Annotated in this window: 46 protein-coding genes, 1 tRNA gene and 2 riboswitches (1 of these 49 running past the window's edge); of the genes, 9 read left to right on the top strand and 38 right to left on the bottom strand. The window is 47.0% G+C overall.

The features are described 5' to 3' along the window. The 6 genes from cmk to P9B68_RS00210 form a co-directional block, all read right to left on the bottom strand. Positions 1–94 carry the 5' end (the start) of a (d)CMP kinase gene (gene cmk / locus P9B68_RS00235; RefSeq protein ID WP_135660009.1) on the bottom strand. Its footprint begins 581 nt before the window's first position, so only the first 94 of its 675 coding nucleotides appear in the window; it begins with the start codon at positions 92–94; its stop codon lies off the left edge, out of view. Continuing rightward, the gene (locus P9B68_RS00230; RefSeq protein WP_277668251.1) at positions 91–1,362 is read right to left on the bottom strand and encodes a BaiN/RdsA family NAD(P)/FAD-dependent oxidoreductase; all 1,272 of its coding nucleotides are present in this window, start codon (positions 1,360–1,362) and stop codon (positions 91–93) included. The genes cmk and P9B68_RS00230 overlap by 4 nt, the downstream gene beginning before the upstream one ends. After that, complete coding sequence (locus P9B68_RS00225) at positions 1,334–2,218, bottom strand: MurR/RpiR family transcriptional regulator (RefSeq protein ID WP_135660013.1); 885 nt, start codon at positions 2,216–2,218, stop codon at positions 1,334–1,336. The genes P9B68_RS00230 and P9B68_RS00225 overlap by 29 nt, the downstream gene beginning before the upstream one ends. A 140-nt stretch (positions 2,219–2,358) precedes the next feature. Continuing rightward, positions 2,359–2,892 carry a hypothetical protein gene (locus P9B68_RS00220; RefSeq protein WP_135660015.1) on the bottom strand — a complete coding sequence of 178 codons (534 nt, stop codon included), beginning with the start codon at positions 2,890–2,892 and terminating at the stop codon, positions 2,359–2,361. Positions 2,893–2,914: 22 nt separating this feature from the next. After that, positions 2,915–3,556 (bottom strand): J domain-containing protein, encoded by a 642-nt coding sequence (locus P9B68_RS00215; RefSeq protein ID WP_135660017.1) that lies wholly within the window; start codon positions 3,554–3,556, stop codon positions 2,915–2,917. Then, entirely contained in the window at positions 3,540–4,454 is a 915-nt protein-coding gene (locus P9B68_RS00210; protein ID WP_277668250.1) for a DUF5685 family protein, read from the bottom strand. The genes P9B68_RS00215 and P9B68_RS00210 overlap by 17 nt, the downstream gene beginning before the upstream one ends. 332 nt (positions 4,455–4,786) lie before the next feature. Between P9B68_RS00210 and P9B68_RS00205 the strand changes: the two genes are divergently transcribed. Then, positions 4,787–5,023: a hypothetical protein gene (locus tag P9B68_RS00205; protein ID WP_135660021.1), complete on the top strand. Its 237-nt coding sequence runs from the start codon at positions 4,787–4,789 to the stop codon at positions 5,021–5,023. A 188-nt stretch (positions 5,024–5,211) separates the two neighbouring features. Here the strand turns inward: P9B68_RS00205 and P9B68_RS00200 are convergent, their stop codons facing one another. The 21 genes from P9B68_RS00200 to P9B68_RS00100 form a co-directional block, all read right to left on the bottom strand. Then, complete coding sequence (locus P9B68_RS00200; RefSeq protein ID WP_277668249.1) at positions 5,212–7,080, bottom strand: methyl-accepting chemotaxis protein; 1,869 nt, start codon at positions 7,078–7,080, stop codon at positions 5,212–5,214. Between the two features lie 453 nt (positions 7,081–7,533). Further along, positions 7,534–8,559: a rod shape-determining protein gene (gene mreB, locus P9B68_RS00195; RefSeq protein WP_277668248.1), complete on the bottom strand. Its 1,026-nt coding sequence runs from the start codon at positions 8,557–8,559 to the stop codon at positions 7,534–7,536. 63 nt (positions 8,560–8,622) lie between these two features. Then, on the bottom strand, positions 8,623–9,291 hold the full coding sequence (locus P9B68_RS00190) for a ComF family protein (protein ID WP_135660027.1): 669 nt from the start codon (positions 9,289–9,291) through the stop codon (positions 8,623–8,625). Further along, entirely contained in the window at positions 9,281–11,497 is a 2,217-nt protein-coding gene (recD2, locus tag P9B68_RS00185) for an SF1B family DNA helicase RecD2 (RefSeq protein ID WP_135660029.1), read from the bottom strand. Before recD2 ends, P9B68_RS00190 begins: the two co-directional genes overlap by 11 nt. A gap of 65 nt (positions 11,498–11,562) precedes the next feature. Beyond that, positions 11,563–11,901, bottom strand: coding sequence for a hypothetical protein (locus tag P9B68_RS00180; RefSeq protein WP_277668247.1), 339 nt, complete (start codon positions 11,899–11,901; stop codon positions 11,563–11,565). 49 nt (positions 11,902–11,950) lie between these two features. Next, a complete protein-coding gene (metK, locus tag P9B68_RS00175; RefSeq protein WP_277668246.1) occupies positions 11,951–13,135 on the bottom strand; it encodes a methionine adenosyltransferase in 1,185 nt (394 codons plus the stop codon). A 77-nt stretch (positions 13,136–13,212) separates the two neighbouring features. Continuing rightward, a riboswitch (SAM riboswitch) is annotated at positions 13,213–13,309 on the bottom strand. 78 nt (positions 13,310–13,387) lie between these two features. Then, a complete protein-coding gene (locus tag P9B68_RS00170) occupies positions 13,388–13,957 on the bottom strand; it encodes an ECF transporter S component (RefSeq protein WP_135660035.1) in 570 nt (189 codons plus the stop codon). Positions 13,958–14,032: 75 nt separating this feature from the next. Further along, a riboswitch (FMN riboswitch) is annotated at positions 14,033–14,162 on the bottom strand. 40 nt (positions 14,163–14,202) lie between these two features. Further along, on the bottom strand, positions 14,203–15,435 hold the full coding sequence (locus P9B68_RS00165) for a CapA family protein (RefSeq protein WP_167875200.1): 1,233 nt from the start codon (positions 15,433–15,435) through the stop codon (positions 14,203–14,205). A 468-nt stretch (positions 15,436–15,903) separates the two neighbouring features. Continuing rightward, the gene (gene tuf, locus P9B68_RS00160) at positions 15,904–17,106 is read right to left on the bottom strand and encodes an elongation factor Tu (RefSeq protein WP_135660039.1); all 1,203 of its coding nucleotides are present in this window, start codon (positions 17,104–17,106) and stop codon (positions 15,904–15,906) included. Positions 17,107–17,206: 100 nt separating this feature from the next. Then, positions 17,207–19,288: an elongation factor G gene (gene fusA, locus P9B68_RS00155; protein WP_277668245.1), complete on the bottom strand. Its 2,082-nt coding sequence runs from the start codon at positions 19,286–19,288 to the stop codon at positions 17,207–17,209. 69 nt (positions 19,289–19,357) lie between these two features. Further along, complete coding sequence (gene rpsG / locus P9B68_RS00150) at positions 19,358–19,828, bottom strand: 30S ribosomal protein S7 (RefSeq protein WP_207669570.1); 471 nt, start codon at positions 19,826–19,828, stop codon at positions 19,358–19,360. Positions 19,829–19,961: 133 nt separating this feature from the next. Then, the gene (gene rpsL / locus P9B68_RS00145; RefSeq protein ID WP_135660043.1) at positions 19,962–20,390 is read right to left on the bottom strand and encodes a 30S ribosomal protein S12; all 429 of its coding nucleotides are present in this window, start codon (positions 20,388–20,390) and stop codon (positions 19,962–19,964) included. Positions 20,391–20,554: 164 nt separating this feature from the next. After that, entirely contained in the window at positions 20,555–24,097 is a 3,543-nt protein-coding gene (rpoC, locus tag P9B68_RS00140; RefSeq protein ID WP_135660044.1) for a DNA-directed RNA polymerase subunit beta', read from the bottom strand. Positions 24,098–24,115: 18 nt separating this feature from the next. Then, positions 24,116–27,856 (bottom strand): DNA-directed RNA polymerase subunit beta, encoded by a 3,741-nt coding sequence (rpoB, locus tag P9B68_RS00135; protein ID WP_277668384.1) that lies wholly within the window; start codon positions 27,854–27,856, stop codon positions 24,116–24,118. 272 nt (positions 27,857–28,128) lie between these two features. Further along, on the bottom strand, positions 28,129–28,530 hold the full coding sequence (locus P9B68_RS00130) for an RrF2 family transcriptional regulator (RefSeq protein ID WP_277668383.1): 402 nt from the start codon (positions 28,528–28,530) through the stop codon (positions 28,129–28,131). 17 nt (positions 28,531–28,547) lie between these two features. Beyond that, a complete protein-coding gene (rpoD, locus tag P9B68_RS00125) occupies positions 28,548–29,642 on the bottom strand; it encodes an RNA polymerase sigma factor RpoD (protein ID WP_135660048.1) in 1,095 nt (364 codons plus the stop codon). 11 nt (positions 29,643–29,653) lie between these two features. Continuing rightward, positions 29,654–31,420, bottom strand: a complete 1,767-nt coding sequence (gene dnaG / locus P9B68_RS00120) for a DNA primase (protein WP_277668244.1) — start codon at positions 31,418–31,420, stop codon at positions 29,654–29,656. A 23-nt stretch (positions 31,421–31,443) separates the two neighbouring features. Further along, positions 31,444–32,439 carry a deoxyguanosinetriphosphate triphosphohydrolase gene (locus tag P9B68_RS00115; protein ID WP_135660052.1) on the bottom strand — a complete coding sequence of 332 codons (996 nt, stop codon included), beginning with the start codon at positions 32,437–32,439 and terminating at the stop codon, positions 31,444–31,446. 71 nt (positions 32,440–32,510) lie between these two features. After that, positions 32,511–33,131, bottom strand: a complete 621-nt coding sequence (locus P9B68_RS00110; RefSeq protein ID WP_135660055.1) for a YigZ family protein — start codon at positions 33,129–33,131, stop codon at positions 32,511–32,513. Positions 33,132–33,206: 75 nt separating this feature from the next. Continuing rightward, positions 33,207–33,410 (bottom strand): 50S ribosomal protein L31, encoded by a 204-nt coding sequence (rpmE, locus tag P9B68_RS00105; RefSeq protein ID WP_135660057.1) that lies wholly within the window; start codon positions 33,408–33,410, stop codon positions 33,207–33,209. 106 nt (positions 33,411–33,516) lie between these two features. Further along, positions 33,517–34,329 carry a M15 family metallopeptidase gene (locus P9B68_RS00100; RefSeq protein ID WP_277668243.1) on the bottom strand — a complete coding sequence of 271 codons (813 nt, stop codon included), beginning with the start codon at positions 34,327–34,329 and terminating at the stop codon, positions 33,517–33,519. Positions 34,330–34,559: 230 nt separating this feature from the next. Here P9B68_RS00100 and pyk point away from each other — a divergent pair, with 230 nt between their 5' ends. Then, positions 34,560–36,317, top strand: coding sequence for a pyruvate kinase (gene pyk / locus P9B68_RS00095; RefSeq protein WP_277668242.1), 1,758 nt, complete (start codon positions 34,560–34,562; stop codon positions 36,315–36,317). Between the two features lie 66 nt (positions 36,318–36,383). Here the strand turns inward: pyk and P9B68_RS00090 are convergent, their stop codons facing one another. The 7 genes from P9B68_RS00090 to P9B68_RS00060 form a co-directional block, all read right to left on the bottom strand. Then, positions 36,384–37,379 (bottom strand): hypothetical protein, encoded by a 996-nt coding sequence (locus tag P9B68_RS00090; RefSeq protein WP_277668241.1) that lies wholly within the window; start codon positions 37,377–37,379, stop codon positions 36,384–36,386. A gap of 62 nt (positions 37,380–37,441) precedes the next feature. Further along, positions 37,442–38,851: an aminopeptidase gene (locus P9B68_RS00085; RefSeq protein ID WP_135660064.1), complete on the bottom strand. Its 1,410-nt coding sequence runs from the start codon at positions 38,849–38,851 to the stop codon at positions 37,442–37,444. Then, positions 38,844–39,443, bottom strand: coding sequence for a lytic transglycosylase domain-containing protein (locus tag P9B68_RS00080; RefSeq protein WP_135660066.1), 600 nt, complete (start codon positions 39,441–39,443; stop codon positions 38,844–38,846). The genes P9B68_RS00085 and P9B68_RS00080 overlap by 8 nt, the downstream gene beginning before the upstream one ends. Next, complete coding sequence (gene coaE, locus P9B68_RS00075) at positions 39,440–40,042, bottom strand: dephospho-CoA kinase (protein ID WP_167875201.1); 603 nt, start codon at positions 40,040–40,042, stop codon at positions 39,440–39,442. The genes P9B68_RS00080 and coaE overlap by 4 nt, the downstream gene beginning before the upstream one ends. After that, the gene (locus tag P9B68_RS00070) at positions 40,035–41,057 is read right to left on the bottom strand and encodes an L-threonylcarbamoyladenylate synthase (protein WP_277668240.1); all 1,023 of its coding nucleotides are present in this window, start codon (positions 41,055–41,057) and stop codon (positions 40,035–40,037) included. Before P9B68_RS00070 ends, coaE begins: the two co-directional genes overlap by 8 nt. Then, complete coding sequence (prfA, locus tag P9B68_RS00065; protein ID WP_135660071.1) at positions 41,057–42,154, bottom strand: peptide chain release factor 1; 1,098 nt, start codon at positions 42,152–42,154, stop codon at positions 41,057–41,059. Before prfA ends, P9B68_RS00070 begins: the two co-directional genes overlap by 1 nt. Positions 42,155–42,197: 43 nt before the next feature. After that, the gene (locus P9B68_RS00060) at positions 42,198–42,395 is read right to left on the bottom strand and encodes a DUF951 domain-containing protein (protein WP_135660072.1); all 198 of its coding nucleotides are present in this window, start codon (positions 42,393–42,395) and stop codon (positions 42,198–42,200) included. Positions 42,396–42,555: 160 nt separating this feature from the next. Between P9B68_RS00060 and P9B68_RS00055 the strand changes: the two genes are divergently transcribed. Next, positions 42,556–43,533: a biotin--[acetyl-CoA-carboxylase] ligase gene (locus P9B68_RS00055; RefSeq protein ID WP_277668239.1), complete on the top strand. Its 978-nt coding sequence runs from the start codon at positions 42,556–42,558 to the stop codon at positions 43,531–43,533. A 34-nt stretch (positions 43,534–43,567) separates the two neighbouring features. Here P9B68_RS00055 and P9B68_RS00050 read toward each other — a convergent pair whose 3' ends face one another. The 4 genes from P9B68_RS00050 to P9B68_RS00035 form a co-directional block, all read right to left on the bottom strand. Further along, complete coding sequence (locus tag P9B68_RS00050; RefSeq protein WP_277668238.1) at positions 43,568–45,250, bottom strand: glutamine--tRNA ligase/YqeY domain fusion protein; 1,683 nt, start codon at positions 45,248–45,250, stop codon at positions 43,568–43,570. Positions 45,251–45,262: 12 nt separating this feature from the next. Then, positions 45,263–46,729, bottom strand: a complete 1,467-nt coding sequence (gene gltX, locus P9B68_RS00045) for a glutamate--tRNA ligase (protein WP_277668237.1) — start codon at positions 46,727–46,729, stop codon at positions 45,263–45,265. A 106-nt stretch (positions 46,730–46,835) separates the two neighbouring features. Continuing rightward, positions 46,836–47,648 carry a M15 family metallopeptidase gene (locus P9B68_RS00040; protein ID WP_135660080.1) on the bottom strand — a complete coding sequence of 271 codons (813 nt, stop codon included), beginning with the start codon at positions 47,646–47,648 and terminating at the stop codon, positions 46,836–46,838. A gap of 273 nt (positions 47,649–47,921) precedes the next feature. Then, on the bottom strand, positions 47,922–49,094 hold the full coding sequence (locus tag P9B68_RS00035; protein WP_135660082.1) for an AI-2E family transporter: 1,173 nt from the start codon (positions 49,092–49,094) through the stop codon (positions 47,922–47,924). A gap of 468 nt (positions 49,095–49,562) precedes the next feature. On the opposite strand from P9B68_RS00035, the gene iorA reads away from it, so the two are divergent. The 6 genes from iorA to P9B68_RS00005 all read left to right on the top strand — a co-directional run bounded on the left by iorA (position 49,563) and on the right by P9B68_RS00005 (position 57,323). After that, complete coding sequence (gene iorA, locus P9B68_RS00030; protein ID WP_277668236.1) at positions 49,563–51,344, top strand: indolepyruvate ferredoxin oxidoreductase subunit alpha; 1,782 nt, start codon at positions 49,563–49,565, stop codon at positions 51,342–51,344. Continuing rightward, positions 51,341–51,946: an indolepyruvate oxidoreductase subunit beta gene (locus P9B68_RS00025; RefSeq protein WP_277668235.1), complete on the top strand. Its 606-nt coding sequence runs from the start codon at positions 51,341–51,343 to the stop codon at positions 51,944–51,946. The genes iorA and P9B68_RS00025 overlap by 4 nt, the downstream gene beginning before the upstream one ends. A gap of 15 nt (positions 51,947–51,961) precedes the next feature. Beyond that, positions 51,962–53,194 (top strand): phenylacetate--CoA ligase family protein, encoded by a 1,233-nt coding sequence (locus P9B68_RS00020; RefSeq protein ID WP_135660088.1) that lies wholly within the window; start codon positions 51,962–51,964, stop codon positions 53,192–53,194. A 265-nt stretch (positions 53,195–53,459) separates the two neighbouring features. Continuing rightward, positions 53,460–55,958 carry an EAL domain-containing protein gene (locus P9B68_RS00015; protein WP_135660090.1) on the top strand — a complete coding sequence of 833 codons (2,499 nt, stop codon included), beginning with the start codon at positions 53,460–53,462 and terminating at the stop codon, positions 55,956–55,958. Positions 55,959–56,285: 327 nt separating this feature from the next. Next, complete coding sequence (locus P9B68_RS00010) at positions 56,286–56,822, top strand: stage V sporulation T C-terminal domain-containing protein (RefSeq protein WP_135660118.1); 537 nt, start codon at positions 56,286–56,288, stop codon at positions 56,820–56,822. A 425-nt stretch (positions 56,823–57,247) separates the two neighbouring features. Next, positions 57,248–57,323 (top strand) — tRNA-Pro (locus P9B68_RS00005). The last annotated feature ends 348 nt before the right edge of the window (positions 57,324–57,671 follow it).

The following is a 57,671-nucleotide window of genomic DNA, read 5'->3' as shown; positions in this document are numbered from 1 at the left end:
TGTCGACATAAATATAGCCGAGCTCCGCCGCCGCCCGGCGGGCGATGGTGCTTTTCCCGGCCCCTGCCGGGCCGTCAATGGCAATTGCTATCATTCGTTTGCTTCTCCCTTGTTTATTATAGAATCAGCCGCAAGGCGGCCGGTGCTGAACGCAATCTGCAGGTTAAAGCCGCCAGTGTAGGCGTCCACATCAATGACTTCCCCTGCGAAATAGAGACCTTTCACCAATTTGGACTGCATCGTCTTTGGGTTGATTTCGCTGACCTTAACGCCCCCGGAAGTAACGATTGCCTCTTCAATCGGCCGAAAAGCCGATACCTGCAATTCATAGGATTTCAAAAGGCCCGCAAAAGCACGGCGCATTTCCTTTGTAATTTGGTTGCATTTCCTTTCCGGCGGTATTCCGGATTTCGAAACCATTACGGGAATCATCTTTCGCGGCAGCAGCGCAGATAAGGAGTTGCAAAAATCCCGATTCTGATTCTGTGCAAAATCGCGCTGCAGGCGCGCGTCAAGCTGCTCTATGCTGAGCGCCGGCTTCAGATCGATAAAAATATGATAACGGCCCGGCTCCATATCCCGCATATGCGCGCTCGCGCTTAAGATAATCGGACCGGAAACGCCGAAATGCGTAAAGAGCATTTCGCCAAAATCCGTATAGATCGTTTTTTTCTTTTTTGTATCCATTACCGTAATCGATACATTTTTCAGCGAAAGGCCCATCATATCCCCGCACTCGCTTCCGGATACAACAAGCGGCACCAGCGAGGGGCGCAGCGGGGTTACGGTGTGTCCTGCCTGCTTTGCAAGGCGGTAACCGTCGCCGGTGGAACCGGTTGCGGGATAGGAAGCACCTCCACAGCATACGATCACATTTTTTGCTGCTATTTCAGCCCCGTCCGAAAGCTGTACCCCATGGACGGTATCTTCTTTCAGCAAAAGCCTTTTTGCTTCCCCCGTAACAAGTTCAGCACCGTTTCGCTTTACAAATTTCGTAAGGGCGTCCACAATATCGGAGGATTTGTCCGACTGAGGAAAAACGCGGTTTCCCCGCTCAACCTTGGTTGGAACGCCAAGCTCTTCAAAAAAGCGGATGGTATCCTGCGGAGGAAAATGCGTGGCCGCGCTGTAAAGAAAGCGCCCGTTTGACGGAACTGATGCGATAAAGGTCTGTATATCGCAATTGTTGGTAAGATTGCATCTGCCCTTTCCGGTGATGAGCAGCTTCCGCCCGAGACGTTCCTTTTTTTCCAGCAGACAAACGCACAGGCCGTTGCTGGCAGCGGTTCCTGCCGCCAGCATCCCCGCGGCGCCGCCCCCGATTATCAGCGCATCATAGAGCTGATCCACTAGCTTTTTCATCTACCTTTTCATACACTTCATATTCATCCCATATATCCTCAAGGCGCTTAAATACCTGTGTAAGCTCTCCTGATTTTTTTAGTGAGGTGGTTACAATCAGTGCATTGATCAAACTGAGCGGCGCTACGAGGGTGTCCACAATCGAAGCAATATCACTACGGGCAAGCAAGGCGTAATCCGCCTCTTTCGCAAGAGGGGAAAGCGGACTGTCCGTAATGGCAATTACCGTCGCCCCGCGCTTGTGGGCAAAGTTCATAGCGTTAACCGCCTTCCGGGAATAACGGGGAAAGCTGATTCCAATAACAACATCCCGCTCGTCCACCCGGATCATCTGTTCAAAAATCTCACCTTCGCTGGTTGACTTTACTAAGAGGACATTCTCGAAAATTAAATTAAAATAATTGTAGAGGAACGTTGCCAAGGCAAGCGAGCTTCTTGCCCCGAGAATATAAATTTTGCGTGCGGCGACAATCGCGTCTACCGAACGGTAAAAATCCTCATGCGGTATTTCCTCCATCGTTCTGCGGATAGTTTCGATATCCTGATTAAATACGGAATCAAGAATATCGGCGTCGCCGATCCTGCTTGCGGTAACCTCCATTCTTTGAACGGAGGTCAGCTTGCTGCGAATCATTTCCTGCACAGCCTGCTGCAATTCGGGATACCCCGTATAGCCGATTTCCGTAGCAAAACGGACAACCGTCGATTCGCTCACGCCGACGGTCGCTCCCAGTTTCGAAGCGGTCATAAACGCAACTTTATCGTAATGTTCCTCAATATATTTTGCAATTAATTTTTGCCCTTTCGAAAATTCTTTCATCTTGTTTCTGATTCTGGTGATTAATAAATTATTCATTCAACCAACTCCTGTTATTCATATTAATTCGAAATCGCTTAAAAATCAAGTATATTTCCGTTATTTTGCAGGAAGGGACACTTTTTAATTCATTTTAATGCGGATTCCCAATAAAAAAAGCCCCCTTCGGGGGCAAACCTTTATTTTGACCATTTACGGAAATACGGATGAAACCGCTGGAAATAGGAAACAACCAACAGGGATAGTGCGTAATCGTATACTGCAAAAATAATATTTCCTATGAGCAGGAATACCCACGGAAGGTATATCCCCGCAACGGTAAAACTATCTTCCGGTACGGACAGCAGCTTGATGCTGAGAAAAAAACAGGCAACCATCGATACGTTAAATACAGAAAATTTCAAAATATAGGCTGCCACCCTGTTATGAATTTTTTCAATCTGCGCTTTCAAAATGGGGTAATACCCGAAGAAAAGGATAAATAGTACCACGGCTTCCTTATCCCCTGCTAGGAACAGCGAAAGCACCGAAACAGCAACATAAACCAACCATGCCCAGCTCTTCCCGAATTCGATCACAACCGCGATCAGCAGCACGCCCGCCAGCGCCGGAAACGCGTAGGTCCCGATCGATATGATTCCAGTTAGAAACATCAGTAGTGTACACAATGCCGTAGCAATTCCGCAAAAAGCCAAGCGGAAACTTTTCGTCAAAGGAAATCCCCCCTAAATGCTGTTAACAGCATGGGATTAAGTCCCCGCCCATGCATTCGCAGCAACAGTCCGCGCAAAGCAGCGACGAACAAATATCACAGCCGCTGCAACCGTTGGCATATGTGACGTTGGGATTATACCCACCATACGCACCGTTGCGCTGGTTCATCACCTGATTCATGGCCGCGCGGTATTCCCCATTGCCAGGATCCATTTGGCATGCTCTTGCTAAGCAGTTGTATGCTTCTTCGAGCCAGCCCCGTTTATAAAGGACGGTTCCCTTCAAAAAATACCATTCCGCATTTCTGTTTTCCGGCGGTACGCCGTCCAAAATCTGTTCCGCGTCCGCAATCCTACCCAGCATGATTAAATTCCGAACGTCGCCGAATCCCGTATTCGAGTAATATGCATAACCCGGATTTGTATATCCGCCATTTGAAGTGTTATAGGAAGAATACCCTCCATTTTTCTGCTGCTTTCGCTGCGCGATAATGGTATCATAAGCCTCGTTAATTTCCTTCATTTTTTCACCGGCTAAATCGGCAATCGGACTTCCGGAGTAATTATCGGGGTGGTATTTTTTCGCAAGCTCGCGATAAGCATTTTTAATTTCGTCATCTGTGGCGTTTGGTGAAACTCCTAATACCTTATAAGGATCCGACATGCATTTTCTCCTTCTTAAACAGTATTTCTTTTTGAATTTGCGGCAGACCTTTTTTTACAACATTATCAACTATAGGCCCGAAACAATTTAAATCCAAGATATTTAATGCGGCTATGAGCTGAGAAAGTGTAAGGTTTAATACCTGATTCACGTAACCTCTTACTTTGTCCAGTTCTTCCTGCGTACTCGACTGATTTAATTGAAATTTTAATACAAAAGGATTAAAAGAAGCAAATCGAATATCCTTTTCAATATCATCCGCAGCATCGATTAAATAGACCCATCGTCCAAGATAATACCCAAACTGACGAAGAATACGGACCTTCGCACTTTCCGAATTTTCCGGTTTCCCGGCAATGGATTCAAAAATCTGTCTAAGCATTTCCGAAGTAGGTTCCGCACAGGCATCGATACAAGGGTTGTCCCTGTGCTCCACTTCATACTGCATTTGAATTGACTTGGAAACGATGGCATCCATCCACGGGAAATCACGAGCCGCCCTTTTGTGCGCGCGGGCCGCGAAGGGCAAAAGTAAAGCGGAACGAAGCTTCCCCAAAAAGCGGGAATCCGCAATGTCATCCTTTATTTTATAATACGTCATGATTACCGACAACGCAGAAGCGGCAATCAACTCATTTTCGCCCGCGTTACAGTATGCGCACTTTTTCAACGGATTAACAACACAACGTCCATTCTTAAAACCGGGGCAATCCGCGCCGACCGCGATTTGCACCAATGCGTAAAACGTACAGTCGTAACTTAATGTAAGGCGCGCCATCATTCCATAGCTTTTCCCAAGCTGACGGCAAAGCGAACAGTACACAGCCTTGTACTGTTCATATTCCCGAACAAGCATTTCTGATTTTTGCGGCCTTATATAACCAAACACCAAAACCATCCTTAAAAACAGCTTTTCCTATACGTTGTCTATTATTTTACTATATTTGGCTCCATGATTTAATTAACAATATGTGAATTTTAAGAAATCAAAAGCAAAACTTGAAAAATAAATAGTTTAATTCTTAAATTCTTCTGATTTTTTAAACATTGCACAAATGTAAGATGTTGATTTTGTGTATAATGTATGGTATTATAAAACTGTAAAAGAAATGACTGAACTGTTTAGATATGGAAAGAAATAAACAAAGATTGATTGTGTTTCTTGGATTTCCATGATATAATCTGCTCAAGAGCAGACCGTGATAAACAGTAATAACAGGAGGTAAGTAGATGAAACTTTACGACATTGACGTAGTGAAACTGATCGACCTTTTAGACAAGGCCAAAGGAAATGTATACCTCATTACAGAAGACGGCAATACGCTGAATCTGAAAAGCAAGCTCTGCCAGCTTTATGGCGTTCGTGCGCTCCTGGAAAGCGCGAAAAATTCAACCGTTTCCGCTGAGCTAAATGTAGAAAATCCGGAAGATGAATTAATGTTTATCAACTACATGATGAGCAAATAAACTTCAGAACCGTCGCCCCGGCTATGCCGGGGTTTTCCTATGTAGTTTTAAAGCGCTCGGGGGCGCTTATACTGTATGAAAGCTTTTTAAACGCCCGGCTATACCGGGGGCGTTTACGCACTATTTTCGCACTACAAGTAAAAGGACGGCCGCTGGTGATCCAGTAGCTGTCCTTTTACTATTGTTTACTATTCTTTTGATATTTGAAGGTCTGTCTTCAGTTCAAATTTGGCCACCCGTTCCTTTAGGAGATTAGCCTGAGCGGAAAGTTCTTCGGAGGACGCGGCGCTTTCTTCCGCAGTAGCGGAATTCATCTGAACAACAGAAGAAATCTGCGAAACACCGGTATCAATCTGGGAAATGGAGCTTGCCTGCTCATTGGAAGCGTCCGCAATCTCCGTCACCAAGTTGTTGACATCCGTAAATTTCGCAACAATCAAGTTCAAAAGCTCCTCTGTTTTCGCCGCTATTTTTGTACCGTTCTCTACCGCGTTGACAGAATTATCAATCAATGTGGTCGTGTGCTTAGCAGCTTCCGCGCTCTTGCTTGCAAGGTTGCGAACCTCATCGGCCACAACAGCAAAACCCTTTCCGGCACTGCCCGCCCGGGCCGCTTCAACGGCGGCATTTAGTGACAAAATGTTGGTTTGGAAAGCGATGTCGTCAATCGTCTTAATAATCTTCGTAATCTCCATAGATGTATCGCGGATTTCCGTGATTGCCGCCATCATTTCGCCGATTGTCTCTTTGCCAATTTCCAGTTCTCTTTGCGCATCCTCTGCCAGTATTCTCGCGTTATTCGCGTTGTTGGCATTTAGTTTCACTTTCTGCGACACCTCGTCGATTGAGGCAGAAAGTTCTTCCAACGAACCGGCCTGTTCCGTTGCACCATTTGAAAGCGACTGGGCACCATTGGCAATTTCCTCTGCTCCTGTCGAAACCTGTATGGCGGCGGTTCCGATTTCCGAAAACGCAATATTCAGAGAGTCAATAATTTTAACTAGCGCTTTTTTAATTGGGGAAAAGTCGCCTACATAATCACGCGTAACATCTACTTTCAGATTTCCGTTTGATATTTCTGTTAAAACCTGCGATATCTCACTAACATATTCGCTCAGCCTTCGGGAGGTTTCTTTTGAGATGGCGGCCAGTTCCCCCAGTTCATCCTGCGTATCTACATGAATATCGGAATTCAGGTTGCCGTTTCCCATCTCCTGAGAAAGCGTAACAATCTTATTAACCGGGGCAAGAGACCTGCGGATAATCAGAATGATAACAAATCCGATTATGAGAATACCGATTATACCAACCAGAGAAATCAAAAGGGTAAGCATGGAAACATCTTTTAATGCCTCGGATTTCCCAACAGTAAAATTACTGGTCCATTTACTCTCAATACCATCAATTTTTAAAGGCTGGCTTACTTTAAAAACAGAATTGTCTGCCTTCTCTGAATATTTTGTACCAGATTTTTTCTTATCCGCCGTATCGGAAACATAAACCGAACCGGTTGAAAGGATATAGTTATCCGATGTTGTGTAGCCACCTAAGTTATAATCTAGATTATTGATGGTGTCGGTTAAAATATCTGCAGTTACAACGCCTAAGAATTTTCCATTGCCGTCAACAATCGGACTGCTGATTGTAATAAGCCACACGGTATTCCCATTTGAAAGCTTATAGGTATACGGTTCCGTAATATGCGCTTTGCCGGTTTGCTTCGAAACAGCGTAATATTCCCCGTCCTTATATGTATCATAATCATCGGCTACATCCAATCTCTTGGTGTTTCCGTCTCGGTATTCATAGTACGACCTGCCACTCGGCGTATTTTCAAATAAAGAATTCGGTTCTAATGCGATATAAGCGGAAAAGATACGTTCATCGTCCAAATAGGAAGCCAAGTCCTTCCGGATAAGTTGATCCCTAAGACCAGCATCCAACGTTTTATATTGGTAAACCTGTTTTGAAAATGTACTCGCAACGGTCTTTAGATTATTCAGGTAACCCGATGCCAGATAGGCGTTGTTTTCCGCAACCGCATTGATATTGTTCATCACAGACCTTTGTTGTAAATTTGTTAGATAAATATTTAGAAAAACACAGATAAATACAATCATAACAGCAATTGCGAAAACAACTTTTAAGGGAATTTTAAATGCTAATTTTCTTGTAATTTTTTTACTCGCACTCACCATAAATTTCCTTCCTTCTAATAATATTTGTTAGTAATTATTATATATTGTCGAGTTGTAAAATTGATTCTGTATAAAATATAATCTTAAAATATTATCTAAGATCAACAAAATTGCTATATTTTTGTCTGAATTGAAGATTAATGTTATAATTTTAACAGAAAGTTTCTTCAATTTTATACAGTTATTGTTTAAAAATATACGGAAAATGACATCGCAACTTTGCCATGCTTAAAAAAGCATTCCAATCGAATTTGCTAAACAAAAAGCGCCGCCGTAGAAAAATACGGCAACGCTTTTTTGAAGTTTTTGATTTTAGTACGCCGCGCTCAGCGGATTTAAAATGCCATAGCCCTTATTCTGTATATCATCAATAAATTGAATTGCTTTGCCGGCACCCAATGCCACACAAATCTGCGAATCCTGCGCAATATGAACCGGCATTTTCGCTTTTTTTGAAATCAGCGTATCGAACCCGGAAAGTTGCGCCGATCCGCCCGTTAAAATAATTCCGTCGGAATAAACATCGCCCATAAGTTCCGGAGGTGTTTTTTCAAGCATTTCCTGTATGGTGCGGACAATCTGCATCGCCGGTTCAATTAAAGCTTCCAGCATCTCGTCGCAACTGATATCGGCCCACTGCGGCAAACCGTTCATCGCGTTACGCCCTTTTACTCTGTGGGAAGCCAGCTCCTTTCTCGGGTAAACACAGCCAATCGCAATCTTCGCATCCTCCGCTGTACGCTGCCCGATAATCAGATTATATTTTTTGCGGATATATTTTATAACCGCCTCATCAAACGCATTTCCCGCAACCTTAATGGATCTGGAGATCGCAATTCCGCTCAGCGACAGCACCGCCATATCCGTCGTGCCGCCACCGATGTCAACAATCAGGGTGCCGTGCGGGGTCGCGATATTTACCCCGGCGCCTAGTGCGGCCGCCACGGGTTCTTCAATCAAACAGATTTTGCGGACACCCGCCGCACTAATCGCATCCACTACCGCGCGTTTTTCAACTTCCGTAATCTGGCAGGGAACGCTTACAACAACGCGGGGCATAAAAACCTTGCTACCGCTGATTTTCTTTAAATAAGTACTTATTAAATGCTGCGCCAAATCAAAATTTGAAATAACCCCGTTGCAAAGCGGATGGACAACGTCAATTTTATCGGACGTTCTTCCCACCATTTTATATGCTTCCATTCCGGTAGCAACAACTTCATCCGTTTCCACGTTTACGGCAACAATTGCCGGTTCATTAAGTGTAATCCCTTTGCCGTCAAGATAAATTTTGACAGTCGATGTACCCAAATCGATCGCTATATCTGTTCCCAGCACACAACCACATCCAATCTTAATTTCCCAATTATTATATTACAGAATAGATGATATTTCAACTTTTTAAAGCGGCACTTGGGCAACTGCGGCACAGGCAACAAATTCCGCGCCGCCTTGGTAAAGTGTTTCGGCGCATTCGCTCAGCGTTGCCCCCGTCGTTACAATATCATCGATCAAAAGAATCTTTTTCCCTGCTATTTTTTCCTTGTTTATTACTTGGTAAACACCCAAAACATTTGTCCGGCGTTCTTTTTCCGTCAATTTATGCTGTTCTCTGTTCTCTTTGATTTTTATTAAACATTCATTATATGGAAGAAATGCGCATTTGGAAATTGCCTTTGCCAGCAGTTCGGATTGGTTGTAGCCTCTTCCCTGTTTTCTTTTTGGAGAAATCGGCACAGAGGTAAGAAAGTCAAACGAAATTTCCGGAAATTGTTTCTGTACCAGCGCCGCCATGGTTTCCGCGTAAACATCCGCGAAGTCCCGGCGACCATAAAACTTAAACTGAATGAGGGAAACCCGGATTTTATATTCGTATGCAAAAGGGGATACACAAAAAACAGTTTTCCCTAAATTCGGTAAAACCATGCGTTTCGTTAGATTGAGCGTTTTGATTTCTTTGGAGCATTTTCCGCAGGCTTTTTCTCCGGATAAAATGACTTCACCGCAAAAAGCGCATCTCGGGGGAAAAATCATATTCAAAACCGCGGCAAATATCCCTTTATTCTTCATTTTCCGCTCCTTGCGTTAAAAAATAGGAGAGTCCGGTATACCGGCGCGTTTTTTTATTATTGTTGACCATCGCCTGAATTGTCCTTTGCGTTCCTACAAGGATGAGCAGCGATTTTGCCCGTGTAATTGCCGTATAAAGCAGATTGCGGTAAGAAAGCTGCGGAGCGCCTGGATACATAGGTATCACCACTGCCGGGAATTCGTTTCCCTGGCTCTTGTGGACAGTCATCGCATAAGCAAGCTCCAATTCCGCCGCGGTTTCCAGTTCGTACAGGACGACACGGTCATCCATCTGCACCGTTAAAGTGGAAGCTCTTCGGTCAATCGAGCAAAGGATTCCCAGATCGCCGTTAAAAACGCCCTCGCCCAAAGAACCATCCGATTTTGACCATGAAAGATTATAATTGTTCTTTACCTGCATCACCTTATCGCCTTCGCGGAAAAGCACCCCGTTAATGTTGATTTCCCGTTTGGAAGGATCCGGCGGATTTACCGCCGTCTGAATTCGCCTGTTCAGTTCCATAGTACCAAGTTTCCCTTTGCGTCCGGGGGAAAGCACCTGAATATCGGTCAGAGGCGAATATCCGTAGCTGGCGGGCAGCCGTACCGCGCACAGCTCAACAATTGTCCTTTGGATTTCAGAAGGGTCATTGCTCGGCAGAAAGAAAAAGTCGCTGCTGTGGACCGCAAGTTCCGGCATCTGCCCTTTTACAATTCGGTGCGCGTTCGTGATAATCAGGCTTTGCATGGACTGCCTGAAAATCCGGTCAAGCTGTACAACGGGAAACAAATCTGTTGCTATTAAATCCCCCAAAACATTGCCCGGCCCAACGGAAAGAAGCTGATCGCAGTCGCCAACCATGATCATACGGCATCCAAGCGGCAAGGCGCGCAGAACCGCCTCTAACAAATTTGCGTCCACCATCGACAGCTCGTCTATAACCAGAGCATCACATTGCAAAAGATTTTTCTCATTCTTGGCAAAGACGGGAAGGTCGTTCTCGTCCCATTCCACCTGAAGCATACGGTGAATGGTTTTTGCCTCCTGCCCGGTCAGCTCCGACATACGCTTTGCGGCGCGTCCGGTCGGAGCCGCTAGCAAGACTTTTTCTCCCTTTTCTTCCAGTATCTTAATGATTGCGTTTAAGGTCGTTGTCTTTCCGGTTCCGGGACCTCCGGTTAAAATCAGAATTCCCTTTAACAGCGCTTCTTTGATCGCCTGCTTCTGCCTCTCCGCGTAGCGGATTTGTAATGTTTCTTCAATGGCGGAAATTGAATCGTCAACCCCAACAATGGATTGCGCGGGATAGCGAAGCATCATTTTGAGTCGCCCGGCACAATACACCTCGGAGCGATACATCTGCGGCGTGAAAATATATTCTCTGCCATTGAAAGCAGCGAAGGCAACCGAAGCTTCCGACTTCAACTCCTCCAGCGTTTCCGTAACCAGTTCCACCTCGATTTCAAGCAGCCTTGCGGCAGTCTTCAACAGCTTGTCCGCCGGCAGGCAAGTGTGCCCGTTCCCAATATTATGTTTTAAAACATACAGAATTCCTGCCCTAATCCTACAGTTATCGTCCTGCGGGCGTTCCAGCGAAGCAGCGATTTCATCCGCCCGCCCGAAATCGATTCCAATACCGTCCCGGCACAGGCAATAAGGATCCTCCCGCACGCGTTCCGCCGACTCCGGGCCATAATATTTCCAAACCCGTATGGATTCCTCCGGGGATATGCCGTAGCTTCCAAGATACAGCATCATTTCCTTAATGCCGTGTGTTCTCTGGAATTCGTCGCTTATTTTCTGCGCCTTAGCTTTTGTGATCCCCTTAATTTCACAAAGGCGCTCCGGATCCTTTTCAATGATCTCCAACGCGTTCATCCCGAATGCATCCACAATTTTGCCGGCCGTTTTCGGCCCGATCCCTTTAATCACGCCGGAGGCAAGATATTTGAGCAAGGCAACCGTTGTGGCCGGTTTTGAAAGTTCAAAGGCTTCCACCTTAAACTGCGTACCGTAAGTGGGACTGTTTATCCAGTTTCCAATCACCCGCAATTCCTCTCCGACACTTACAAGCGGCATTGAACCCACTACGGTAACAAGCTCTTCCCCGTTATTCATTTCAATGATTGCATATCCATTACTCTCATTTTTAAAAATGACCTGCTCCACGGAGCCGGTCATTTCCAGCAGGCTTTCGCTTTTCATGAAAAACTCCCTCAGTTTATCATCCTTATAAACCCAGTATAATACATAGGATATGTATTTGCAAATTATTGTTCAAGAATATTCACCAATTCCTCCGGTTTACAGACTACCACCCCGGGATTCCGGTGCGCTATAATTGCACATATTTTTCTGGTTTCTTCATCCATCCCTCTATCCAGACAAATCAGCATTTTTTCTTCGCCATGAACCCATTTCAGTTTTTCAATGCCACTCTCCAGAAGCATCTCCGCTTCCTCATCATGCCCCTCAATGGAAAGAACAAGATAAAGCTTTCCCTTATGATGCGGCGTGCGCAAGGACCACGAAATAAAGCTTCGAATGATTTCGACCGCCCCAAGGATCGCCAAAAACACAAAAAACAGTCTTGCTATGATTTCAAGCATAAAAAATCACCTCATTACAGTTTATGTAATGAGGTGATTTTGTGCTCTTTTATTTTGCCAAAGCTGCTTTTAATGCGTCCACTTTGTCCCGTTTTTCCCAGGAAACATGCTGGTCCTCGCGGCCCATATGCCCATAATTGGAGACAGAGCGGTAAATCGGGCGCCGAAGATCCAGGTCACGGATAATCGCAGTCGGGCGAAGGTCAAACACCTTGGAAACGGCAGCCGCGAGCTCATCGTCGCCGTACTTTGATGTTCCGAAGGTATCGACCATAATGGAGACCGGTCTGGCTACTCCGATCGCATAGGCAAGCTGAATTTCGCATTTCCTGGCTAAGCCGGCCGCAACCACGTTTTTCGCGGCATAGCGTGCAGCATAAGCCGCTGAACGGTCGACCTTCGTCGGATCCTTCCCGGAAAAAGCACCGCCGCCGTGTCTTCCATAGCCGCCGTAGGTATCAACGATAATTTTCCTTCCGGTCAGCCCGCTGTCGCCTACCGGCCCGCCGATTACAAAACGCCCGGTGGGGTTGACGAAGAATTTCGTTTTACTGTCAAGCCATTTATCGGGAATAATCGGCTTGATGACTTTTTCAATAATATCCCTTCGGATTTGCTCAAGCGAAACGTCCGGGTCATGCTGGGTAGATACAACAACGGTATCCACACGCACAGGCTCGTCCCCTTCATATTCAACCGTCACCTGCGTCTTGCCGTCGGGTCTTAAATACGAAAGGATTTTTTCTTTACGTACTTCACTCAGACACTTAGAAAGCTTGTGCGCAAGCGATATGGCTAGCGGCATCAATTCCGGCGTTTCATCGCAGGCATATCCGAACATCATTCCCTGGTCGCCCGCGCCAATTAAGTCGTTTTCATCGGTCGCGCCCTGCTTTGCTTCCAAAGACTGATTTACACCCATCGCAATATCGGGCGACTGAACGTCGATGGATGTAATAACGCCGCACGTATTCCCGTCAAATCCGTAATCCGGATTATCATAACCGATATCCTTTACAACCTGACGCGCGATCGAAGGGATATCCACATAGCATTCCGTGGAAATCTCCCCCATCACATGAATCACACCGGTTGTGGCGGTAACTTCGCAGGCTACATGAGCCTGTGGGTCCTGAGCAAGAATCTCATCCAGCACAGCGTCGGCAATCTGATCGCACAACTTATCCGGATGTCCTTCCGTAACCGATTCGGAAGTAAAAAAATGTCTTGACATAATCATATTCCTCCTATATTAACACTAGCCGGTAAAAAGAAAACACCGTTCGCAAAGTCCGAACGGTGTATATTATTACCTCATCTTTCGGCTTTACCGCAGGATTTGGCACCTTACACATTGTAGGTTGCCGGACATCATAGGGCCTGTTCCCTCCGTCACTCTTGATAAGGGGGCATATTTAGTTTTACAACAGGATTATAACATATACATGAATAATTGTAAAGAGCGGATTTGAAAGAAAACGATGGGTTAAGCGGCATTAAACATATTTTTATTTTTACTGATAAACGGAGTTAGTGCTTTAAAAATAACCCCCGCAATAATGCTGTTTAAGCCCGCTTTTATTAAATTGAAGGGGATAATACCCGGGAGCATAATCGCGTCAACTACCGCTTTCGGCGTCCCGAAAAAGTGTACCGTAAAAATATAGTTCATCGGAACCATGATAGCCGTCATTGCGAACGTACCCAATACCATACCGATGACCGCATGGGTAAATTTATTGCTGTGGTGATAGAATTGCCCGACCAAAACCACCAAGGCGCCAGAAGCAACAAAATGCATCAAAAGACCGACCCATCCATTTCCGCCAAACAAGAATGCCTGTATGACCGACACGACAAACAGAACTACGATGGAAGGAACCGTTCCGAAAAGCATGGCCGCAATTAAAATGGGCGCATCCGCCATGTCATACTCCAGGAAAGGAGCCGCTGGAATAAGCGGTATGCGAACAAACGCGACTAAAACAATGGAAACGGCCGCCAGCATACCCAGTTGAGCCATGAAAAGAATACTGTTTCTTTTGCTTGTCTTCATAAACCTCTCTCCTTTACATGCTGCCAACGAAAAAAAATCCCGCAGCAAAGCTACGGGACTAAATACGCAAATATGCGCGCTCTTCTTTCATCCGGACTATACCGTCGGCTTTGGAATCGAACCAAAATCAGCTTTCGCTCGCGGGCTTGTCGGCTTTCGCCGCTTTACCGCCGGTGGGGAATTTCACCCCGCCCCGAAGACAGCTATTTTATTTGCTATTATTATAGCATTCCGTTAGTTTTTTGTCAATCCTTTTGTAAATACTCTTTTGGGATATTTCTATCGAGAACGGATTGAATATAGCGCAGACTAAAAGCTGGCGTATATTTCCTCACCCCATGGGCGGAAGCAAGGGCATCCGTATACTGATTAAGAGGATAAATCGTAATATTGGCACAGCGTTTGCCATACTGCGTAACAATCGGCTTAAACTTCATACCGGTAAAAGTCGTTTTGTTTGTCGTAAAATCCTTTGTCATGGTCACCGTTAAAAGGCCGCTGATCATGTTATCGCCCTTTTGCTGTGCCGAAACCAAATTGCCCAAAGCAAACACAACCGGACATTTTGTTCCGTCCTTCCTTGTTAAAACAGTCAGCTTTTGAATCACATGGGGATGATTGCCGAAAATGATATCCGCACCCCAGTCCACCATGTTCTGAGCGAGTGTTTTTTGCTTATCCGTCAGGGTATACGTATTTTCCGTACCCCAATGAACGGAAATAACCACAACATCCGCCATTGATTTCGCCTTTTTAATGAGGCGCTCGATCAAGGCAGTATTATTTGCATAAATGAGCCTGTATTTTGAATTTTTCGGCAAATAAAGGCCGTTTGTCATTTCGGTTATCCCAATATGGGCAGTTTTAATTCCTTTTGCTTCCACGATACGGATATTTTCCAGGTCTTCATCGCTGCGATAAGCTCCGACCACTTTTACGGATGGCTGGGTTGCCCAATAATCAAGAGTTGCCGCGACCCCTTTTTCCCCTTTGTCCAGCACGTGATTATTCGCGTGATTGATTACATCAAACCCTAAACTTACCAGCTCGTCACCCATCTGGGCAGGTGAATTAAACAAAGGATAACCCGACAGCGGGGCTATTTTGCCTGCTAGCGGCGTTTCCTGATTAATTACCGCAATATCCGCTTTTTTGATATCGCCTGCGATGCGTGCGTAAACCGGTTGAAAATTATAGCCCTTTCCGCCTGCGCGGGCATTCGCCTGCTTATAGATCACATCATGAATTAAATTGTCGCCCGCCCCCAGAATGGTGATTGAAACCGGTTTTTTCTCCGGCAGGGACGGGGCGACCGACGAAACGGACGACAATGCTGAAGACGACAGGGAAACTGCTTTTGCATTATTCTGCCTCGTAGTCTCAAGGAAAAAGAGAAATCCCGTCATACATACGGCAACAACGAAAACACCGATTGTCACTTTAATCAGCTGATGGGACGGATTGTTTTTTTTCTCCATATCAAAACCCCTATCAAAAAGATAGGTATAGTATAGCATGAAACAGAAAAAAAGAACAGATCCTACAAAGCTCTCTTTCAAGCAAACGAAGCCTTGCCATTTCGGCTAATGAAATCATCTTTGCTTGCATTTGCCAACCTTCTCAAAAAAGACCGTACTCTTAATATAGCGGAGACTTAAAAAACCTTCATTCCGAAAGGGCTAACTTTATCGATTCGGACTAATCTCGTAATATACTGCGGCAACCTTCACTTAGAGGTCTTCCGCATGATATTTTCTCCGGCTCATTTAAATTCTATGGATCACTCTTAAGGCTCCACATGTAAATGACAAATCAAGGCCTTCGGACTGCCGAAAAACAAGCAACTTACACCTTGCAATGAATACATGACAAACCCGGGTACTATAAACATATGAAAAAAAGACCCTATCCCAAAAGGGACAAGGCCTTTCTGTAAGCAAAATCGCTTAGCCGTTAATCTTTGTAACAACACCGGAACCAACTGTGTGACCGCCTTCACGAATAGCGAAACGGAGACCCTCTTCAATAGCGATCGGGGTAATCAATTCAACATCCATTTCAACGTTATCGCCAGGCATACACATTTCTGTGCCTTCTGGAAGAGAAATAACACCAGTAACGTCTGTGGTTCTGAAATAGAACTGCGGACGATAGTTATTGAAGAACGGAGTATGACGTCCGCCTTCTTCCTTCGTCAGAACATAAACCTGACCACGGAATTTGGTATGTGGATTAATTGTGCCCGGCTTTGCAAGAACCTGGCCGCGCTCAATTTCAGTTCTCTGGATACCACGGAGCAGAACACCAACGTTATCGCCAGCCTCAGCGAAATCAAGGGTCTTTCTGAACATTTCAAGGCCTGTAATAACAGACTTCTTACGCTCTTCGGTAAGACCGATAATTTCAACTTCTTCGCCAACCTTTGCCATACCACGCTCAACTCTACCGGTTGCAACTGTGCCGCGTCCGGTAATTGTGAAGACGTCTTCAACAGGCATAAGGAAAGGCAGATCGGACTTACGATCCGGGGTCGGAATGAATTTGTCAACAGCATCCATCAAATCCTTGATGCATTTGTATTCCTCAGCATTCGGATCCGTAGACTTTGATTCAAGAGCAACCAAAGCGGAACCACGAATAATCGGTGTGTCATCGCCCGGGAATTCGTATTCATTCAGGAGGTCACGGATTTCCATCTCAACAAGATCAAGAAGTTCCGGATCATCAACCTGATCAACCTTGTTCATAAATACAACGATGTACGGAACGCCAACCTGACGAGCGAGCAGGATGTGCTCTCTGGTCTGCGGCATCGGGCCGTCAGCAGCAGAAACAACAAGGATTGCACCGTCCATCTGAGCAGCACCGGTGATCATGTTCTTAACGTAGTCAGCATGGCCGGGGCAGTCAACGTGGGCATAGTGGCGGGCAGCTGTCTGATACTCAACGTGAGATGTGTTGATTGTGATACCACGCTCTCTCTCTTCAGGAGCCTTATCAATATTTGCGTAATCAACGAAATCAGCTTCGCCGCTAAAGTTAAGAACCTTTGTGATAGCAGCAGTCAATGTGGTCTTACCATGGTCAACGTGGCCAATTGTACCAATATTTACGTGGGGTTTGGATCTGTCGAATTTTGCTTTTGCCATTGGAATTCCTCCTTTTTATTTTTACAGACAATAATTTTACCATTAAACTATGCATATCATTTTATCATAACAATGAGAAAAATCAAGCATATTTTATAAGTTATTCGGACTTTTTGTTTCTAGCAGAAATAATGTTTTCGGAGATCGACTTCGGCACTTCCATCGAAGTAGCCGGTTCCATAACAAACTGGCCTCTGCCCTGTGTTTTGGAACGTAAATCGGTCGCATAGCCAAACATTTCGGAAAGCGGAACGTTTGCACGAATCTGCTGTGCACCGGAAACAGCGTCCATGCCTTCGATCATACCACGGCGGGAGTTCAGGTCGCCGATAACGTCGCCCATGTACTCCTCCGGTACAGTAACGGTAACCTTCATGATCGGCTCCAAAATAACCGGATCTGCTTTCTTCATTGCCTCTTTAAAGGCCATGGAACCAGCGATCTTAAACGCCATTTCAGAGGAGTCGACTTCGTGGAAAGAACCATCGTAAAGAGTTACCTTTACGTCAACTACCGGATATCCTGCAAGTACGCCGGAAAGCATAGCACCCTGAATACCCATGTCAACCGCCGGGATGTATTCCTTCGGAATCGCACCGCCGACAATTGCGTTGACAAATTCATAACCTTTGCCGGGATTCGGTTCAATACGAATTTTAACGTGTCCGTACTGGCCACGACCGCCGGACTGACGTGCATATTTCGTTTCGACATCCGCATTGCCGCGAATCGTCTCTTTATAAGATACCTGCGGCTTACCGACATTTGCTTCCACATGGAATTCACGCATCAGTCTGTCAACAATGATTTCCAGATGCAACTCACCCATGCCGGCGATAATGGTTTGACCGGTTTCCTCCTGCGTATAAGCTCTGAAGGTTGGATCTTCTTCCGCCAACTTTGCAAGCGCAATACCCATTTTTTCCTGACCGGCTTTTGTTTTCGGCTCAATTGCGATTTCAATAACCGGCTCAGGGAATTCCATGGATTCCAAAATAATCGGACGCTTCTCATCGCAGAGCGTATCGCCGGTCGTCGTATTTTTAAGGCCTACGGCAGCCGCGATATCTCCCGCATAAACTGTATCGATATCTTGACGATGATTTGCGTGCATTTGAAGGATTCGGCCGAGTCTTTCGCTTTTTCCTTTTGTTGAGTTGTAAACAGTTGAACCCGCAGCAATCTTACCGGAATATACACGGAAGAAGCAAAGCTTTCCCACAAACGGATCCGTTGCAATCTTGAATGCCAAAGCCGCAAACGGTTCTTCATCCGAAGCATGGCAGTCGGATTCTTCGCCGGTTTCCGGATCCGTACCCTTGATCGCCGGAATGTCTGTCGGCGCGGGCATGTAATCAACGATTGCATCCAAGAGTTTCTGAACGCCCTTATTTCTGTAGGAGGTTCCGCAGCAAACCGGAACCATGCGGTTCGCAATGGTCGCTTTGCGAATGGTTTTTACAATTTCTTCCTTTGTAAGGGTCTCGCCATTCAGGTACTTCTCCATCAGAGCGTCGTCCTGTTCAGCAACATTCTCAATCAGTTCTGTGTGGTATTTATTGGCAAGTTCGAGCATATCCTCAGGGATATCCTCTACTTTCATATCCTTGCCCATGTCGTCGTAATATACGTCGGCCTTCATTTCAACCAAGTCAATGATTCCTTTAAAGGAATCCTCGGAACCGATCGGAAGCTGAATCGGAACAGCGTTACACTGCAGACGATCCTTCATCATCTGGACAACACGATAAAAATCCGCGCCCATGATGTCCATCTTATTCACGTAAGCCATACGCGGAACATGATATTCCTCAGCCTGGCGCCATACGGTTTCAGACTGCGGCTCAACGCCGCCCTTGGCACAGAATACGGTTACAGAACCGTCAAGAACACGAAGGGAACGCTCAACTTCTACTGTAAAGTCAACGTGACCCGGTGTGTCGATGATATTGATTCTATGGCCTTTCCAAAAGCAGGTAGTCGCGGCAGAAGTAATGGTAATACCTCTTTCCTGCTCCTGCACCATCCAGTCCATAGTTGCAGTACCTTCATGCGTTTCGCCAATCTTATGGTTAATTCCTGTATAGTACAGGATACGTTCGGTGGTAGTAGTTTTACCGGCATCAATGTGAGCCATGATGCCTATATTGCGGGTTAATTCAAGTGGTACCTGCCTTGGCATAGTTTCCTCCTTAAAGTATGGAACGTTGGAATTTGTACATTACTTCCGGTATCTGACCCGCAAGGTCAATTACCATCTGTAATGTGCAAATGCCTTATTGGCTTCCGCCATTTTATGCGTATCTTCACGCTTCTTTGCGGCGCCGCCAGCACCATTTACAGCATCAAGAATTTCACCTGCAAGTCTTTCTTTCATCGTCTTTTCAGATCTAAGTCTTGAATAGTTGGTCATCCAACGTAAACCTAATGTCTGTCTTCTTTCAGGGCGAACCTCAATCGGAACCTGATAGGTAGCGCCGCCGACACGGCGGGCCTTTACTTCGAGAGACGGCATAATATTCTCCATTGCTGCCTCGAAAACCTCCAAAGGATCTTTCCCTGTCTTCTCGCTGATAATGTCAAATGCACCGTATACGATTTTCTGGGCTACACCCTTCTTCCCGTCGATCATAACATTATTAACAAGACGTGTTACAAGCTTTGAATTGTAAACCGGATCTGGTAAAACATCACGCTTTGCAATATTACCTCTTCTTGGCACTTTACTTCCCTCCTTCACATGAATGATATCATAGGTACTCGAAAGCGACAAACCCCCGTGGCCATTCAGAGGCGTCTTTATATATAAAGAACGCCGCTTTGCAGCCGTTCGGTTTCTGTCAATTTAAACTACCTTATTTTTTTGCTGCGCCGGCTTTCGGACGCTTTGCGCCGTACTTTGAACGGGCCTGCATACGCTGTGCAACACCTTGTGCATCAAGGGTACCACGAATAATGTGATAACGCACACCAGGCAGATCCTTAACACGGCCGCCGCGGATCATAACGACGCTGTGCTCCTGAAGATTGTGGCCGACTCCGGGAATGTAAGCACTAACTTCAATCCCGTTGGAAAGCCTGACTCTGGCGATTTTTCTTAAAGCGGAGTTCGGCTTTTTCGGCGTAGCAGTCTTAACAGTTGTGCACACACCACGCTTTTGGGGGGAATTCTGATTGATGGCAACACGCTTCTTGGAGTTCCATCCCTTTAAAAGCGCAGGAGCCTTTGCTTTGGATACAGCAACTTCCCTACCCGTATGGACTAACTGGTTAAATGTTGGCATAAGACACCTCCTCACTTCAAATTTCTAATATGTTAAGCGGATATATAGTATATCCGGCGTAACAACAAATTAATCTTTAAACAACTTAATCCTATCCGAAAGCAGAGCTCCGGATAGGAATTAAGCCTTCAATTAGCAAATCATCACATTTTAGTATTATAATCCTACACAGCGTCGCTTGTCAAGTCTTCATTTACGGGCTTGATGTCCACATCGCTGTAGCATTTCATACCGGTTCCAGCCGGGATCAGCTTACCGATAATGACATTCTCTTTCAGACCGAGCAGCGGGTCAACCTTGCCTTTAATAGCGGCATCGGTCAGCACGCGGGTTGTCTCCTGGAAGGAAGCGGCAGACAGGAAGGAATCCGTCGCAAGGGAAGCCTTGGTAATACCAAGCAGGACAGGCGTTTCCGTTGCTTCGCGCAGGTCGGTTTCGCCCGCCTTAATGCGGTCGCGGATGATCTGGTTTTCCGCCTCCAGCTCGCTCTTCTCAACAAGCGAGCTCGGCAGCAGGGTTGTATCGCCGGAATCTTCGATCTTCACCTTTTTCATCATCTGGCGCACAATAACCTCAATATGCTTATCGTTTATATCAACACCCTGCATACGGTAAACGCGCTGCACTTCCTCAATCAGGTAGTCCTGAACGGCGTGGGTGCCGCTGATGGCAAGGACATCGTGCGGATTTACGGAACCTTCGGTGACTCTGGTTCCCGCCTTTATCTGCTGGCCCTCCGAAACAATAATGCGGGAGCCAAAAGGAACAAGGTAAGATTTCGATTCGCCCGTTTCATGGTTTGTAACAACAACGTGGCGGTTCTTCTTGACTTCCTCGAAGGACACCGTACCGGCAATCTCGCTGATAATGGCCAGATGCTTCGGCTTACGTGCTTCAAACAGCTCCTCAACACGAGGCAAACCTTGTGTAATATCCTCCGAACTGGCGACACCGCCGGTATGGAAGGTTCTCATGGTCAACTGCGTACCCGGCTCACCGATGGACTGAGCCGCGATAATACCGACAGCCTCACCCACGGAAACGGTCTGACCGTTCGCAAGGTTCGCGCCGTAGCACTTCTTGCAGACGCCGTGCTTCGCACAGCAGTTCAGTACCGAACGGATCTTAATACGCTCTACGCCGTGGTTGACGATGATATCCGCATCGTGATCATCCATCAGCTTATCCTTGGAAACAAGAACCTCACCAGTCTTTTCATCGACGAAGTCTTCCACAAGATACCTGCCGAGAAGACGTTCATGCAGGGACTCAATAGCTTCCTTGCCCTCGCGGATATCGTAGACTTCCAGTCCATCCGTCGCGCCGCAGTCTTCTTCACGGATAATCACGTCCTGTGAAACATCGACCAGACGGCGGGTTAGATAACCGGAGTCCGCCGTACGGAGAGCGGTATCGGCAAGACCCTTTCTGGCACCACGGGACGAAATAAAGTATTCCAAAATATTCAGGCCTTCACGATAGTTCGCACGAATTGGAATTTCAATGGTTTTACCGGATGTATTTGCAATCAGTCCGCGCATACCGGCAAGCTGACGGATCTGGCTCATGGAACCACGGGCGCCGGAATCCGCCATCATGAAGATCGGATTATAGCGATCCAGGTTTTTCTGCAGAGCGACGGAAACATCTTCCGTAGCTTTTGACCATGTGTTCAGAACCGCATTGTAACGCTCACCGTCGGAAAGCAAACCGTTCTTAAACTGGTCGTAAATCACGTCAATTTTCTTTTCGGCAGCATTGATAATATCTTTCTTTTCAGGCGGAATCGTTGCATCCGAAACGGCAACCGTAATCGCGCTCAGGGTAGAATACTTATAGCCCTGTGCCTTTACACTATCCAGAACGTCTGCCGTTTGTGCCGTTCCGTGCTTCTTAATGCAGCGATCAATAATCTGCCCGAGCTGCTTTTTCCCGACAAGGAAATCGATCTCAAACTTAAAGAGATTATCAGGGTTGGTACGGTCGACAAATCCAAGATCCTGTGGGATCGGACGGTTGAAGATCATACGGCCGACGGTCGTTTCAACCAGCCTAGAAACCTTCTTACCGTTTATTTCAAGTGTTCTGCGAACCTTAATTTTCGCGTGAAGCCCAACAATCTTAGCGTCATACGCCATAATGGCTTCATTGTAATCCCGGAAGATTTTTCCTTCTCCGGGTTCGCCGTCTTTCTCAAGGGTAAGGTAATAGGAACCCAGTACCATGTCCTGCGTCGGTACGGTAACCGGGCGGCCGTCGGAAGGCTTCAAAAGGTTACCGGCAGCCAGCATCAGGAAACGAGCCTCTGCCTGCGCTTCCGCGGAAAGCGGAACGTGAACAGCCATCTGGTCACCGTCGAAGTCCGCGTTATAAGCTGTACAGGCCAACGGATGAAGCTTTAATGCGCGGCCTTCTACCAGCACAGGCTCAAACGCCTGAATACCCAATCTGTGCAGCGTAGGCGCGCGGTTTAACAGAACCGGGTGGTTTTTGATCACAACTTCAAGCGCGTCCCAAACTTCCGGTTTTGCGCGCTCAACCGCTTTTCTTGCCGCTTTAATGTTTCCTGCCGCACCGGTTTCCACCAGCCGCTTCATGACAAACGGCTTAAACAGCTCCAGCGCCATTTCCTTCGGGAGACCGCATTGGTACATCTTTAGCTCAGGGCCGACAACGATAACGGAACGGCCGGAATAGTCAACACGTTTGCCCAAAAGGTTCTGGCGGAAACGCCCCTGCTTGCCCTTCAGCATATCGGAAAGGGACTTTAACGGGCGGTTGTTCGGGCCGGTTACCGGCCTGCCGCGGCGGCCGTTGTCGATTAATGCGTCAACAGCTTCCTGCAGCATGCGCTTTTCATTGCGGACAATAATGTCCGGAGCACCTAATTCCAAAAGCCTTTTCAGACGATTATTACGGTTAATAACGCGGCGGTAAAGGTCGTTTAAGTCGGAGGTCGCGAAACGGCCGCCGTCGAGCTGAACCATCGGGCGAATATCCGGCGGAATAACCGGAACGACATCGAGAATCATCCATTCCGGGCGGTTCCCGGAAAGGCGGAAGGCTTCAACGACTTCCAGGCGTTTTAAAATACGCACGCGTTTTTGACCGGAAGCGTTCTGAAGTTCGCCCTTCAATTCCTCGGAAACCTGATCCAGATCGATTTCCGCCAGAAGCTTTTTAATTGCTTCCGCACCCATCCCGGCTTCAAAATCGTCCTCGTATTTTTCACGCATGTCGCGGTATTCCTTCTCATTGAGAAGCTGCTTCTTCTGCAATTCACGAACATTTCCGGGATCGGTTACAATATATAGTGCAAAGTACAGCACTTTTTCCAGCATACGGGGCGAAATATCTAATATTAAACCCATTCGGGAAGGAATGCCCTTAAAATACCAGATATGCGAAACCGGGGCGGCAAGTTCAATATGGCCCATGCGTTCGCGGCGAACCTTTGCCCGCGTTACTTCAACGCCGCAGCGTTCACAAATCTTGCCCTTATAACGGATTCTCTTATATTTTCCGCAATGGCATTCCCAGTCTTTCTGAGGCCCGAAAATGCGCTCGCAGAAAAGTCCGTCGCGTTCCGGCTTCAGGGTACGATAATTTATTGTTTCCGGCTTTTTTACCTCGCCATGAGACCATTCTCTTATTTTTTCCGGTGAAGCAAGTCCGATCTTAATTGATTCAAATTCATTAAATTCCATATTGCAACCCCATTCTCTTTATATTTCATCGCCGCTGTCAGAATTAAGGTCAAAGGGTTCATCCCTATCAAATTCATCATCGCCGTCTACATCGACATAATCGTCCGCGTCGTCAAACAGGCTTTCGTCCTCTTCTGACTCCTCAACGGAATACCCTTCCAGATCGTCTGCGACGTTGGGTTCGTCGAAGTTCTCCTCAGTAGGATTGAAGCCGATATCGTCTTCATCGTCAAAATTCTGTTTCAAATCAATTTCCTCGTTATCCTTATTCAGCACTTTGACATCAAGACCAAGGGATTGGAGTTCCTTAATAAGAACCTTAAAGGATTCCGGAACGCCCGGCTTCGGAATATTCTGGCCTTTCACAATGGATTCATAGGTCTTGACACGGCCAACAACGTCGTCGGATTTCACCGTAAGGATTTCTTGCAGAGTATAAGCGGCACCGTAAGCTTCCAGCGCCCAAACTTCCATTTCGCCGAAACGCTGGCCGCCAAACTGCGCCTTGCCGCCCAGAGGCTGCTGCGTAACCAAAGAATACGGACCGGTTGAACGCGCGTGGATCTTATCATCAACAAGGTGGTGCAATTTAAGGTAATACATAATGCCAACGGTAACCGGATTATCGAAGAATTCTCCGGTACGGCCGTCCCTCAGAATGGTTTTGCCGTCTTCACTGATACCGGCCATTTTAAAGCACTCAACGATGTCATCTTCATGAGCACCGTCGAATACTGGGGTCATAATCTTCCAGCCCAGCGCTTTCGCGGCGTAGCCCAGATGAACCTCCAGCACCTGGCCGATGTTCATACGGGAAGGAACGCCCAACGGGTTTAAAACGATATCAAGCGGCGTGCCGTCCGGCAGATACGGCATATCTTCCACAGGAAGAATACGGGAAACAACACCTTTGTTACCGTGGCGGCCGGCCATTTTATCACCGACGGAAATCTTGCGTTTCTGTGCAATATAGCAGCGAACAACCTTATTGACACCCGGGCTTAATTCGTCGTGGCTGTTCTCGCGGGTAAATACTTTTACATCGACAACGATACCGTATTCGCCGTGCGGTACGCGAAGGGATGTATCCCTCACCTCTCTGGCCTTCTCTCCAAAGATCGCGCGCAGCAGGCGCTCTTCTGCGGTCAGCTCCGTTTCGCCCTTCGGTGTTACTTTTCCGACAAGGATATCGCCGGCACGTACTTCCGCACCGATGCGGATAATGCCGTTTTCGTCCAAATCATGCAGAAGGTCTTCATTCACGTTCGGAATATCGCGTGTGATTTCTTCCGGCCCCAGCTTCGTGTCTCTGGCTTCAATCTCATATTCCTCAATATGAATGGAAGTATAAACGTCGTCGCGTACAATTTTTTCACTAATCAGAACCGCATCCTCATAGTTATAGCCTTCCCATGTCATAAACCCGATCAAAGCATTTTTGCCAAGGCTGATTTCTCCATCCTTGGTCGCCGGACCGTCGGCAATAACGGAACCGGCTTCCACTCTCTGGTTTACGTCTACGATCGGAACCTGATTAATACATGTCCCCTGGTTGGAACGCATAAACTTAATAATATGGTACGTGTCCACCGTGCCATCGTCGCAGGTAATCCGGATTTCATCCGCGCTCACGCTGGAAACAACGCCGGAGTGTTTGGCAATAACGCATACGCCAGAGTCCACACCAGCCTTGTATTCCATGCCGGTACCAACAATCGGCGCTTCTGTCCTAAGAAGCGGAACAGCCTGCCGCTGCATGTTGGAACCCATCAGGGCACGGTTCGCGTCATCGTTTTCAAGGAACGGAATCATTGCCGTAGCAACGGAAACAACCATACGAGGCGACACGTCCATATAGTCCGCTTTTTCACGTTCAATTTCAAGAAATTCATCGCGGTAACGGGAATTAACCTTGGAATTTTTAAAACGGCCTTCCTCGTCAAGGGGTTCGTTCGCCTGTGCAACAATATAATCGTCCTCTACATCCGCCGTCATATAAACAACCTCGTCTGTTACGCGGCCGGTCTTTTTGTCCACGCGGCGGAACGGTGCTTCAATAAAACCATATTCATTAATTCTTGCAAAAGTTGCAAGATAGGAAATCAAACCGATATTCGGGCCTTCAGGTGTTTCGATAGGGCACATACGGCCATAGTGGCTGTAGTGAACGTCACGGACTTCGAATCCGGCGCGGTCTCTAGACAAGCCGCCGGGACCCAAAGCAGAAAGACGGCGCTTATGCGTAAGCTCGGCAAGCGGATTTGTCTGATCCATGAACTGCGACAGCGGTGAAGAACCGAAGAATTCTTTGATCGCCGCCACAACAGGCCGGATATTAATTAAGGAATGAGGAGTCAGAACTTCAAGATCCTGCGCCTGTAAAGTCATTCTTTCACGAATAACACGCTCTAGACGGGAGAAACCAATGCGGAACTGATTCTGAAGCAGCTCACCGACGGAACGGATACGGCGGTTGCCCAAATGGTCGATATCGTCAACGTTGCCAAGACCCATCGCAAGGCAGTTCATATAGTTAATCGATGAAAAAATATCATCAATAATAATGTGCTTTGGAATGAGTTCATCCACTCTAGTCTTAATTGCTTCTTTTATCTCCTCATCTGTAGAGCAGGAATTCAGAATGTCAACCAGAACGCTAAAACGAACCCTTTCCTTGATATTGCATTCTTCAATCGCGTCAAAGTTAACGAATTTATTAATGTCAACCATCCCATTGGAAATGACCTTAACTTCGCGCTCATTCACATTCACATAAACAACGGAAACACCCGCATCGTCAATCTGCTGCGCCTTTTCGTGGGAAACGATTTCGCCGGCTTCAGCCATGAGCTCGCCGGTAAGCGGATTTACAATCGGGCGGGACAGCTTCTGACCGGTAATCCGTCCTGCCAAATTCAGTTTCTTATTGTATTTATAACGCCCCACACGGGAAAGGTCATAACGCCGGGCGTCAAAAAATAGGCCGTTGATATGCGACTGTGCGCTTTCAATGGTCGGCGGTTCGCTCGGTCTTAATTTTCTGTATACTTCAAAAAGGGCTTCCTCCATATTTTTGCAGGGATCCTTTTCAATGGTTGCATTGATGCGGTCGTCATCCCCGAAATATTCGCGGATTTCTTCATCCGTACCAAGACCGAGCGCACGGATAAACACGGTTACCGGTATTTTCCTGTTCTTATCGATACGAACATAAAAAACATCGTTTGCATCGTTTTCGTATTCAAGCCATGCTCCGCGGTTTGGAATAACGGTCGAACTGAAAAGTTCCTTTCCAGTTTTATCGTATTCCATTTTATAATAAACGCCCGGTGAACGAACCAATTGGGAAACAATAACACGCTCTGCGCCATTAATGACAAAAGTGCCGCTATCCGTCATAAGCGGGAAATCACCCATGAAGACTTCGGATTCTTTTATTTCACCGCTTTCCTTGTTGAGCAGGCGGGCGGTAACCCTTAGAGCCGCAGCATAAGTAGCGTCGCGCTCTTTACACTCTTCTACGCTGTAATTCGGTTTATCGTCGTCCAGTTTGTAATCCACAAAGTCCAGCACGAGATTGCCCGTATAATCTGTAATTCCGGAAACATCCCTAAAAACCTCTTTGAGGCCTTCTTCAAGAAACCATTTGTAGGAATTCTTCTGTACCTCGATTAGATTTGGCATGTCCAAAACTTCATCAATACGCGCGAAGCTCATGCGAACATTTTTGCCTACTTGCACCGGTTTGACATTCACCATTGGCTCAATCACTCCATTCATATATTTACCATCCGCGGCATAAATTAAGCACAAAAAAATTGCATCAACCATTGATTTTTGAAGCTTTTGTGATATACTCTTGCCTTTTTTCATCGTTTGTGATATTATAGTCCAAGATGGATATGAGTATATGTTTCCATGATGATGCAGTATATTATTTTATAACAATATATTGTGTTTGTCAAGTTTTATTTGCTAAAATTTCTGTAAATTTAAAAAGCCGACGGATTCGTCGGCTTTTTTATGTTCATTTATTCTTTTTCATCTTTGCCGCCTAGGGAATCAAATGTATACGATTCGAGCTTTGCTCTAACAAGATCGGAAATTTCGCCATAAATCTGATGAAAGCGGCAGCTTGTTGTATGTGTGCAGGCATATTTATCCTGCTGGCAGCGGCTGATCATATATGGTCCCTCAACGGATTCGATCACCTGACGAAGGGTAATTTTCCCGGGCTCGCGCGCCAATTTGTACCCGCCGTGCGCTCCCTTGTAAGAAACGATCAAATCGTCCGCCACCATCTTACGCAGGATTTTCAGCGCAAACCGCAGCGGCACATGAGCCTGTTCGGAAATTGTTTTTGCATCTATTTTTTCGCTGGAAACCGCCAGCAGCTCCACAATCCGCACCGCATAGTCGGCTTCAAGTGTCATGACCACTTACGTCACCCCTAATCCAAGAAATCTTTGAGCTTTTTGCTGCGGCTCGGATGGCGAAGCTTACGCAGGGCTTTCGCTTCAATCTGGCGGATTCGCTCACGGGTGACGTTAAATTCCTTACCAACCTCTTCTAGTGTGCGGGAACGGCCGTCTTCAAGGCCGAAGCGGAGACGGAGAACCTTTTCCTCACGCGGGGTAAGCGTATCGAGCACATCCGCAAGCTGTTCCTTCAAAAGCGTATGTGAAGCGGCGTCCGCCGGAGCCGGAGCGTCGTCGTCAGGAATAAAGTCACCAAGGTGGCTGTCCTCTTCCTCTCCGATCGGCGTTTCAAGGGAAACCGGTTCCTGCGCCACCCGCATGATTTCACGCACCTTATCGACAGGCATGTCCAATTCAGCGGAAATCTCATCCGCAGTAGGTTCGTGGCCGTTTGTGTGCAAAAGCTGGCTGGAAACCTTTTTCACCTTATTAATGGTTTCCACCATATGCACCGGGATACGGATTGTCCTTGCCTGATCCGCGATGGCGCGGGTAATCGCCTGACGAATCCACCATGTGGCATAGGTGGAAAATTTAAACCCCTTTGAATAATCAAATTTTTCAACCGCCTTAATCAGGCCGAGATTCCCTTCCTGGATCAAATCGAGGAACTGCATGCCACGCCCAAGATAGCGCTTCGCGATGCTGACGACCAGGCGAAGGTTTGCTTCGGACAGGCGTTTCTTTGCGGCCTCGTCTCCGTCGGATATCCGGATTGCCAGATCAATTTCCTCTTCCGGCGAAAGAAGCGGAACACGTCCGATTTCCTTCAAATAAACCTTAACCGGATCATCAATCGCGATTCCCTCTGTGCTGAGGGCGGATTCGAGATCTTCATTTTCATCAATCTGGGAATTAAAGTCAAGATCGTCGAGAGACGTGTCGACAAAATCTTCAATAATCTCTACGCCCTGTGCTTCCAGGGTATCATAAAATTTTTCGATTTGTTCCGGTTCAAAGTCCAGTTCCCCAATCGCGTCTAAAATTTCCTTCGTGGAAAGCTGTCCCTTGCTTTTCCCCTGCTCAATCAATTCCCTGATTGCTGTTTTTTTATCCGGTGCTCCCATATTGAATCCCCCTATTTTTTCTGTGACCTCAGTTTCTGCAAATATTCCTGTATATCCTGTGGTTCTGCTGATTTTGCTTTTTCTATACGTATTTTTTCATATTCTTGTTCAATCACGTCAATATATTCCTGCGCGTCCTTTTTTGTGACGGAAACATCGTGAAATTTGGCGAGAATCTTCGATATAGAGGAGATCTCCTCGACAGAAAAGTCTTCCGATATATCTGTAAGGCTAATTGCCTTTTCATCTTTCATTCTATCCATTATTGTCCGATATACACGACGGTTAAACGCCGTAATGAATTTTTCGGAGGGTAACCTTTCCAGTATATCCTTAGCGTTCTCCGGGTATTGCACAATATACGCGATCAGCGCCTCTTCCGCGCTTGCGGCACGCAAATTCTGTGCTTTTTCGGGATTGATGCTATCGCGTATCCCGGCCGACTGCTGCTGAAAAGCCTTGAACTCCTTCCGTTCACGGTTTTTCTTCCGCTTTTCGCTTTCCCTTTTCACCAGCTGCATAATCGCAGAGCGTTCCACGCCCGTCTCTTCCGCCAGCTTCCCCGCATAGACTTCCTGTTCCACCTCATTTTCCAAAGTGGAAAGGACGGTGGAGGCTCCCGTAAGATAAGCGACTCGCCCCTGCGCGCTTTGCAGATTGCTGCTCTGCCTGATCTTTTGCAACCGGTACTCTACATCATTTCCGCAGGCTTCCAAAAGCTGCTTAAATTTTATATATCCATTTTTCCCGTTTGTACGAAGGTATTCGTCCGGATCCTTGCCTCCTGCAATCGTAAGAACCTTCACCAAAAGGCCGGCGTCCCGCAGAATGGGGATCGCCCGGCTGGTCGCCTTCTGCCCGGCTTCATCCGCGTCGTAAGAAAGGACCACCTCTGTGGCATAGTGGGCCATCAGCCTTGCCTGCGAGGGGGTCAGCGCCGTTCCGAGCGTTGCAACGGCATTTGTAAATCCCGCCTGATGCATGGAGATGACATCCATATAGCCTTCGCACAAAATCAGCTGCCCGTTTGCATTGTTTTTCGCGAAATTCAGCGCAAATAAAAAATTCCCCTTATTAAACACCGGCGTATCCGATGTATTCAAATATTTGGGCTTCGCGTCCGTTAAAATACGGCCGCCGAAAGCAACCACATTTCCCCGTAAATCAATGATCGGAAACATTACCCGGGAAGCAAAGCGGTCGATGATCTGCCCGCTCCTCCCTTTAAAGGCAACGTTCGCCAACACCATTTCCTCTTGCGTAAATCCCTTTTGGGCAAGATACCGTGTAAGCGAATAACGGGAAGCGGGCGCCCATCCAAGCCCGAAGTGCCGGATGGTCTGCGGCGTTAAAGCACGCCGTCGCAGGTATTCCATCCCCTCCGCCCCTTCTTTCGAATTCAGAGTAGCGTAGAAAAATCGAGCGGCTTCGCGGTTAATTTCCAAGATTCGCGCCTTCAGCCTGCGCATCCCATCGTCCACGTTGTTTTCCGGCACCGGGATTCCGGCGCGCTGCGCCAGGAAACGGACCGCCTCCATGTAATCTAAATTTTCGATTCGGCGGATGAATGTAATGACGTCGCCGCCCGCCCCGCAGCCAAAGCAGTAAAAGGAACCGTTGTCCGAATAAACGTTGAAAGACGGCGTCTTTTCCATATGAAAAGGACAAAGCCCGACGTATGTTCTTCCGCTGTGCCTCAGATTTACATAGGAAGCGACTACTTCCGCAATATCATTGCGCGCTTTTAATTCCTGCATAAAAGCTTCCGGCAATGGCATGCCGTCACCCCTTTTTATGATAATTAAATATTCCAGGACTTCGGCACATAAATATCCTGGAATAACTCAAGTGCAAAATGATCGGTCATACCCGCAATATAATCGCAGGCCGCCCGCTCTATTCCGTCCTGTTCGGCAATTCTCCGCATATCATCCGGAAGATTTTCGGGCTTGCGCAAATAATCAAAAAGCGCACCGATCAGGTTCGGAACCTTTTTCTCTTCCGCTTTCGCGTAAGAATTCAAGTATACATATTCAAACATAAAATCATAGAGCTTGTCAAAAGCTTCCTGTATCTCCGGATCCATCCGTATTCTGCCGTCAAGGCTGTTTTCCACTAGGGAATGAACCAGCGTATCTATTCGCTCCGACCTGCGTCCGCCTAAAACAGACGTAATTTCCCTTGGGATATCCTTTTCATGCAGCACCCCGGCCCGTTCCGCGTCATCAATATCGTGATTGATGTAGGCAATTCGATCCGCCAGGCGTACCACCCTGCCCTCCAGCGTCATTGCCTCCGTACCCTTCGTGTGGCAAAGGATCCCGTCGCGCACCTCTTTTGTCAGGTTCAGCCCGGCTCCGGATTTCTCCAGCTTTTCAACGATCCGCACACTTTGCTCGTAATGCCGAAAGCCGCCTTCCATTAAATCGTTCAACGCGCGCTCACCGGCATGCCCGAATGGGGTATGTCCCAAATCATGGCCGAGAGAAATTGCCTCGGTTAAATCCTCATTCAGGCGCAGCGCCCTTGCAATGGTGCGCGCGATCTGGGAAACCTCCAGCGTATGCGTCAGGCGCGTCCGGTAATGGTCACCCTCCGGTGAAAGGAAAACCTGTGTTTTGTGCTTTAAGCGCCGAAAGGATTTGCAATGAAGGATTCTGTCCCTATCGCGCTGATAGGGCGTCCTCAGCGTACATTCCTCTTCCGGGGTATCTCTGCCCAGCGTATTCTTCGAGAGTGCCGCATAGGGCGACAAAGTCTGCTCCTCTATTGTCTGCGTCCGCTCACGAACCGTCATAATATCACCACCTGTTTTCATGCTTCAATTAAGATATACGCAGAATAATACAAATTTCCTGCATTTCTTAATTAAATTTCAAAAAACTTTTCTCCGGTAATGATAATTTTGCTTTGCCCGCACGTAATATCGGCAAGTTTTTGTTCGAAAGTCGGCAAGGTAATGTCGCTCATATGAAAAAGGATCTTCACTTCATCCGTAAACTCCGTATCGTCAATGGTCCCGCCGCATTCGGGAATTAACGCGCTCAACCGGCCGTACCGGCTGTAGTCACAGCATACCTCCGCGGTCACACAAGTGCGCATAGTAATGATTTTCGCCTTTTCAAGCGCAAGGGAAGCACCGTGCGAATAGGCGCGGACCAAACCGCCCGCGCCAAGCAGGATTCCGCCGAAATAACGGGTAACAACAATAACCGTATCCGTTACGCCGGACTTTCGGATAACGTCCAGCACCGGGATTCCCGCTGTGCCCTGCGGTTCCCCGTCGTCCGAGTATCTTTGGGCCTGTCCGGCTCGCACGGAATAAGCATACACATTATGTGTTGCGTCCCAATGCTTTGATTTTATGGAACGGATAAAGGAAACGGCTTCTTCTTCACTCTGAACAGGTTTTGCATAACCGATAAAGCGGGAATGTTTCTCCATAAATTCCGCGCAGGCTTCGCCTGCAACGGTCCGATACTCAATCATGGCTCCTCCCTTTGCAATAAAATAAGCGGCGCAGAAAACTGCACCGCCTAAAATCCAACGAGAGCAAAAGAACAATTACTTGTCCATACCGTAACGTTTCTTAAACATGTCAACACGTCCACTTGTATCAACAAGCTTTTGCTTACCCGTGAAGAACGGGTGGCACTTGGAGCATATTTCAACGCGGATATTCTCCTTCGTGGATTTTGTTTTAATAACATTTCCGCAGGCGCAAGTGATTGTTGTCTCTTTATACGCTGGATGTATATTTTCCTTCATTCCTGTCACCTCTTTCAATAATACTGCAACTTAACATTAGAATTCTACCATAGCAAGCAATAAAATGCAAGTAAAATATCCGATTTGCGGGAATAATTCTTATGGATTACCTAGGAGCCTGCTGACTCATATACGTTGCGTATTCTTCCAGGCACATCGAATATTCACGCATCTTCACCGCGTTCGCCGTTCCTACGTAGCGAAAATGACGGGGATTAAAAGCCATTCCGGTTAAGGAAGCCTTGTTCTCTGGGTAACGAAGGATAAAGCCATACTGTACGCTGTTTTTCAACAGCCATTTATATTCTTTCGTCGTGGTGAAATCGCCGTTTTCGGGAAGACCCTCGGCGGTAAATTCAACGGCCATCCCAGTCTGGTTTTCATTATAGCCGCCGCGGCCAATCGTATTTTGCACTTCATTTTGTGCCCGCACCTGCGAATAGCCCTGTTTTTTCATCAGATCCTGCACCGCGGCATTATAAAGGCGTTCCTGTTCCTCGGTTGCAACGTAGCCCTTTGTAAGCTTTAATGCACAGCCGTCTGCCTTGGCATCTTCTATCATCTTTTTCAGGGCGGGAACGATTTTTGAATCCACTTTCACGCCGTTAAAGTCTTCTAACTGAACACGAAAATCGGATTTAAGGCCGTTCGACGAATTTACGACCAGTAAATTATAGGAATTATCGTAAACAGGCAATTCCCTGTTTGAAGATGCACTTTTTGAACTTTCCGCAATACTGGCGGAAGCCGGTTTGCTGAACGGCTGTTTCACTTCAACCCAGAACAGAACCGCTCCTGCCGCAACCGAGACACAAAGCGTTACGGCTATAACGGACATCATAATTTTAATTCTTCTCACTTCGTTTGCCTTATACCAGCCGGTACGGCGTTTCACGATCTTTTCCCCGCGTTTACGCACGAATAATTTTCCTCCCTAAACATTCCCTATTTAATAACAAACGGAGACTACTTTCCCCGTTTTCCCTTTAATTCTTATTTTATTGTATATCTTCCATCAAATAAATTCAACTGGTTTCTTCTTTTCAGATTTCTATACAATATGTTCCAATATATTTGATTTATATAGCAAAATGTAATATCATATAAACTGGGTAAGGTTTTTTATTTATATAGATTGGGGTGTGCCTCTTGAGAAAAACAAAAATCATATGCACTCTTGGATCTGCAACGGATAACGGGGACGTTCTCCGCCAGCTTATGCTTGCCGGAATGGACGTCGCCCGATTAAATTTTTCGCACCAAACTGCTGCCGAGCAGAAAGTGCGGGCAGATGCGGTTAAAAAGCTGCGCAGCGAGCTTGGGCTTCCGGTGGCTCTTCTGCTGGATACCAAAGGCCCGGAAATCCGGCTGAAAGAGTTCAGCAAACCAAAAGTCACACTAAATGCCGGCGATAAATTCACCCTTACAAACCGAGATATTGTCGGAAACGAAACGATTGCCTCCGTTACCTTTGACCACCTTCCGCAGGAGGTTGTTCCCGGTGCAAAAATTCTGATTGACGACGGTTTGATTGAATTGAAAGTGGAATCACGTACGGACACCGATATCTACTGCACCGTAATCAACGGCGGCGATGTTTCCGCACACAAGGGCATCAATGTGCCCGGCAGCAAATTATCCCTGCCGTTTATCAGCGAAAAGGACAAGGAAGACATTGCCTTTGCCGTAAAAGAGGATTTCGATTTCATCGCCGCTTCCTTTACGCGCAGCGCCCAAGACATTCTGGATTTGCGCACAGAGCTGGAAAAACATAATTGCCATAAAATCCGCATTATTGCAAAAATTGAAAATTCCGAGGGAGTGGATAATATTGACGAAATTATCCGCGTTTCTGACGGCATCATGGTTGCCCGCGGGGATCTCGGCGTTGAAATTCCGCTGGAGGAAGTCCCGGTTATACAAAAGAAATTAATCAAAAAAGGATACAACGCCGGCAAACAGGTGATTACCGCGACACAGATGCTGGATTCCATGATGAAAAACCCACGTCCTACCCGCGCCGAAACCTCCGATGTTGCCAATGCAATTTATGACGGCACAAGCGCAATTATGCTTTCCGGTGAAACCGCCGCCGGCAAATACCCGATCGCCGCGCTGAGAATGATGGCCACGATTGCGGAACGCACGGAGCGGGATATTGATTATCAATCCCGTTTTCGGAAGCGGGATTTTACCGAACTGCCGAATGTTACCTCTGCGATTTCCCACGCAACCTGCACGACCGCGCAGGATTTGGGTGCGGTAGCTATCATCACCGTATCCAAGTCGGGAAGAACCGCCCGTATGATTTCAAAATACCGCCCGGAATGCCCGATTATCAGCGGCACAACCGACGAAACCGTTCAGCGCCAGATGAATCTGTCCTGGGGCGTAGTTCCGATTTTGGTAGACGAAAAGGATAACACCGACGAGCTGTTCGACCATGTGGTGGACGTTGCGCGTAGCAAGGGGCTTTTGAAAAACGGCGACCTGGTTGTTATTACCGCCGGCGTCCCGCTTGGGATTTCGGGAACAACCAACCTGCTAAAGGTTCATCTGGTCGGCGACGTGCTTGTCTCCGGTATCGGGGTAACAAAAGGTGCCGTCTGCGGAAACCTCTGCGTTTGCAAGGATGAAGATACCGCTATAAAAACCTTTAAAGAAGGGGATATTCTTGTCATCCCGCAGACAAGCAATCGAATCCTGAACATTATTAAAAAAGCATCCGGCATTATCACCGAAAACGGCGGCATGAATTCCCATGCCGCAATCGTCGGCCTAGCTTTGGACAAGCCGGTGATTGTCGCCGCGGAACACGCCACACAAATTTTAAAAAGCGGCACAACGGTTACGCTTGACGCCGCCCGGGCAATTGTGTTCAGCGGAAAAGAAAAATGCGGGGTCTGATTCCTGTTCCGGTTTACAAAAGGCTTGGTTCTGTTCATGTGCGGAACCAAGCCTTTTTGCGTTTTTTTATTTCTTCAAATAATCCGCAAAGGCCATCTTTTCGACGGTATTGCTGTAATATTTTGGACTAATATTGACGGCTTTCAGATACGTTTGCAAATTCTTTTTAATAAGAGCCTGATAATTTTCCTTTGAATAGCGTGAAATCATCTCTTCCGCAATATCTTTATGCGTTCCGCAGAAATCGCGAATGGACGAAGCAAAATAGCCGCCATCCTTCGCCTGTGCAATATCCGTGCATTTTATTGTGCCGCCGCTTTCCACAGCAGTAATTGCCACCGGAAGAACCGCTCCGCCCGTTTCAAAAATCGTGTCGCCAAGCACTCGGAAGTCCTGCATACACACCGTTGCAAACAGCTTTGTTGTTTCACCTTTCTTGTCGCTTCCGTAAAGAACAGGAGCGAAGATGGTAACCGTATCCTCCTCATTTTTCGAATACCGTTCAATTAAAGAAGCATACATGAAATCATAATCGGGGTCGCCGGTTTCCCAATAGACGGCTTTCGGCATTGGAAGCGGATTTAGCGGCTGCAGTTTTTCGTACCATTCCTGCGCCGTATGATAACTGCCTTCGGGAACATTGTTTTTCGCGCCCAGCAGTTCCACACAGATGGCTTTCATCACCTCGCCGCGCAGCCCTTCGGCTCGTCCTTCCTTAAATTCATTCAGCAAATAGAAAAGCGCATCGTCCCCTGATTTGATGATATTCTCATATTCCTTTTGGTGCGCGTTAATATAATCAGCCGGATTGGAACTTTCTTTCGGGGACGATAAAATTATGTTTAGATTGTTCTCTATATTATCTGTATTCCCCGATGCTTGGGACTCAAGCGCGGCCGCATTGCTCGAACGGCCTGCGGAAATGCCGGAAGAAGCCGATTCGGGCTTTCCCGGATTAGGGGCCGAATTGCAGGCAGTAAAGAATACCGTGCACAGGGATAAAAATAGTGCCGCACATTTTTTGCCCGGTCCCTTTGTGCTGAATAACTTCGGAAAACGCATCGTGATTCCTCCCTCAATTCAACGGGCCGGGCAAAGTGCCGGCACGATTTCTTTATTGCTTTTTATTTTGCCTCATAAAAAGCCCGGATGCCAAGATAGGTCATGTAAACGTCCAGCTTCGATACGATTTCAAAAGGAGAATGCATCGACAGGACCGGAACGCCGACGTCCAGAACATCAACATTCAGACTTGCTATGCACAGGGCAACGGTTCCGCCGCCGCCGGCATCAACCTTGCCCAGCTCGCCAATCTGCCAGAGAACGCCGTTAGCCTCAAACAGCCGGCGGATTTCCGCAACGAATTCCGCCGACGCTTCACTAGAACCGCTCTTTCCTCTGGAGCCGGTATATTTGGCCATTCCAATGCCATTATTGATATAGCAGGAATTGTTCGGTTCATATACACTAGAATAGGTCGGGTCATAAGCGGCCGTCACGTCCGCAGAAAGGCATTTGGACTTACTTAAAACATGCTGCGGCTCCAACCCTTCCGCTCTTGCCAGATCCGAAATAAAATACTGCATAAACCGGGAGTTTAAACCGGTATTGCCGTCGCTGCCGATTTCCTCCTTATCGGCCAGAACAGTAAGCACCGTATTCTCCGGGGCCTGTAAATCTAGTGCCGCCATGATTGCCGGATAGGCACAGACCCTGTCATCGTGGCCGTAGGAACCGATCATGCTGCGGTCAAAACCGATATCCCTTGCTTTGAACGCCGGAACAAACTCAATATCGGCGGAAACAAAGTCTTCCTCTGTCATGCCGTATTTGTCATGAATCAGCCTCATGGCATTCAGCTTAAATAAATCGTCGCCTTCGTCGGATACAACCGGGCGGCTTCCCACTACGATATTCAGATTTTCCCCTTCGATCGCTTTGGAAAGCTTCTTTTCATATTGCTCTGCGCTTAAATGCGGGAGAAGGTCGGTAATGCAGAACTGCGGATCGCCTTCCTCTTCCCCAATACAGATTTCCATCGGCGTACCGTCTTTCAGCACCGCAAGGCCGTGCATGGCAAGGGGGATGGCCGTCCACTGATATTTCTTCACGCCACCGTAATAATGGGTTTTAAAGAAAGCGATTTCATCCTTCTCATAGAGCGGATGCGGTTTCAAATCAAGGCGGGGGCAATCGATGTGCGCTGCTGCAATACGGACACCGTTTTTACAGCCGTTCTTCCCGATTACCGCAAGAATCAGGGCTTTCCCGCGGTTGTTGTAATAAACCTTATCTCCTGCATTGTATTTTTTCGCAGGATCAAACGGCACAAACCCGGCGGCCTCCGCCGCTTTCACGCTAAAGCGGACTGCTTCACGTTCGGTTTTGGACTCGTTTAAAAACTTCTTGTAGCCCTCGCAAAATTCATCCGCTTTGCGAACCTTTTCATCCTCGACTTTAAAAAAGGGATTTTTGCGGTCAAGCAGAAGCTCTTCCGACATCTTTTTAACATCTTCCTTGCTAAGCTTAGTCATTCACACTTTCTCCTTTGTCATTAAATTGATAAGTCTTTTTATAATTCTCGTAATTCTTCAGGACGATATTGACATAATTCCTTGTCTCTTCAAAAGGAATTTGGTCAAGCGTAACGCCGTCCTTTGAAATATCCGGATCCTTCAGCCATGCATTTACCGTGCCGATTCCGGCGTTATAAGCGCATAGCGCGGTTGCCTGCTTGCTGTATTTATTGAACAAAATCGACAAAAACTTGCAGCCATAGCGAATGTTGATTTCCGGAGAATACAGATTGTTCTCGGTATATTTTTCATCGCTTTTCAGTTTCGTCTGCAACCAATCGAACGTGTCCGGGGTAAGCTGCATCAGGCCGATGGCACCCGCCCGGGATTTCGCGTCGGGATCAAAATTGCTTTCCGCTTTGATAACGGAATACACCATGGCCGGGTCAAGATGGTTTTTCGTGGCCTCTTTTGCGACAATATCCGAATATTTCAGCGGATAAGCACTTCTCATAAAGTACTTGTATTCACGGTTTAAGAAAAACCAACCAAGCAGAAGCAAAGCCGCTGCTATGGCGCAGATGAATAGGATTCGTTTGTAACGTTTCATGTATAATCTCCAATGATCTGTTCTAAAAGCCGATTGACCGCCGTCTGGATGTCATCCCGGTTCATGACACCGTCCAGCCGGTACCGTGCGCGTTCGTTATAATACGAATTCCCCTTCTGCGCCCCGATACGCGCTTCAGCCAGTTCTTTGGAAATCCCGTCCCGGTTCATAATGCGGTTCAGGCGGATTTCCACCGGCGCGGTAACGGCAACCGTTGTATCGCACAGCGAATCCGCTCCGCTTTCAAACAGAAGGGCGGCGTCAAGGACAACCGCTTTTGCGCCGCTTGTTTTGATGGACGCAATTTGATTCTTGACCATACCCATAATGACGGGATGCGTAATCGAATTTAATTTCGCGGCGCCCTTTTCGCTCGAAAAAGCCCGCTGTGCCAACAAACGACGGTTTAAAACGCCGTCCTGCACAATATCATTCCCAAATTCGGCTTTTAAAGCCGCCAGACATTTTTCATCCGTTACCGCCTGCCGGGCAACCAGATCAGCGTCAATGATTTCACAGCCTGCCCTTTCGAACGCCTGCGCGACGGTTGATTTCCCCGCTCCGGTCGGCCCGGTAAGGCCGATCACCAGTTTACTCAAGACGAAGCACCTCAAATCCGGCCGCGCGGATCAGCCGGTTGTAAACCGCCAGCCCAACGCCTTTGGGTTCGGGACATCGCGCATAGACGGTTTTTGCATGGATTTCATCCAGCCTGCGCAGCGCATCGAAAAGCTCCCGCGCCTGCTCGCCGTAATCGTCTTCCCTTCCGTAGCAGACCACCGGGACCTCCAGCTCCGGGGCTTCTCCGCTGTAGCACAGCGCGGCCGTTCCCGCTTCCTTATGAGCATTTACATACTGTTTATATGCTTCAAAACTGCTGTCAATGATGATTACGTTCGCTTTTGGTGAATAATGCTTGTACTTCATTCCGGGGGAAGCCGCCTTGACGCCCTCGGCAAGCGGTTTCAGCACAGCATTGTCCATCTCGACCTCTCCAAGAACGGCGCGGAGCTGCTCCAAAGTGATTCCGCCCGGCCTTAAAAGCCGCGGCGGTTTTGTGGCGAGCGTAACGACGGTGGACTCCACGCCGACCCCGCAGGCTCCTCCATCCAAAACAGCCTCGATTTTCCCGTCCATGTCGTGCAGGACATGCTCCGCGGTGGTGGGGCTGGGCCTTCCGGAAAGGTTTGCGGAAGGCGCGGCAAGCGGAAGGCCGGATGCGCTAATCAGCGCCTGCGCCGCCGGATGCGACGGGAACCGAACCGCCACCGTTTCCAGCCCCGCGCTCACTTCGTCCGGGATACAGCCTGCTTTCGGCATAACCATTGTCATGGGACCCGGCCAGTACGCTTGTGCGAGCTTTTCCGCCTCCGGCGGAACTTCTCTGACCAGTTTATAAAGCTGATCGAATTTTGAAATATGTACGATCAGGGGATTGTCCATCGGTCTTCCCTTTGCAGCGAAAATCTTTGCAACAGCCTTCCCGTCCAGCGCATTTGCCGCTAACCCGTATACCGTTTCCGTAGGCATGCCAACCAAGCCGCCCTCGCGGAGGATTTGAGCGGCTTTTTGAATATCTTCCGGATTATTTGCATTTAAACGCAGGGTTTGCATTATGAATCTCTCTCTTCTGACTGGTTATCAATCGTATTTTGCAGTTTCGCGGCTCTGTCCGCCGTAATCAGGGCGTCAATAATTTCATCCAGGTTACCGTTCAAAATATCGTCCAGACGGTAAAGCGTCAAACCGATACGATGGTCGGTCATTCTGCCTTGCGGGTAGTTATACGTCCGGATACGCTCCGAACGGTCGCCGGTACCAACCTGGCTCCTGCGCTCGGAAGCAATCGCCGCGTCATGCTCCCGCAGTTTTGCCTCGTACAGGCGCGAACGCAGCACCCGCATCGCCTTTTCCTTGTTTTTGTACTGGCTCCGCTCATCCTGGCATTCGACCACCGTTCCGGTGGGCAGATGCGTAATGCGGATTGCGGAGGAGGTCTTGTTAATATGCTGACCGCCCGCGCCGCTGGAGCGGTAGGTGTCGATCTGCAAATCCTTTGGATTAATTTCAATTTCCACTTCTTCCGCTTCCGGCAAAACAGCGACCGTAGAGGTGGAAGTGTGGACACGCCCCTGCGTTTCTGTTTCCGGAACGCGCTGAACACGGTGGACGCCGCTTTCGTATTTCAGCCGGGAATACGCACCGTGCCCGGTAATCATAAAGCTGATTTCCTTAAATCCGCCAAGCTCCGTTTCGTTTGCGTTTAGGATTTCCGTCTTCCACCCTCTCGATTCGGCGTACATGCTGTACATACGGAATAAAACGGCGGAAAACAGGGCTGCTTCTTCCCCGCCGGCCCCGCCGCGGATTTCAACAATAACATTTCGCTCATCGTTCGGATCACTTGGCAGGAGCAGGATTTTCAGTTCCTCGCTGCACCGTTCAACATCGGCTTTTGCCGTTTGCAGTTCCTCCTCCGCCATATCCCTCAGTTCCCTGTCCAAGCCGCTCTCTTCCAAGAGTTCCTTTGAATCCTTCACGGTTTGGATCGCTTTCAAATATTCGTGGTATTTTTCGACAATCGGAGTAATATTTTTATACTCCTTCATTAACTCCGTATAGGTGGTCTGATCCGCCAAAACAGACGGGTCATAGAGCTTTTGCCCCAGTTCTTCATACCGTTTCTCAAACACTTCTAAATTTTCAAACATTGTTATTCTCCTTAATTTTTATGAATTTAGGAATATTAAGGAGCTACAATTCATGCTGGGGTTCCTCGCGGATGATTTTCTTGATATTCTTTTCGCATTTCAGCCTTGGCACCATGACCTCATGGCCGCAGCCGGTACAGCGGATTTTAAAATCCATGCCGGAACGGAGCACAAGAAAGGTCTTGCTACCGCACGGATGTGTTTTTTTCATTTGCAAAATGTCACCCGGCCTGACATCCATGGCACACACCCCGCTTTCCAGTTCAAATTCTAATAGGACATATATGATATAGTATAGCACTAAACACGCGAGTGGAACAATACATTTTTGATATTTCCTTGCCATTCCACACAAAGGGAAGGTATAATGAAAGGAACAATTCGATAAAGGCCGTGGTTTTATGAATACAAAAGAAGAAATTATCAGGATATTAGAGCAGAACAGCGAATATGTTTCCGGCGAGAAGATCAGCGAGTTCCTGCACATCACCCGTACCGCCGTATGGAAAAATATCAACGCCTTGCGGAACAGCGGATATTCCATCGAATCCGTGACAAACCGCGGTTACAAACTGATAGCCCGCCCTGACAAAATCACCCCGGAAGAAATCGCTTTGGGACTAAAAACAAAGCTTCTGGCGAAAAGAATAGACTGCTACGACCGTATCGACTCTACAAACGAGGAAGCGAAACGGAAAGCGCTTGCAGGTGCCCCGGACGGAAGTCTGTTCGTTGCGGAAGAGCAAACCGGCGGAAAGGGGCGGCTCGGCCGTTCCTGGACTTCGCCCGCCGGGCAGGGACTTTGGTTTACCGTCCTTTTGCGGTCAAGCTTATTACCTTCACAGGCAGCCAATATCACCCTGCTGGCCGGGCTGGCAGTCTGCCGGGCAATTCAAAGAAACACCGGATGCGCCGCCATGATCAAATGGCCGAACGACATTGTCATCGGAAGCAAAAAAGTCTGCGGGATTCTAACAGAAATGGCCGCCGAAATGGACCGGATCGAATATATGGCGGTCGGTATCGGCGTGAATGTTAATAATGAAAATTTCCCAGAGGAGTTGTCTGTAAAGGCAACCTCCCTTCGACTGGAAAGCGGAAGCTTCATCCGGCGCGTACCTCTTTTGCAGGAAATCCTGTTCGAATTGGAAACGGTGCTGAAGGATTTCCCACTCCACACCGAAAGCCTGCTCCGCGAATATAAATCCCGATGCGTTTCCTTGAACCGAAGGGTCGGATTTATAAGGGAAAACCGGAAGATGGTCGGCGTAGCGGAGGATATTTCGCCGAGCGGAGAGCTTATTGTCCGCTGTGACGACGGAACAAAATTCCCGATTTCTTCCGGCGAAGTAACCGTACAGGGAATCTATGGGGAATAAAAAGCCCGCCTAACAGCGGGCTTTTTATATGGTTTTATTTCTTTTTGAAGCTATCTTTTAAGGATACGGAACGGTTAAATATCAGATGCTCCGGCGTGCTGTCGTAATCTAGGCAGAAATAGCCCTGGCGCATAAACTGGAAGGATTTCGGTACTTTCTCGTTAACTAGTGAAGGTTCTACTTTGCAGTTCTGTAATACCTTGAGGGAATCCGGATTGATATGCTCCAGAAAATCGTCCGCTTCCGGATCGGGAACCGTAAACAGACTGTCGTACAGGCGGACTTCCGCGTCAACGGCAGTTTCCGCGTCCACCCAATGGATGGTTCCCTTTACTTTCCTGCCGTCCGGCGTGTTTCCGCCGCGCGTCTGCGGGTCGTATTCCGCATAGACTTCCACAACGTTCCCATTTTCGTCCTTTTTGCAACCCGTGCAGCGAACCACATACGCCGTTTTCAGGCGAACCTCATTGCCCGGGAAAAGGCGGAAATAGCCCTTTACCGGCTCTTCCATGAAGTCCTCCTTCTCAATCCACAGCGTGCGGGAGAAAGAAACCTTCCGGGTGCCGTTCTGCGGCTTTTCCGGGTTGTTTTCCACTTCAAATTCTTCGGTCTGATCCTCCGGATAGTTCGTCAAAACCAGCTTTACCGGGTGCAATACCGCCATGGTACGCTGTGCGTTAAGGTTCAAATCCTCCCGCAGGCAATGCTCTAAAAAGCTGTATTCCACGGTGCTGTTGACTTTCGCCACACCAATGCGTTCGCAGAAATTGCGAATGGATGCCGGCGTGTAGCCTCTGCGGCGCAACCCGCAAAGCGTCGGCATGCGCGGGTCGTCCCACCCGTCGACATAGTGGTTTTCCACCAACTGGCGAAGTTTGCGCTTGCTCATTACGGTATTGTTGATCCCAAGACGGGCGAATTCGATCTGCCTCGGCTTGTACGGCAAATCGATATGGTTAATCACCCACTCGTAAAGCGGCCTGTGATCTTCAAATTCCAAGGTGCAGAGCGAATGGGTAATCCCCTCAAGCGCATCCTCGATCGGATGGGCAAAATCGTACATGGGATAAATGCACCACTCGGATCCTGTGCGGTGATGCTCGATATGGTTAATGCGGTAAATAACCGGGTCGCGCATATTGAAGTTGCCCGAAGCAAGATCGATTTTTGCGCGCAGGGTCATTTCCCCGTCCCGGAACTCGCCCTTTCGCATCCGCTCGAACAAGTCCAGGCTTTCTTCAATCGGGCGGTCACGGTAAGGGCTGACAGCCGGATGGGTCAGGTCGCCCCTGTTTTCCCGCATCTGTTCCGGGGTAAGCTGGCAGACATACGCCAGCCCTTTCCGAATCAAATTGACAGCCATTTCGTACATTTGCGGGAAGTAATCGGAAGCATAGTAAAAACGGTCATCCCAAGAGAAACCGAGCCAGCGAATATCTTCCTTGATGGCGTCAACGTACTCGGTATCTTCTTTTGTGGGGTTGGTGTCGTCCATGCGTAGGTTGCAGATCCCGCCAAATTTTTCCGCCATGCCAAAATCAATGCAAATTGCTTTCGCGTGGCCGATATGAAGATAACCGTTCGGTTCGGGCGGGAAACGGGTATGTACCTTTTTCCCCTCAAACCTTCCTCCCGGAGCAATATCCTCCGCTATGAAGGTCTGAATGAAATTGCTCGAAATCTCGGTTTCTTCCGTATTGCTTTTCTTTTCGTTCATTGTTTTCGCTCCTTATGCTCCCAATTTTTCAAGTCCCAAGCGCAGGCGGCGGATAGATTCCTCTTTGCCGAGAATCGCAAGAATTTCCATTGCCCCTCCCGGCGTTACCAGCATGCCGGCCGCCGCAATGCGAACCGGCCAGAGCAGGGTTCCGTTCTTTACTTCAAGCTTCTGCGCAAGTCCAATCAGCGCGTCGTGGATAACCTCCACCGTCCAGTCGTTAATTTCTTCCAGTACGGGTAGGGCTTTCTTCAGCATCTGCACGGAGTTTTCAAGGTTGGTTTTACTCTTTTTATTGACAAAAAAGTCGGTTGAGTAATTTGGCAGTTCTTTTAAAAACACAATCATTTCCGGAATTTGCGTAAACTTTGTGATTCGCGGCTGCAAAATGGAAGCCAGAACCTTCCAGTTCATTTCTTTGTCAGGAAATACTTCCTTAAAATACGGCATGGCGTTCTGGATAAATTCTTCCTCGCTCATGGCACGGATGTATTCGCCGTTAAACCAGGTGAGCTTATCGTAATCAAAAACGGCAGGGGACTTGCTAATCCCGTCAATGGAGAAATTCTCCACCAGTTCCGGCAGCGTGAAAAGCTCCCTGTTGTCCTTCGGGCACCAACCCAAAAGCGCTATGTAATTGATAATTGTCTGTGGAAGATAGCCTTCCTTCATTAAATCTTCGAAGCCGGTCGAACCATGTCGCTTGGAAAGTTTCGAAACGCTTCCGTCCTCATTTTTTCCCATGATTAAGGGCAGATGGACATAAGTAGGAACCTCCCAGCCGAAAGCCTGATACAGCAGGTTATACTTCGGCGTGGAAGTAAGATATTCGCAACCCCGCACTACATGGGTAATGTGCATCAGATGGTCGTCGATGACGTTCGCAAAATTGTAGGTTGGGTAACCGTCGGATTTAATTAGGATCTGATCCTCAAGCTCTTTATTTTCAATTGTGATCGAACCGTATACAACATCATTGAAGGTGGTCGAGCCTTCGATCGGCATCCGCTGACGGATAACATAGGGAGCACCGGATTCTAAAAGCCGTTCCACTTCCTCTTTGGGCAGGTCGCGGCAATGACGATCATAGCCGCCAGGGAACTCCCCTTCCTTTCCCTCGTGCAGCGCCTCAAGGCGCTCTTTGGTGCAGAAGCAGTAATATGCCCTTCCTTCCCGGACAAGCTGCTCCGCATACGGTTTATAAATATCCTTGCGTTCGCTTTGAATATAGGGGCCGAATTTGCCTCCAATATCCGGTCCTTCATCATGCTTAAGCCCCACTTTTTCAAGTGTTTTGTAAATCACATCGACCGCGCCCGGAACAAGCCTTTCCTGATCGGTATCCTCTATGCGCAGCACAAAAGTGCCGCCCAGCGATTTTGCGATCAAATATTCATACAAGGCCGTGCGCAAATTTCCAACGTGCATAAACCCCGTCGGGCTTGGCGCAAACCTTGTTCGAACTGTTTTTTGCTGCATGAATAGACCCCTCTCATCAAATTAAAAAATTCCCAGTCCTATTCCATTCTTTTCTAAACAGGGCCGAGCCTTAATTTTATAATTATAGCAAATCACAAGCCGTTATTCAATGCGACGCAGCCTGATTTTTATTGTAATAATCAACATATTCCTCCAAACACATATTGAGGGCTTTCATCTTTTTCGCATGTTCCACCCCGACATAGCGGTAATGCCACGGTTCAAATTTTATTTTTGTTGTATGCTGCTTGTCCTTCGGGTAGCGAAGGACAAAGCCATAGTCCTGCGCGTGCTGCTGCAGCCAAGTGAACTCCTTAGTATCACCGAAATTTTCCAAAACGCCGTTCAAATCAACGGCAAGCCCGGTTATATGCTCGCTGCATCCGGGGCGGGCCACCGAACGGGCCGCTTTGCTGACCGCCTCCTCCCGGCTGATTCCATTTTTATAAAACGCCTGAATTTCCTCTGAAAAAAGCTGCCGCTGTTTTTCATAGCTTCTATAGCCCGAGGATATCCACAGCTTGATATTATCCTTTAAAGCGGCGTCGCGCATCTGCTGATAAGAATCGGCAATTCTGGAATCAATATCCACATTAAACTTGTGTACAATATTTGCTTTATACGTTTGAGGCAGTTCATGGTCCAAATTCACTAAAACAAGCCGCCAGTCGTCCGGTTGCTTAAACTCCTGAGTTGCCCCACTAGACGAAGACGAGAAACCCCCATCATCCAGTTTTTCCTGTGTAATCACTTCGGAGCTGCTGCTTTTCGCAGCCGCTGCGGCGGCAAGCCGCATTGCGTCCACGCGTTCAAAAGCCACCACGAAAACAGCGGTTGTCGCGGCCATAAGTGCCAGCTCAACGAAAATAACAGCTAATGCCGATAGTGTCTTTTTAAATCTATGTTTTTCTTGATACATCCTACCACCACCTGGGTTGATCGGTTGGTATTATTATTATAATACATATATCCCTAAAAATGTATCTGCGTTTGCCGGCGTTTCGAAAAGAAGATCGAAAACAGCCGATTTATCGCAAAAGAAACGATCGCGTTAAAAAGCCGCCCAAAATTCCGTATTCAAAAAAGTATATCGGCCTAAAAGCGGTAAAAATTCACTTTTTATTCATTCGAAAAAATATAGCCGCATCACCATTACTGATGCGGCATTCTTCATATTGAGAAATAGCCAAATCTATTTTTCAGTATTCCGAAGCGGCTTGTCCTGGTTTTTCTTGTTTTTCAGCCGTTTGCTTACATCTTCCTTCAGCAAAACATACAGAATCGAACAAATCGGGATATTGATTACCATTCCCAAAACGCCGAACATATTGCCGCCGATGGTTATCGCCGCCAGCACCCAAAGGACGGGAAGCCCGACTTTTGAACCGACAACATGCGGATAAATCAGGTTGCCTTCTAATTGCTGCAGCACAACGAAAAACACCACATACCAAACCGCTTGGATTGGACTGACGATCAGAATCAGCAGGGCACCGATGACCGTGCTCAAAAAGGAACCCACAATCGGGATTAGTGCCATAAACGCTACAAACACGGAAATCAGCAGGGCGTACGGGAATTGGAAAATATTCATTCCGATAAAGCAAAGCGTTCCAAGAATACATGCTTCGGTACATTGCCCGGCAATAAAATTCGAAAAGGCTTTATTCGTAAGGCTGCACAGCCAAACTATACGCTGTGCCTTTGCATCCGGCAAATAAGCATAGAGCACACGCTTTGCCTGCGCCTGCAACTTTTCTTTCTGCGCAAGGATATTCAAAGCAATCACGAAGCTTAAAACAAGCGTAATTGCTCCATGGAAGACATTCGTCGTAACCATTACGGTAGAACCCACCAGGGAGCTGGCGAGCTTTTGACCGTTGACCGCAAGCATCTGGCTGATATTGCTCCAGTCAATGTTCACTTTTCGAAAGTATTCTCCAACATCCGGATATTTATTGCTGATATCGGTCAGAGAATTCTGCATCTGGTTAAAGAAGCCGGGAATATTATTCGTCAGATTTACAATGGTTTTTATCAGCTCCGGCACTACAATAAACAGAATCATGACAATAATCCCAATCACAATCAGCAAAGACAGGAAAATACTCAGCGGGCGGCGTACCTTTGGCCACCTGCGGGTATAACGCCTGTTCAGCGGCGCAAAAAGGCGCGTTTCAATCTGGCGCATCAACACATTTAAAATAAAAGCAAAAGCAGACCCGAGAAGGAACGGCTCAAATATACTGCCCAGAGACCCAGCAAGGTCGGAAAAACGGTGAAGGTTTTGCAGCCCAAGGTAAACAGTAATCCCAAAGGCGATAAGCAGCATTATTTTTTTCATGTTGCTTTTATTGAGTTCCATTTTCGATTCCTTTCTCTTCGTTTTCCAAACATATAAATGTATTATACCATGATATGGATTTAGATTAAACAGTGAATCCTTGCAAAATTCAAATTTTGCAAATTCTTTGCAAATAAAATCTTGACAGTTATACTTTCATATGATAAAATATTAAATGAATAAAACAAACCTTTGACGTGAAGATTAAACCATAATGGGCGCCTGCAGAGAGCGGACGTTGCTGTGAGTTCCGTGGAAATGCCGTATGGTAAATGGATCACTGAGGGCAAGGGGAAAGGCATTAGGCTGAGTATCTAAGACGTAATCCGGCGTTAACGGAAGAAAATGTGTTTGCATTTTCGTTTGAGTGGATTTGTTTTAGGCAAATCAATAAAGGTGGTACCGCAGATTTCAAATCTGTCCTTTTTGCAAAGGGCAGATTTTTTTATTTTCCAGCCGATTTTCATGAGATTGTGAGGGAGGTATGACATGAAAAAGTTTTTAATGGGTAATGAAGCAATCGCAATGGGCGCGATTCATGCCGGCGTGAACCTTGTTTGCGGTTATCCTGGCACACCATCTACTGAAATTCTGGAAACCGTTGCTAAAAACAATGACGGCAGTATCTATGTTGAATGGTCGGTAAATGAAAAAGCGGCAATGGAAGTCGCCGCTGGCGCATCCTATTCGGGTGCCAGAACACTGGTCACCATGAAGCAGGTTGGCCTGAACGTGGCCTCCGACCCCTTGATGAGCCTTGCCTATGTCGGCGTAAAAGGCGGCATGGTGATCGTTTCCGCAGACGACCCCGGCCCGATCTCCTCGCAGACGGAACAGGATACCCGCCATTTTGCACAGTTTGCAAAGCTTCCCGTTTTCGATCCGTCCTCACCGGAGGAAGCCTACGCCATGATCGGGGATGCCTTTGCCTTTTCGGAGGAATACGGTACCCCGGTTTTGTTCCGGCCAACCACCCGCGTATGCCACGGCTGCGCTTCCATGGAAATAGCAGATACAAAAAACGTTCATAAGCCGGAAGGGTTTATAAAGGACGCGAAATGGACGATCTTTCCACGCCTTTCCTATCAGAACCATATAAAGATCGAGAAAAGGAATCCCATTTTAGGTGAAAAGCTTTCTTCCTATCGTTTCAATACCGTTACCGGCAGCGGCACAAAAGGAATCGCAACCGGCGGAATCAGTTACGAATACATAAAGGAAGCGTTAGGCGGCTGCAACGCAAAGCTGATGAAAGTTTCCACACCGCACCCCTTCCCGGAAAAACTCGCATTGGAGTTTCTTCGCGGTCTGACCGAAGTAATGGTGATTGAGGAGCTCGACCCCGTTATTGAGCGAGAACTGATCTTCCTTTGCGGCAAACACCATTTGAATGTCACCATCCGCGGCAAGCTGAGCGGCGATGTAATGCAGGCCGGAGAAAACACGGTGGAGTCGGTAAAATCCGTGCTAAACGGCTATCTTGGTCTGCCCGCTCCCGAAAAAAGCAGGTTCCTCCCCCCGCTGCCGGTACGCCCGCCCGTACTGTGCGCAGGCTGCCCGCACCGCGCCTCCTTCTACGCGGTAAAGCAGGCTATGAAAGGACAAAAGGCCGTTTTTGCCGGAGATATCGGCTGCTACACCCTTGGAAACGCCATGCCGCTGGACATGGTCGATACCTGCCTGTGCATGGGCGCGGACGTAACCATTGCACAGGGTATGCAGCATATCGAACCGGATGTAAAGCATTTTTCCTTTATCGGCGATTCCACCTTTTTCGCCTCCGGTATCACAGGAGTTGTGAACGCGGTTTATAACGAAAGCGATATTACGCTGATTGTGCTGGATAACTCGACAACCGCCATGACCGGACATCAGCCGCACCCGGGAACGGGAAGAACCATGATGGGAAACATCACCGAAAAGGTCAGTATCCCCGCCATCTTAACCGCTGTGGGCGTGAAAGAGGTTTCGGTCGTAAATCCGTTCCATCTTACTGAAGCCATTGAAGCAGTAAAAAAGGCCGCCGCGCACAAGGGCGTGTCCGCTGTCATTTTCCGGTCGCCGTGCATTGCGGTGTCAAAGCCCGTCGCTTCTTATCAGGTGGATTCCGGCACCTGTACCGGCTGTAAAAAATGCATAAAGGAAATCGGATGCCCCGCAATTTCTATGGACAGCGGGAAAGCGCTTATTGAACCTTCCCTTTGCTTCGGCTGTTCTCTCTGCGCACAGGTCTGCCCCTGCGGCGCCATGAAAGGAGTGCGATATTCATGACTGTAAACTGTATTTTGTCCGGCGTGGGCGGACAGGGGACGGTCCTTGCTTCCAAGCTGATTGCGCAGGCCGCCATGGATAAAGGGCTGAACGCCCGTACCGCCGAAACCATCGGGATGGCGCAGCGCGGCGGATGCGTTGTCAGCCATGTGCGTATTGGAAATAAAATCCATTCCCCTATGATTCCGAAACATTCCGCCGACGTCATCATCGGTTTCGAGCCAGCGGAAGCCGTGCGCTGCCTTCCCTATCTGAAAAAAGGCGGCGTTGTGGTTGTGAGCCGCAAGGCAATCCCCCCGGTTACTTCCTCGCTCGGCAATTCGTCTTATAACGGCTCCGAAATGATTGCCTATTTACAAAAGGAAGTGGCAAGGCTGATTGTTGTTGACGGGGAAAAAATCAGTAAAGACTGCAGTTCGGCAAAAGTATTGAATGTCGCTTTGCTGGGCGCGGCCTGTGCTTCGGGAATACTGGGGCTGTCCATGGACGAATTGAAAAACGCAATTTCCAAACGGGTAAAGCCACAATTCATAGAGATAAATAGTAAAGCACTTGAAAAAGGCGCACTAGCAGCGAAAATGACGGTACCACATCATACATAAAAGGGGGCTTCCAAAATGCAAATAAAGCAATCGCAGTTCGACTTAATAAAAGCGCAATTGAAGCATTTAACCACCATCGACGGATTTTATAAAAAAAATCTGGATGGTATTGACATCGGCGCCATTCAGACCCAGTCCGATTTTGAAAAGCTTCCTTTTACTTGGAAAGGCGATCTGCGTGAAGCATATCCTCTTGGGCTCCAGGCTGTTCCAGATGAGGAAATCGTGCGTATCCATTCTTCTTCCGGCACAACCGGAACGCCCGTCATTATTCCTTACACCAAACAGGATGTAGACGACTGGTCCCTGCTTTTCGCCCGCTGCTACGAAACCGCAGGGGTAACCCCGCTTGACCGCGTACAGATTACCCCCGGCTATGGCCTGTGGACCGCCGGAATCGGCTTTCAGGCCGGCGCGGAACGCCTGGGGGCAATGGTCATTCCGATGGGCCCCGGCAACACCGACAAACAGCTCCGAATGATGCAGGATATGAAAAGCACCGTCCTGTGCGCAACCTCCTCTTATGCCCTGCTTCTGGCGGAGGAAATCGCCCGGCGGGATATCGGCCAAAATATCCATCTGAAAAAAGGGATCATCGGGTCGGAACGCTGGGGCGAAAAAATGCGCCGCCGCATTGCCGCGGAACTTGGCGTGAAACTTTATGATATCTACGGCTTAACCGAAGTTTACGGTCCGGGAATCGGCATAAGCTGTGACTATGAATGCGGAATGCATTATTGGGATGATTATGTATATTTTGAAATTGTCGATCCAAAAACAGGAAAGCCCGTTCCCGACGGCCAGATCGGAGAGCTGGTAATCACAACGCTGAAAAAGCAGGGGGCTCCGCTCATTCGCTACCGTACGCATGACTTGACCCGCTTTCTTCCCGGCGACTGTCCATGCGGTTCCCCCTATCCCCGCATTGATACCATTCTGGGCCGCACCGACGACATGATTAAGGTAAAAGGTGTCAATATCTTCCCCAGCCAGATTGAAGAACTGCTGAAAGAGGTTCCCGGTGCTTCCAGCGAATATCAGGTAATGATTGACCATTTGAACGGAAAGGACATCCTTACCCTGTTTGTGGAAAAGGAAACGGGCGCGGATAAGGCTCAATTGGTCAATGAAATCGGCTTTCTTTTTAAAACCAAAATTGGAATTACCGCCGCAATCAAGCCGGTGGAACTGGGTGACCTTCCCCGCAGTGAAAAGAAATCCACCCGGATATTTGACAATCGATATTAGCATTGAATAAGAAGTTTCCTTCCTCCCCCTTAAAAAATACATATTCTAATTCAGCGAGCAAAAGGCTTGTTGTCTGTATATTGCAGATAACAAGCCTTTTTGCCTTGATGCAGCGATTTTTTTCTTTTGCTAACTTATAACCAAAATAGTGCAAAATCAACCATATAGGGATTAAAAAATAAATCGATTTTTCTAAAGCGTAGAATTTCAAGGGCATTTATTGCATACAAAACACATTTTTTATACATTGTAAATATAAAATATTATGATATATAATGAAATTAGAAATATTGCAAATTTCATAAAAAAGGGGATGCAACGAATGAATATTTTATTATTTTTATACTTATTTTCGACTTTTACTTTTCTAACAATCGGTATTCTCGCGTATCAAATGGACCGGCAGAATAAAACAAACAAAGTCTTTCTTTGGAATTGCTTTGCCTTGGCATGGTGGGCATTTATGTACTCGCTCATGGTTTCTGCGCCCAACAGCCAGCTTGCCGCCCTATATCGAAGCATTTCCAGTTTTGCATGGTGCATCCTTTACTGCTGCTTGCTGCATTTCGTATTTATGGTCTCCAAGAGCTATCACTTTATTGATCAATGGTGGAAAGTTTATTTGCTGTATATGCCCGGAATCGTATGTTCTTTTGTTTACCTCGTCCTCCCGAATACCCAGGAAAATTTTGTTCTGTCAGAATCGGGCTTAGGATGGGTATATATCTCAAATGCCAAAAGCTCCTCTGTGATTTTTGACCGGTGTTTCGACACATATTGTTTTATCTACCTGCTGTTTACGATTCTCGTTTTATACAGATGGAGAAAAAACACAAAAATAAAAAGAGAAAAAAAACAGGCGACGGTTATTCTAGGCTCAATGAGCATTATTGCACTTCTTGGGTTCTGTACGGATTTGATTCTACCGCAAATCCAGTCCGCTGTTTTACCTCCTGTCAGCGTAATTCTCACCACCGTGCCCATGATCGCAATTTTTTTCGCGATGAACCGCTATAATTTTTTAAATCTGTCCCCGCAAAATCTCGCTCTGGAATTTGTAAGCATCATGAATGAAGGCCTAATAGTGCTGAATGAAGAATACCAAATTCTGCAAATTAACAGGGGCGCGCTGGAAATGCTGCAATACTCAGAAGCGGAAATCAAAGGGAATTTTATTACGAAAATACTGCCCGATATCGGAAATTTGAGGCACATCTTGACGCAGTATAGTGTAAAAACATACCTGAAAAATAAACAAAACAAGTCCATCCCGGTTTTGCTTTCCTATTCCATATTGTATGACCAATTCGGCGACCGGAGCGGAGCCGTAATGATCTTTCAGGATATCTCGGAAATGAATAAAATTCAGGAAAATCTGGAAGAAAAAGTTTCGGAGCTCGAAAAAACGAATATTGCGCTGAACAATGAAATTATCATGCGCAAGGAAGCTGAACAACGAATCGCGGCGTTAGCTTACTATGATCCGCTGACCGGACTGCCAAACCGCCGCTATTTAAGCGAAAAAGTAAATCAGATAAAAATGTCGAAAGACAAAAAACAATCGTACGCCATCCTTTCCCTTGACCTTGACAAGTTCAAAAATATTAATGATACACTGGGCCATCAAGCAGGAGACGAATTGCTAAAAAAGGTTGCGGAACGCCTCCTGACCTTGGATCCCGAAGTGAATACCGTTGCCCGGATGGGAGGGGATGAATTTCTAGTACTTTCCCAAAATGTATCGGATCGAAAGGATCTTGAAGCAATCGCAAGGCAAATTATCGCTATGATACACGAGCCATTTTTCATTTTCAATCAGCAAATCAACATTACCACTAGCGTAGGAATCTCTATCTATCCCGACGCGGGCGAGGAAATAGCGGAGGTCATGAAAAGCGCCGATATTGCCTTATACAAGGCAAAAGAATTAGGAAAAAACAAATACGTAATCTGTACGCCGTCTCTAAAAAAACGTATTGTGGAAGAAAGAACCTTAACGGATCAACTGCATTGCGCCTTGGAAAAAAAGGAGTTTGAAATTTTATATCAGCCTGAGATCAACACGGCGACAAACACAATCATTGGATTTGAAGCATTGTTAAGGTGGAACCACCCTACCCTCGGGCAAATTGAGCCGTCTAAATTTCTTCAGATTGCGGAAAAGACCGGACAAATCATACAAATCGGAGAATGGGTGCTGTATACTGCCTGCAAACAAAATAAAATCTGGCAGGACAAAGGGTTAATTACCGTCCCTGTTTCCGTCAATTTGTCTGAGAAGCAACTTTTAAAAAAGGATTTTGTAGCTCAGGTAAACCATATATTAGAAGAAATTGGACTGGAACCACAATATTTGGTATTGGAGATTAAACAATCCGCGATTATGAAGGAAAACACATTCATTCTCGAGACTTTGGAAAAAATAAAAAATTCCGATATCAATGTTTCCATCGACGACTTTGGAAAAAAGTACACTTCCTTTGCTTACCTGAAATCGCTTCCGATCGACAGAATAAAAATTGCAAGGGAATTCCTGAAACAGGTGGATTATTTGGACACTTCCATCATCCAATCCATCGTAAAATATTTGCACATTCTTGATTTTGATGTCATGGCAACCGGAGCGGAAACAGAAAAGCAGATTGACTTTCTCAAAAAGGTAAACTGCCATGAAATTCAGGGCTATTATTATTACAAACCGATGATGGCATCTGAAATTGAAAAAATACTGGTAAAATCAAATAAGATGGAACGTATTTCCTGATCAAATAATTTACACATACATATTAAACAAAATTCTTGATCAATAACCCTTAGCAGCTGTTGGTCAGGAATTTTTCCTCATGGAAATTTAACTGGTAAGCAAACGGATCCCATTACGATTACTGCATAAAAATCGCATGATTATTCATATCAAAAATGTAATATAATGTCAAAACATAGGGTAATTTAGAATTGAATGACATATTTTTACAAAATTCAAACTATTTTTGCAAATTATCATGTGATTTTCATTTTAATTTAATGCAGTAGTAATATGTTAGTATTATCATTTAGCAAAATTATTCCAAATGAAAGGATGTTTAACATAATGAAATCAACCGGAATGGTAAGACGAATAGATAATTTGGGGCGTATTGTCATTCCCAAGGAAATACGCTATACAATGCATATCCATAACGGAGATCCCCTGGAAATATATACAGATTCCCAGGGCAGCGTAATATTTAAAAAATATTCTCCGGCAGGCGAGCTGTCTGCTTTTATGCAGCAGTATGGAGAAGTTCTTTCCAAATACTTGAATCGTCCCCTGCTTATCTGTGATCGTGACCGCGTGATATCTGCAGCGGGCATTTCCCGGAGGGAATACCTTAAAAAAGGCATTACACCGTGGGTGGACGAACTTATGCAGAACCGCAAAAGCTATGTCTATAACGGAAAATCCCAGCTCAAGCCTGTGGAAGAAATGAATCGGAATGCTGCAATGATCACACCGATTGTTGCTAGTAGTGATGTTGTCGGCGCTATTATTCTTTTGCAAAACGGACAAGAAGAGGCTCCTAGCCAAACGGAAATCACTCTGGTACAAGTAGCCGCAACATTTCTCGGTAATCAAATGGAGAAATAATCGTTTTTTTAATCTTTGATTCTACAAATGATTGCGAAATTTATTGAATTTTTCCATCCTTTGTGCAGCATTTTCGATTAAGCAAACCAGAATAACTCGCCATATTTTACAGTCTCATTTTTCTGTTATTCAAACACATTTCCGATTCGCTGTATATAATGTAATCCATTTACACATAGCCTGCAGCGTCAGGATAGTTGCGTTGCGGGCTGGTGTCCGATTACACTACAGCTCTTAAATATAATTTTTCTGCGAAGCTGCCTCCAGCAAATAGATGGCAGCTTTATTTCTGGAATATCAAAAAGATATTATTTTTTGATTATAAAGATTTAAATTTCCGTAAGGACGCATGTATTTTGCAGATTATGAAGGATTAATGCTTGCAATTCTCAATAAATTATGATAGAATATTTTTCGTTGCGAATCCGGGTGTGGCGCAGTTGGTAGCGCGCTTGACTGGGGGTCAAGAGGCCGTGAGTTCAAGTCTCGCCACTCGGACCATTTTAATACCCGCATGAATGCTGGATTCCCCAGAGTTTATGCGGTTTTTATTTTATTGAAACGCGTAGTAAATACGTAGTAATTTTTATATTTACCGTTTTTAGGAGTTTTCATCATCTTGCTCAGATTATAACTGCTATAGAATTTTATAATTGTAATTTTCAAACCTATTAAACTAGAATCCCATAAAGCAAACCATCCCCCGTCAGCCAATTTGGGAGTGTTCCAGATAAATCAGCCAACGGGGGATGGTTTTGTTCTTTGAAAATTTTATTGCTTTATATTTGAATTTATCGAAATATATTATATAATAGGTATAAAATTTATATAGGTAATTTCAAAATTAAT

It is taken from the genome of Caproiciproducens galactitolivorans (genome assembly GCF_029266045.1).
GTDB classification, from domain to species: Bacteria; Bacillota; Clostridia; order Oscillospirales; family Acutalibacteraceae; genus Caproiciproducens; species Caproiciproducens galactitolivorans.
This window is presented reverse-complemented; position numbering and strand designations above follow the sequence as displayed.

Excerpts from the sequence above, each read along its gene's own strand:
- rpoD (WP_135660048.1), bottom strand. The coding sequence starts at position 29,642 with ATGGGAGCACCGGATAAAAAAACAGCAATCAGGGAATTGATTGAGCAG.
- P9B68_RS00190 (WP_135660027.1), bottom strand. The coding sequence starts at position 9,291 with ATGAAGAATAAAGGGATATTTGCCGCGGTTTTGAATATGATTTTTCCC.
- P9B68_RS00110 (WP_135660055.1), bottom strand. The coding sequence starts at position 33,131 with ATGATTGAGTATCGGACCGTTGCAGGCGAAGCCTGCGCGGAATTTATG.
- rpoB (WP_277668384.1), bottom strand. The coding sequence starts at position 27,856 with ATGGTGAATGTCAAACCGGTGCAAGTAGGCAAAAATGTTCGCATGAGC.
- P9B68_RS00080 (WP_135660066.1), bottom strand. The coding sequence starts at position 39,443 with ATGAAACGTTACAAACGAATCCTATTCATCTGCGCCATAGCAGCGGCT.
- P9B68_RS00010 (WP_135660118.1), top strand. The coding sequence starts at position 56,286 with ATGAAATCAACCGGAATGGTAAGACGAATAGATAATTTGGGGCGTATT.
- dnaG (WP_277668244.1), bottom strand. The coding sequence starts at position 31,420 with ATGCCATTGCCGGAAGCTTTTATGCAGGAATTAAAAGCGCGCAATGAT.
- rpsL (WP_135660043.1), bottom strand. The coding sequence starts at position 20,390 with ATGCCAACATTTAACCAGTTAGTCCATACGGGTAGGGAAGTTGCTGTA.
- P9B68_RS00015 (WP_135660090.1), top strand. The coding sequence starts at position 53,460 with ATGATATATAATGAAATTAGAAATATTGCAAATTTCATAAAAAAGGGG.
- P9B68_RS00025 (WP_277668235.1), top strand. The coding sequence starts at position 51,341 with ATGACTGTAAACTGTATTTTGTCCGGCGTGGGCGGACAGGGGACGGTC.
- rpoC (WP_135660044.1), bottom strand. The coding sequence starts at position 24,097 with ATGGAATTTAATGAATTTGAATCAATTAAGATCGGACTTGCTTCACCG.
- P9B68_RS00200 (WP_277668249.1), bottom strand. The coding sequence starts at position 7,080 with ATGAACAATATCAATGCGGTTGCGGAAAACAACGCCTATCTGGCATCG.
- prfA (WP_135660071.1), bottom strand. The coding sequence starts at position 42,154 with ATGTTTGAAAATTTAGAAGTGTTTGAGAAACGGTATGAAGAACTGGGG.
- P9B68_RS00085 (WP_135660064.1), bottom strand. The coding sequence starts at position 38,851 with ATGACTAAGCTTAGCAAGGAAGATGTTAAAAAGATGTCGGAAGAGCTT.
- P9B68_RS00170 (WP_135660035.1), bottom strand. The coding sequence starts at position 13,957 with ATGAAGACAAGCAAAAGAAACAGTATTCTTTTCATGGCTCAACTGGGT.
- P9B68_RS00060 (WP_135660072.1), bottom strand. The coding sequence starts at position 42,395 with ATGGATGTCAGGCCGGGTGACATTTTGCAAATGAAAAAAACACATCCG.
- recD2 (WP_135660029.1), bottom strand. The coding sequence starts at position 11,497 with ATGAAAAGCGAAAGCCTGCTGGAAATGACCGGCTCCGTGGAGCAGGTC.
- P9B68_RS00180 (WP_277668247.1), bottom strand. The coding sequence starts at position 11,901 with ATGCTTGAAATCATAGCAAGACTGTTTTTTGTGTTTTTGGCGATCCTT.
- P9B68_RS00115 (WP_135660052.1), bottom strand. The coding sequence starts at position 32,439 with ATGACGGTTCGTGAGCGGACGCAGACAATAGAGGAGCAGACTTTGTCG.
- P9B68_RS00165 (WP_167875200.1), bottom strand. The coding sequence starts at position 15,435 with ATGGAGAAAAAAAACAATCCGTCCCATCAGCTGATTAAAGTGACAATC.
- P9B68_RS00210 (WP_277668250.1), bottom strand. The coding sequence starts at position 4,454 with ATGGTTTTGGTGTTTGGTTATATAAGGCCGCAAAAATCAGAAATGCTT.
- P9B68_RS00070 (WP_277668240.1), bottom strand. The coding sequence starts at position 41,057 with ATGCAAACCCTGCGTTTAAATGCAAATAATCCGGAAGATATTCAAAAA.
- P9B68_RS00090 (WP_277668241.1), bottom strand. The coding sequence starts at position 37,379 with ATGCGTTTTCCGAAGTTATTCAGCACAAAGGGACCGGGCAAAAAATGT.
- rpmE (WP_135660057.1), bottom strand. The coding sequence starts at position 33,410 with ATGAAGGAAAATATACATCCAGCGTATAAAGAGACAACAATCACTTGC.
- P9B68_RS00215 (WP_135660017.1), bottom strand. The coding sequence starts at position 3,556 with ATGTCGGATCCTTATAAGGTATTAGGAGTTTCACCAAACGCCACAGAT.
- P9B68_RS00130 (WP_277668383.1), bottom strand. The coding sequence starts at position 28,530 with ATGACACTTGAAGCCGACTATGCGGTGCGGATTGTGGAGCTGCTGGCG.
- P9B68_RS00225 (WP_135660013.1), bottom strand. The coding sequence starts at position 2,218 with ATGAATAATTTATTAATCACCAGAATCAGAAACAAGATGAAAGAATTT.
- P9B68_RS00205 (WP_135660021.1), top strand. The coding sequence starts at position 4,787 with ATGAAACTTTACGACATTGACGTAGTGAAACTGATCGACCTTTTAGAC.
- iorA (WP_277668236.1), top strand. The coding sequence starts at position 49,563 with ATGAAAAAGTTTTTAATGGGTAATGAAGCAATCGCAATGGGCGCGATT.
- P9B68_RS00035 (WP_135660082.1), bottom strand. The coding sequence starts at position 49,094 with ATGGAACTCAATAAAAGCAACATGAAAAAAATAATGCTGCTTATCGCC.
- metK (WP_277668246.1), bottom strand. The coding sequence starts at position 13,135 with ATGTCAAGACATTTTTTTACTTCCGAATCGGTTACGGAAGGACATCCG.
- fusA (WP_277668245.1), bottom strand. The coding sequence starts at position 19,288 with ATGCCAAGGCAGGTACCACTTGAATTAACCCGCAATATAGGCATCATG.
- tuf (WP_135660039.1), bottom strand. The coding sequence starts at position 17,106 with ATGGCAAAAGCAAAATTCGACAGATCCAAACCCCACGTAAATATTGGT.
- P9B68_RS00040 (WP_135660080.1), bottom strand. The coding sequence starts at position 47,648 with ATGTATCAAGAAAAACATAGATTTAAAAAGACACTATCGGCATTAGCT.
- P9B68_RS00055 (WP_277668239.1), top strand. The coding sequence starts at position 42,556 with ATGAATACAAAAGAAGAAATTATCAGGATATTAGAGCAGAACAGCGAA.
- P9B68_RS00230 (WP_277668251.1), bottom strand. The coding sequence starts at position 1,362 with ATGAAAAAGCTAGTGGATCAGCTCTATGATGCGCTGATAATCGGGGGC.
- P9B68_RS00050 (WP_277668238.1), bottom strand. The coding sequence starts at position 45,250 with ATGAACGAAAAGAAAAGCAATACGGAAGAAACCGAGATTTCGAGCAAT.
- gltX (WP_277668237.1), bottom strand. The coding sequence starts at position 46,729 with ATGCAGCAAAAAACAGTTCGAACAAGGTTTGCGCCAAGCCCGACGGGG.
- P9B68_RS00020 (WP_135660088.1), top strand. The coding sequence starts at position 51,962 with ATGCAAATAAAGCAATCGCAGTTCGACTTAATAAAAGCGCAATTGAAG.